This window comes from Billgrantia montanilacus (assembly GCF_003336675.1).
Taxonomy (GTDB): Bacteria; Pseudomonadota; Gammaproteobacteria; order Pseudomonadales; family Halomonadaceae; genus Halomonas; species Halomonas montanilacus.
Window position 1 is genome coordinate 458,005 of the sequence record NZ_QPII01000001.1, and the last position, 57,671, is coordinate 515,675.

51 protein-coding genes (2 of these 51 only partly in view) are annotated in these 57,671 nt (G+C 62.3%); 30 read left to right on the forward strand and 21 right to left on the reverse strand.

Going from position 1 to position 57,671, the window contains the following annotated elements:
- The 4 genes from DU505_RS02065 to leuA all read left to right on the forward strand — a co-directional run.
- Positions 1–634 carry the 3' portion of an ion transporter gene (locus DU505_RS02065; protein ID WP_114477325.1) on the forward strand. It extends 197 nt beyond the left edge of the window, so the window shows 634 of its 831 coding nt (coding positions 198–831); the start codon falls outside the window, past its left edge; its stop codon occupies positions 632–634.
- 89 nt (positions 635–723) lie between these two features.
- Positions 724–1,767 (forward strand): M4 family metallopeptidase, encoded by a 1,044-nt coding sequence (locus DU505_RS02070; protein ID WP_245947740.1) that lies wholly within the window; start codon positions 724–726, stop codon positions 1,765–1,767.
- Positions 1,764–2,123, forward strand: a complete 360-nt coding sequence (locus tag DU505_RS02075) for a protealysin inhibitor emfourin (RefSeq protein ID WP_147273035.1) — start codon at positions 1,764–1,766, stop codon at positions 2,121–2,123. Before DU505_RS02070 ends, DU505_RS02075 begins: the two co-directional genes overlap by 4 nt.
- 375 nt (positions 2,124–2,498) lie before the next feature.
- Positions 2,499–4,214 carry a 2-isopropylmalate synthase gene (gene leuA / locus DU505_RS02080; RefSeq protein WP_114477328.1) on the forward strand — a complete coding sequence of 572 codons (1,716 nt, stop codon included), beginning with the start codon at positions 2,499–2,501 and terminating at the stop codon, positions 4,212–4,214.
- 194 nt (positions 4,215–4,408) lie between these two features.
- Here the strand turns inward: leuA and epmB are convergent, their stop codons facing one another.
- Complete coding sequence (epmB, locus tag DU505_RS02085) at positions 4,409–5,455, reverse strand: EF-P beta-lysylation protein EpmB (RefSeq protein ID WP_114477329.1); 1,047 nt, start codon at positions 5,453–5,455, stop codon at positions 4,409–4,411.
- Between the two features lie 100 nt (positions 5,456–5,555).
- Here epmB and efp point away from each other — a divergent pair, with 100 nt between their 5' ends.
- Positions 5,556–6,122 (forward strand): elongation factor P, encoded by a 567-nt coding sequence (gene efp, locus DU505_RS02090; protein WP_066445412.1) that lies wholly within the window; start codon positions 5,556–5,558, stop codon positions 6,120–6,122.
- 199 nt (positions 6,123–6,321) lie between these two features.
- The gene (gene epmA / locus DU505_RS02095) at positions 6,322–7,296 is read left to right on the forward strand and encodes an EF-P lysine aminoacylase EpmA (protein ID WP_114477330.1); all 975 of its coding nucleotides are present in this window, start codon (positions 6,322–6,324) and stop codon (positions 7,294–7,296) included.
- Between the two features lie 2 nt (positions 7,297–7,298).
- Here the strand turns inward: epmA and DU505_RS02100 are convergent, their stop codons facing one another.
- From DU505_RS02100 to DU505_RS02110, 3 genes are read right to left on the reverse strand one after another with little or no spacing between them, the layout of a single operon-like run.
- Positions 7,299–8,132 (reverse strand): alpha/beta hydrolase, encoded by an 834-nt coding sequence (locus tag DU505_RS02100; RefSeq protein ID WP_114477331.1) that lies wholly within the window; start codon positions 8,130–8,132, stop codon positions 7,299–7,301.
- Between the two features lie 2 nt (positions 8,133–8,134).
- Positions 8,135–9,601, reverse strand: coding sequence for an NAD-dependent succinate-semialdehyde dehydrogenase (locus DU505_RS02105; protein ID WP_114477332.1), 1,467 nt, complete (start codon positions 9,599–9,601; stop codon positions 8,135–8,137).
- Positions 9,598–10,821, reverse strand: a complete 1,224-nt coding sequence (locus tag DU505_RS02110; protein ID WP_220250311.1) for an iron-containing alcohol dehydrogenase — start codon at positions 10,819–10,821, stop codon at positions 9,598–9,600. Before DU505_RS02110 ends, DU505_RS02105 begins: the two co-directional genes overlap by 4 nt.
- Before the next feature lie 212 nt (positions 10,822–11,033).
- Between DU505_RS02110 and DU505_RS02115 the strand changes: the two genes are divergently transcribed.
- From DU505_RS02115 to DU505_RS02135, 5 genes are all read left to right on the forward strand, one after another.
- Positions 11,034–11,723, forward strand: a complete 690-nt coding sequence (locus DU505_RS02115; protein WP_114477334.1) for a GntR family transcriptional regulator — start codon at positions 11,034–11,036, stop codon at positions 11,721–11,723.
- An 86-nt stretch (positions 11,724–11,809) separates the two neighbouring features.
- The gene (locus tag DU505_RS02120; protein ID WP_220250321.1) at positions 11,810–13,297 is read left to right on the forward strand and encodes a sugar ABC transporter ATP-binding protein; all 1,488 of its coding nucleotides are present in this window, start codon (positions 11,810–11,812) and stop codon (positions 13,295–13,297) included.
- 21 nt (positions 13,298–13,318) lie between these two features.
- Positions 13,319–14,308, forward strand: coding sequence for an ABC transporter permease (locus tag DU505_RS02125; protein WP_114477459.1), 990 nt, complete (start codon positions 13,319–13,321; stop codon positions 14,306–14,308).
- A gap of 66 nt (positions 14,309–14,374) precedes the next feature.
- Positions 14,375–15,337, forward strand: a complete 963-nt coding sequence (locus DU505_RS02130; protein ID WP_114477336.1) for a substrate-binding domain-containing protein — start codon at positions 14,375–14,377, stop codon at positions 15,335–15,337.
- A gap of 55 nt (positions 15,338–15,392) precedes the next feature.
- Positions 15,393–15,980 (forward strand): DJ-1/PfpI family protein, encoded by a 588-nt coding sequence (locus DU505_RS02135; RefSeq protein ID WP_114477337.1) that lies wholly within the window; start codon positions 15,393–15,395, stop codon positions 15,978–15,980.
- Between the two features lie 87 nt (positions 15,981–16,067).
- On the opposite strand, the gene asd is transcribed toward DU505_RS02135, so the two are convergent.
- The 3 genes from asd to rsgA form a co-directional block, all read right to left on the reverse strand.
- The gene (gene asd, locus DU505_RS02140; protein ID WP_114477338.1) at positions 16,068–16,916 is read right to left on the reverse strand and encodes an archaetidylserine decarboxylase; all 849 of its coding nucleotides are present in this window, start codon (positions 16,914–16,916) and stop codon (positions 16,068–16,070) included.
- Between the two features lie 232 nt (positions 16,917–17,148).
- Positions 17,149–17,979 carry a sulfurtransferase gene (locus DU505_RS02145; protein WP_114477339.1) on the reverse strand — a complete coding sequence of 277 codons (831 nt, stop codon included), beginning with the start codon at positions 17,977–17,979 and terminating at the stop codon, positions 17,149–17,151.
- Between the two features lie 51 nt (positions 17,980–18,030).
- A complete protein-coding gene (gene rsgA, locus DU505_RS02150) occupies positions 18,031–19,065 on the reverse strand; it encodes a small ribosomal subunit biogenesis GTPase RsgA (protein ID WP_114477340.1) in 1,035 nt (344 codons plus the stop codon).
- An 85-nt stretch (positions 19,066–19,150) separates the two neighbouring features.
- Between rsgA and orn the strand changes: the two genes are divergently transcribed.
- The gene (gene orn / locus DU505_RS02155) at positions 19,151–19,735 is read left to right on the forward strand and encodes an oligoribonuclease (protein WP_114477341.1); all 585 of its coding nucleotides are present in this window, start codon (positions 19,151–19,153) and stop codon (positions 19,733–19,735) included.
- A 176-nt stretch (positions 19,736–19,911) separates the two neighbouring features.
- On the opposite strand, the gene queG is transcribed toward orn, so the two are convergent.
- Positions 19,912–21,012 carry a tRNA epoxyqueuosine(34) reductase QueG gene (gene queG / locus DU505_RS02160; protein WP_114477342.1) on the reverse strand — a complete coding sequence of 367 codons (1,101 nt, stop codon included), beginning with the start codon at positions 21,010–21,012 and terminating at the stop codon, positions 19,912–19,914.
- A gap of 101 nt (positions 21,013–21,113) precedes the next feature.
- Here queG and DU505_RS02165 point away from each other — a divergent pair, with 101 nt between their 5' ends.
- The 11 genes from DU505_RS02165 to DU505_RS02215 all read left to right on the forward strand — a co-directional run bounded on the left by DU505_RS02165 (position 21,114) and on the right by DU505_RS02215 (position 34,689).
- A complete protein-coding gene (locus tag DU505_RS02165) occupies positions 21,114–22,679 on the forward strand; it encodes an NAD(P)H-hydrate dehydratase (RefSeq protein ID WP_114477343.1) in 1,566 nt (521 codons plus the stop codon).
- Positions 22,660–23,160, forward strand: a complete 501-nt coding sequence (gene tsaE / locus DU505_RS02170) for a tRNA (adenosine(37)-N6)-threonylcarbamoyltransferase complex ATPase subunit type 1 TsaE (protein ID WP_114477344.1) — start codon at positions 22,660–22,662, stop codon at positions 23,158–23,160. The genes DU505_RS02165 and tsaE overlap by 20 nt, the downstream gene beginning before the upstream one ends.
- Positions 23,160–24,659, forward strand: a complete 1,500-nt coding sequence (locus DU505_RS02175) for an N-acetylmuramoyl-L-alanine amidase (protein WP_245947741.1) — start codon at positions 23,160–23,162, stop codon at positions 24,657–24,659. The genes tsaE and DU505_RS02175 overlap by 1 nt, the downstream gene beginning before the upstream one ends.
- Entirely contained in the window at positions 24,656–26,626 is a 1,971-nt protein-coding gene (gene mutL, locus DU505_RS02180) for a DNA mismatch repair endonuclease MutL (RefSeq protein WP_114477345.1), read from the forward strand. The genes DU505_RS02175 and mutL overlap by 4 nt, the downstream gene beginning before the upstream one ends.
- A gap of 359 nt (positions 26,627–26,985) precedes the next feature.
- On the forward strand, positions 26,986–27,936 hold the full coding sequence (gene miaA, locus DU505_RS02185) for a tRNA (adenosine(37)-N6)-dimethylallyltransferase MiaA (protein ID WP_114477346.1): 951 nt from the start codon (positions 26,986–26,988) through the stop codon (positions 27,934–27,936).
- A gap of 125 nt (positions 27,937–28,061) precedes the next feature.
- Entirely contained in the window at positions 28,062–28,313 is a 252-nt protein-coding gene (gene hfq, locus DU505_RS02190) for an RNA chaperone Hfq (protein WP_114477347.1), read from the forward strand.
- 9 nt (positions 28,314–28,322) lie between these two features.
- Positions 28,323–29,645 (forward strand): ribosome rescue GTPase HflX, encoded by a 1,323-nt coding sequence (gene hflX, locus DU505_RS02195; protein ID WP_114477348.1) that lies wholly within the window; start codon positions 28,323–28,325, stop codon positions 29,643–29,645.
- A 140-nt stretch (positions 29,646–29,785) separates the two neighbouring features.
- Positions 29,786–31,018, forward strand: coding sequence for an FtsH protease activity modulator HflK (hflK, locus tag DU505_RS02200; RefSeq protein ID WP_114477349.1), 1,233 nt, complete (start codon positions 29,786–29,788; stop codon positions 31,016–31,018).
- On the forward strand, positions 31,019–31,903 hold the full coding sequence (gene hflC / locus DU505_RS02205; RefSeq protein WP_114477350.1) for a protease modulator HflC: 885 nt from the start codon (positions 31,019–31,021) through the stop codon (positions 31,901–31,903).
- A gap of 209 nt (positions 31,904–32,112) precedes the next feature.
- Positions 32,113–33,288 (forward strand): ATP phosphoribosyltransferase regulatory subunit, encoded by a 1,176-nt coding sequence (locus DU505_RS02210; RefSeq protein ID WP_114477351.1) that lies wholly within the window; start codon positions 32,113–32,115, stop codon positions 33,286–33,288.
- Positions 33,289–33,390: 102 nt separating this feature from the next.
- Positions 33,391–34,689 carry an adenylosuccinate synthase gene (locus DU505_RS02215; RefSeq protein WP_114477352.1) on the forward strand — a complete coding sequence of 433 codons (1,299 nt, stop codon included), beginning with the start codon at positions 33,391–33,393 and terminating at the stop codon, positions 34,687–34,689.
- A 90-nt stretch (positions 34,690–34,779) separates the two neighbouring features.
- Here DU505_RS02215 and DU505_RS02220 read toward each other — a convergent pair whose 3' ends face one another.
- From DU505_RS02220 to DU505_RS02260, 9 genes are all read right to left on the reverse strand, one after another.
- A complete protein-coding gene (locus DU505_RS02220; RefSeq protein WP_245947742.1) occupies positions 34,780–35,952 on the reverse strand; it encodes an alginate lyase family protein in 1,173 nt (390 codons plus the stop codon).
- A gap of 147 nt (positions 35,953–36,099) precedes the next feature.
- Positions 36,100–37,086, reverse strand: a complete 987-nt coding sequence (locus tag DU505_RS02225; protein WP_114477354.1) for a polysaccharide lyase — start codon at positions 37,084–37,086, stop codon at positions 36,100–36,102.
- Entirely contained in the window at positions 37,073–39,715 is a 2,643-nt protein-coding gene (locus DU505_RS02230; RefSeq protein ID WP_114477355.1) for a tetratricopeptide repeat protein, read from the reverse strand. Before DU505_RS02230 ends, DU505_RS02225 begins: the two co-directional genes overlap by 14 nt.
- A 39-nt stretch (positions 39,716–39,754) precedes the next feature.
- A complete protein-coding gene (locus DU505_RS02235) occupies positions 39,755–41,017 on the reverse strand; it encodes an alginate lyase family protein (RefSeq protein WP_114477356.1) in 1,263 nt (420 codons plus the stop codon).
- Positions 41,018–41,058: 41 nt separating this feature from the next.
- Positions 41,059–41,937 carry a polysaccharide lyase gene (locus DU505_RS02240; protein WP_181872703.1) on the reverse strand — a complete coding sequence of 293 codons (879 nt, stop codon included), beginning with the start codon at positions 41,935–41,937 and terminating at the stop codon, positions 41,059–41,061.
- A gap of 59 nt (positions 41,938–41,996) precedes the next feature.
- On the reverse strand, positions 41,997–43,547 hold the full coding sequence (locus DU505_RS02245) for a PilZ domain-containing protein (RefSeq protein ID WP_114477357.1): 1,551 nt from the start codon (positions 43,545–43,547) through the stop codon (positions 41,997–41,999).
- On the reverse strand, positions 43,540–45,498 hold the full coding sequence (locus tag DU505_RS02250; protein WP_114477358.1) for a glycosyltransferase: 1,959 nt from the start codon (positions 45,496–45,498) through the stop codon (positions 43,540–43,542). Before DU505_RS02250 ends, DU505_RS02245 begins: the two co-directional genes overlap by 8 nt.
- A 9-nt stretch (positions 45,499–45,507) precedes the next feature.
- Positions 45,508–46,854, reverse strand: coding sequence for a UDP-glucose dehydrogenase family protein (locus DU505_RS02255; RefSeq protein WP_114477359.1), 1,347 nt, complete (start codon positions 46,852–46,854; stop codon positions 45,508–45,510).
- Positions 46,855–47,229: 375 nt separating this feature from the next.
- Complete coding sequence (locus DU505_RS02260) at positions 47,230–48,732, reverse strand: RimK family protein (RefSeq protein WP_114477360.1); 1,503 nt, start codon at positions 48,730–48,732, stop codon at positions 47,230–47,232.
- Positions 48,733–48,898: 166 nt separating this feature from the next.
- On the opposite strand from DU505_RS02260, the gene DU505_RS02265 reads away from it, so the two are divergent.
- The 5 genes from DU505_RS02265 to pepN all read left to right on the forward strand — a co-directional run bounded on the left by DU505_RS02265 (position 48,899) and on the right by pepN (position 53,942).
- Positions 48,899–49,357: a GNAT family N-acetyltransferase gene (locus tag DU505_RS02265; RefSeq protein WP_114477361.1), complete on the forward strand. Its 459-nt coding sequence runs from the start codon at positions 48,899–48,901 to the stop codon at positions 49,355–49,357.
- A 71-nt stretch (positions 49,358–49,428) separates the two neighbouring features.
- A complete protein-coding gene (locus DU505_RS02270) occupies positions 49,429–49,914 on the forward strand; it encodes a YajQ family cyclic di-GMP-binding protein (protein WP_114477362.1) in 486 nt (161 codons plus the stop codon).
- A 218-nt stretch (positions 49,915–50,132) separates the two neighbouring features.
- Positions 50,133–50,666, forward strand: coding sequence for an Hsp20/alpha crystallin family protein (locus DU505_RS02275; RefSeq protein ID WP_114477363.1), 534 nt, complete (start codon positions 50,133–50,135; stop codon positions 50,664–50,666).
- Positions 50,667–50,827: 161 nt separating this feature from the next.
- The gene (locus tag DU505_RS02280; RefSeq protein WP_114477364.1) at positions 50,828–51,232 is read left to right on the forward strand and encodes a YbaN family protein; all 405 of its coding nucleotides are present in this window, start codon (positions 50,828–50,830) and stop codon (positions 51,230–51,232) included.
- A 76-nt stretch (positions 51,233–51,308) separates the two neighbouring features.
- A complete protein-coding gene (gene pepN / locus DU505_RS02285; protein ID WP_114477365.1) occupies positions 51,309–53,942 on the forward strand; it encodes an aminopeptidase N in 2,634 nt (877 codons plus the stop codon).
- A 227-nt stretch (positions 53,943–54,169) separates the two neighbouring features.
- Here pepN and DU505_RS02290 read toward each other — a convergent pair whose 3' ends face one another.
- From DU505_RS02290 to DU505_RS23010, 4 genes are read right to left on the reverse strand one after another with little or no spacing between them, the layout of a single operon-like run.
- The gene (locus DU505_RS02290) at positions 54,170–54,457 is read right to left on the reverse strand and encodes a hypothetical protein (protein ID WP_114477366.1); all 288 of its coding nucleotides are present in this window, start codon (positions 54,455–54,457) and stop codon (positions 54,170–54,172) included.
- Between the two features lie 17 nt (positions 54,458–54,474).
- Positions 54,475–54,861 (reverse strand): CBS domain-containing protein, encoded by a 387-nt coding sequence (locus tag DU505_RS02295; protein WP_043516451.1) that lies wholly within the window; start codon positions 54,859–54,861, stop codon positions 54,475–54,477.
- A gap of 24 nt (positions 54,862–54,885) precedes the next feature.
- A complete protein-coding gene (locus tag DU505_RS02300; RefSeq protein ID WP_114477367.1) occupies positions 54,886–55,236 on the reverse strand; it encodes a P-II family nitrogen regulator in 351 nt (116 codons plus the stop codon).
- Positions 55,233–56,729: a DUF1538 domain-containing protein gene (locus DU505_RS23010; protein WP_340148234.1), complete on the reverse strand. Its 1,497-nt coding sequence runs from the start codon at positions 56,727–56,729 to the stop codon at positions 55,233–55,235. The genes DU505_RS02300 and DU505_RS23010 overlap by 4 nt, the downstream gene beginning before the upstream one ends.
- A 312-nt stretch (positions 56,730–57,041) precedes the next feature.
- Here DU505_RS23010 and DU505_RS02310 point away from each other — a divergent pair, with 312 nt between their 5' ends.
- Entirely contained in the window at positions 57,042–57,638 is a 597-nt protein-coding gene (locus DU505_RS02310; protein ID WP_114477368.1) for a LemA family protein, read from the forward strand.
- Between the two features lie 11 nt (positions 57,639–57,649).
- Positions 57,650–57,671, forward strand: the 5' portion of a protein-coding gene (locus tag DU505_RS02315; RefSeq protein WP_114477369.1) for a M48 family metallopeptidase. It continues 1,946 nt past the right edge of the window; the window shows 22 of its 1,968 coding nt (coding positions 1–22); it begins with the start codon at positions 57,650–57,652; its stop codon lies beyond the right edge, outside the window.

Genomic DNA, 57,671 nt, shown 5'->3' on the forward strand with positions numbered 1-57,671 from the left:
ACTGATCCGCATGGCGGCGGAGAAGCGTCTTCGCGACTTCTTCAGGAACGGCTGGAATGTCTTCGATTTCCTGATCGTCACCGCCAGCCTGATCCCCATGGATGACTCGGAAATGGTGCTGCTGGCCCGCCTCCTGCGCATCTTCCGGGTGATGCGCCTGGTTTCGATGATTCCCGAACTGCGCATGTTGATGGCAGCGCTGTTCAAGTCGATCCCACGCATGGGATACGTGGTGCTGCTGATGTTCATCATCTTCTATATCTATGGGGCTATCGGCAGCTTCCTGTTTCATGATGTGGACGAGCGGCTCTGGGGCAATATCTCGCTGGCGATGCTTACCCTGTTCCAGGTGGCCACCTTCGAGAGCTGGGCAACGGCGGTGCTCTACCCGACCATGGAGCACTACCCCTATGCCTGGATATTCTTCCTGACCTTCATCTTTCTCAATGCATTCATCTTTCTCAACATGATGATCGGCATCGTGCTGGACGTGATGCAGAAGGAGAGCTTGGCGATCGAGCTGGAGAGTGGCACGGGCGAGGCAGCCGAGTTGCACGGCCTGCGCGACGACGTGCGCGAGCTGCGCAATCAGCTGTCGCGGATGGAGGCGATGCTGGAGCGGAGGGAGGGATGAGCACCTAATATAGAAGGAACGGGATCGTCCGCAACCAGGCCAAGCCTCGATGAACGTGGGCCGGGCCCGAAGGGAATCAGGAGAAAAGCGTGACCGCTTCGAACTTACCGATGGCAAGACCGTTTCTACCCCCCTATCTGCTCGAGCGTGTCGCCACTGGCGGCAGCGCGAGATTGCGCGAGTGCGCACGCCATACGCTGCTCGTCGATAGCCGGTTTCGCGCCCGCGCCGGGGCGGTGACGCTGCCGCCGGGCAGCGAGCGTCGGGGCGAGCCGGCCCGCTATGTTCATTCGGCCGAGCAGCAGCAGGTGCTGCCGGGCAAGTTGGTGCGCCGTGAAGGGCAGGGCGAGAGCGGTGATTCGGCCATCGATGAGGCCTATCACGGCCTGGGTGCCACCTATCGCCTGTTCTGGGAGGTCTATCGTCGTCACTCCCTCGATGACCAGGGCATGGCATTGCTGGCAACCGTGCATTATGGCAAGGAGTACGAGAACGCCTTCTGGGACGGTAACCAGATGGTCTTCGGTGACGGCGATGGGGAGCTCTTCAATCGCTTCACTATCGCCGTCGATATTATCGCCCACGAATTGACCCACGGCGTCATCCAGCACGAGGCGGCGCTGGAGTATGCCTATCAGGCCGGGGCCCTCAACGAGTCGCTTTCGGACGTCTTCGGCACCCTTGTCAAACAGTATCAAGGGGAACAGCGAGTCGAGCAGGCCGATTGGTTGGTCGGCGAGGGCCTGTTCACGGACCGAGTCGCCGGCCGAGCCCTTCGCTCCATGGCCGAGCCCGGAACGGCCTACGACGATCCCCTGCTTGGCAGCGATCCTCAGCCCGGGCACATGAATGACCTGGTCGAGACCCATGAGGACAACGGCGGGGTGCATATCAACTCGGGAATCCCCAATCGCGCCTTCCATCTGGCGGCCATGGCTCTGGGCGGTCATGCCTGGGAACGTGCGGGATGGGTCTGGTACGACACCCTGGTCGACCAACGGCTGGGCCGCAACAGCGATTTCGCCACCTTTGCCGGGCTGACACAGGATAACGCCGCCAGGCGGTTCGGCGCGACGAGCGAGGTCGCCGAGGCGGTGCTTGCAGCCTGGCGCACCGTGGGCGTATTGCCTTGATAAGGGGCCAGGCGGAAGAGCCGCCCGCGCTGAGGCCAGGGCTTGTGCTGCGCCTTAGCCGCGAGGGTGGCCTCGCCCATTTTCCCGGACTAGCGCGTCCCCGCTGCGTCCATTGCACTGGTTGCAGCGAGGAGCAGCTTGGCGAACTGCAGTCCCTGTTGCTGGCGTTGCCTGGAGCATCCGTCGCGGAGGCCGGCAACGACCGTCGCCGGTTCTGCGTGGCGCTGGTGGGCGAAGGGGGCGAGGTCCTCTGGTCCCAGGTAGTCGCCGAGGAGTCGGCGCCGCAGGCGCTTCTGGCGTGGTGGCGCAGGGCCGAAATCGCGCCATTGCAGAAGAAGACGGACGGTCAAGCTTGACAAGCAGGCGCCAGACTGATTTTCTAGAGGCATGAAACTGTCATTTCGCCGCCTCAGCCTGGACCTACGACTACTAACCGGCCTTTGAACGCGCCGGGCGATGCCGTGCATCGCTATTTCTTGTCCAGGTCAGTCGAGGTACCGAAATGTCATACTTCCCCGTCTCCATTCGTAGCAGCCGTTGTTCCGACGCGATCGTATCTGGTCGCGCCCAGCGGTGCGCCAGTGATTTCAGCGCCCCGGCATGCCTAGTGCAGCCGGGGCGCTTCCGTTTCTGCGCCATATCGCGTAGCCGGACTCCCCCTATTCCCGACACCACCTCAATGCCGCCCCGTATCCAGAACCCCAAAGCGCCTACCCAGGGAGAAAGCCGCCATGATGCTCGATAACCCCGCCGCCAAGTACCGTCCCTTCGTCGCCGTCGATCTGCCCGATCGCCAGTGGCCGAGCAAACGCATCGAGACACCGCCGCTGTGGTGCAGTGTTGACCTGCGTGATGGCAACCAGGCGCTGATCGATCCCATGGATCATGAGCGCAAGCAACGTTTCTTCGACCTCCTGGTGAAGATTGGCTTCAAGGAGATCGAGGTCGGCTTTCCTTCGGCATCCCAGACCGATTTCGATTTCGTCCGTGCCCTGGTCGAGCAGGACAAGGTGCCCGATGACGTGAGCATCCAGGTGTTGACCCAGGCGCGCCCGCACCTGATCGACCGTACCTTCGAGTCCCTGAAGGGTGCCAAGAACGCCATCGTCCACGTCTACAACGCGACCGACCCGGTTTTTCGCCGCGACGTGTTCGGTGTCAGCAAGGAGGAGTGCATCGGCATCGCCGTGGACGCCACCACGCAGATCCGGCAGCGCATGAGCGAAGCATCCGAAACCAACTGGACCTTCCAGTACTCGCCGGAGCTGTTCACCACCACCGAGATGGACTTTGCCAAGGAGGTGGTGGAGGCGGTGATGGAGGCCTACGGCGCAACCCCCGAGAAGCCGATGATCGTCAACCTGCCGGCCACCGTGGAGGCCGCCACGCCCAACAACTACGCCGACCAGGTGGAGTGGTTCTGTCGCAACGTGACACACCGCGACAGCCTGATCGTCAGCGTCCACCCGCACAACGACCGGGGTACCGGCGTGGCGGCGGCCGAGCTGACCGTAATGGCTGGCGCCGACCGGGTCGAAGGTACCCTGTTCGGCAACGGCGAGCGCACCGGCAATGTCGACATCGTGACGCTCGCCATGAACCTCTACACCCAGGGTGTTCATCCCGGCCTCGATTTCTCCAACATCACGCCGATCATGCGCGAGGTGGAGTACTGCAATCAGCTGCCGGTACATCCGCGCCACCCCTATGTGGGCGATCTGGTCTTCACCGCCTTCTCCGGCTCCCACCAGGATGCGATCAAGAAAGGCATGGCGGTGCGTCGTGCCGACCCCGAGGCGGTCTGGGAGGTTCCCTACCTGCCCATCGATCCCCTCGACGTGGGACGCAGCTACGAGGCGGTGATCCGCGTCAACAGCCAGTCGGGTAAGGGCGGCATCTCTTATCTGCTCGAGCAGGAGCACGGCATCGAGCTGCCGCGCCGGCTCTCCATCGAATTCAGCCACGTCGTCCAGGAGGTCGCCGACCGTACGGCCAAGGAGATCACTTCCCAGATGATCTACCAGGCCTTCGCCGACGAGTACCTCGAGAAGCGCGACCCCATGGCCCTGGTCAATCACCGGCTCTCCTCCGATTCGGACAGCCCCAGGGTTCATCTGGAAGCTCAGGTCGAGCAGCAGGGCGAGCGATTGACCATACACGGCGAAGGAAACGGCCCGCTGGCGGCCTTCGTTCGCGCGTTGGCGGCGGAAGGCAATGACGTGGAAATCATTGACTACCACGAGCACTCCCGCGGCCAGGGTGCCGACGCGGAGGCGATCGCCTATGTGGAGGTGCGTATCGAGGGCGAGGCGGTGTTCGGCGTCGGTATCGACGAGAGCATCACGACCGCGTCCATGAAGGCGGTGATCAGCGCCATCAACCGGTACGCCTCCACCCAGCCGCCGGCCGCCAACGTGACCGCAGCGACTCTGGAGGAAGTGAAGTAAGAACAACCGATCGCTCTAGGTGATCGATGCGTCGCGGCTTTTCGGCGACGGGTCTAGGCGGAGGCGCTGTGAACCCATCCCTGGGCGCTACATCCTTCATCCCTGAAGGATGACCTCCGCTTCGACCCGTCCCCGGCGCCGCTAGTGCCAAAGAATGCCCATTGGCTTATGCCCGCCGTCGCTGGTTTTGGAGCCTAAAGCGGCGTCTTGCTCGTCTCGCCGGGAATCTCCCGCACCAGGCGTGGCATCAGAAACCCCGGCAGCACCTCTCTCAGGCCCGCGACCAGCTCGCGGGCCTTTTCGTCTGGCACATCGAAGTGGGCGGCGCCCGCCACCGGGTCGAGCACATGCAGGTAGTAGGGCAGCACCCCGGCCTCGAATAGCCGTTCGGAGAGACTGGCCAGGGTATCGATGCTGTCGTTGACGCCGCGCAGCAGCACACTCTGGTTAAGCAGAGTCACGCCCGCTTCCCTGAGTCGAGCGCAGGCGGCGTCCACAGCGTCGTCGATCTCCTGGGCGTGGTTGATATGCAGCACTACCACCTTCTGCAGCCGCGTTGCCGAGAGCCAGCCGAGCAGGGCGTCATCGACCCGGTCGGGTATCACCACCGGCAGCCGGGTGTGAATACGTAGCCGCTTCAGGTGGGGGATGGCATCGAGCCGTTCCACCAGCCAGGCCAGCTGACGGTCGCCAGCGGCCAGCGGGTCGCCGCCGGAGAGGATCGCTTCGCTGATCGAACTGTCGCCACGTAGATACTCGAGTGAGGCATCCCACTGGCTGCGGGAGGGTGCGTTCTGTTCGTAGGGAAAGTGGCGCCGGAAGCAGTAGCGGCAGTTCACCGCACAGGTGGGGCTGGCGATCAGCAGGACACGGCCGGTGTACTTGTGGATCAGCCCCCGTGCCGGGGTGTGGTCGGCTTCCGCCAGGGGGTCGGTGATGTAACCGGGTACCGCCTCGCCCTCGGCGGCAAGCGGCAGCACCTGGCGCAGCAATGGGTCGTTCGGGTCGCCGTGGCGCATGCGTGCAAGGAACGCCTCCGGGATACGCACCTCGAATAGCTCGTGGCCGCGCTCTGCCCCTGGCAGCCAGCTGTCGTCGAGGCCCAGGCGGCGGCACAGCTCCCGCGGGTCGCGAATGGCGCCCGAGAGCTGGGCTTGCCAGGCTGAGGGCAGAATCAAGGGCGTCACATCGGGTTGCGATGGCGCCTGTCTCTGCAAAAGGGCGGGGCTTCGGGTTATCATGCGGCACACCAGTCACATAGGCGAGGGCTTGGCTCCTCGTCGATTTCATATCCGCGCGTCCAGACCGTACTGCGACGCGCTCGATCATTCGAGAGGCAATATGGCGAACTATTCTACCAACGAATTCAAGGGCGGGCTGAAGGTGATGCTGGACGGCGACCCCTGCTCGATCGTCGAGAACGAATTGGTCAAGCCGGGCAAGGGGCAGGCCTTCAGCAGGGTCAAGCTGCGCAACCTGATCACTGGCCGCGTCTGGGAACGTACCTTCAAGTCGGGCGAATCCCTCGAGGGCGCCGACGTGATGGACCTGGAGATGGAGTATCTCTATTCCGACGGCGACATGTGGCACTTCATGAAGACCGATGGTTCCTTCGAGCAGTATGCGGTCGAGAAGAAGGCCCTGGGCGACACGGCCAAGTGGCTCAAGGAGCAGGTGGCCTATACCGTGACCCTGTGGAACGACAACGCCATCAGCGTGACGCCGCCCAACTTCATCGAGCTGGAAGTGGTCGAGACCGACCCGGGCCTCAAGGGCGACACCGCCCAGGGCGGCTCCAAGCCGGCCACGCTCTCCTCCGGCGCCGTGGTCCGGGTGCCGCTGTTCATCAACCAGGGTGAAGTGCTGAAAATTGATACGCGCAGCGGCGAGTACGTTTCACGAGCCTAAGAAAAGAGACTCCATGGCTAGCGGCGCCGGGGACAGGTCGAAGCGGAGGTCATTTGTCAGGGATGACAAATGTAGCGCCCAGGGATGGGTTCACAGCGCCTCCGCGAAGTGCCTGTCGCCGGATCAGCCGCACTCTGCTACGGCTTCCACGTAGGCCACGCTTTCCCCGCGTGGCTTTCGTCGTTATGGAGAAGGTGTGATGACAACCGACTGGCGACCCACGGCGAGTCTCGAGTCGCTGCGCGAGCGGGCGCGGCTGCTGGGGGAGGTGCGGGCGTTCTTTGCCGAGCGGGATGTGCTGGAGGTGGAGACGCCGGTGCTGGGCCACGGCGGCAGCACCGATGTGCACCTGGCGTCGCTGTCGCTTACGGCAACCACGCCGGCGGGGCAGGAAAGGCTGTGGCTGCAGACCTCGCCGGAATTCCATATGAAGCGGCTGCTGGCCGCAGGCTCAGGGCCGATATTCCAGCTGGCGCGCAGCTTTCGTGACGGCGAGGTGGGCAGCCGCCACAACATCGAATTCACCATGCTGGAATGGTACCGCCCGGGCTTCTCCCTCGAAGAGATGATCGGGGAGACAACGGCGCTGATCCGCGCCGTGCTTGGCCGCGACCCGGGCCCACTGCGCCGGCGGCGCTACCGCGAGCTGTTCCGGGAGGCGCTGGGATTCGACCCCTTCACCGTGGAGCTCGATGCGCTGCGTAGCATCGCCGGCGAGCGCGGCGGTCTCGACATGGAGGACGCGCCCCGTGACGACTGCCTCGACCTGCTGGTGAGCCTGGTAATCGAGCCTGGCCTGGGTCGGGAGGGGCTCGACGTGGTAGTGGACTACCCGGCCACCCAGGCCGCCCTGGCCCGGCGCCATCGTGACCCCGAGGATGGCGCCTGGGTGGCGTCGCGCTTCGAGGTCTATCTGGCGGGGGTGGAGCTCGCCAACGGCTACGACGAGCTGACGGACGTCGACGAGCAGCGCGCGCGCTTCGCCGAGGACAACGCCGCCCGGGTGCGCCTGGGACTGACGGAAGTCGATATCGACCGGTGGCTGCTGGCGGCGCTTGGGCACGGCATGCCGTCAGGCAGCGGCGTGGCGCTGGGTATGGATAGGCTGATCCAGCTCGCCCTGGACAGGGCGAGCGTGGCGGAGGTGATGGCCTTCGCAACCTCAAACTGCTAGGTTCAATTACCTACCAGGTCGGAGATGCAAAGTCCCGCAGGACTATTGGGGTTGCCGAGTGCAAGAACAATATTGAGATGGTTGAGGCCGGCCTCGATTCGGAATTCTCCATTCAGTACATTGAGATTCAGCAACGATGCAAACTGATGCCCCTGTGAATGAAACGGCGCGGAGTCCATTTCGCCGAGCATCACGATGCGCCGGGGGCCATGAAGATGACAGGAGGTCAGGGGCGACCACGCTGAGGCCTCAGCGGGGGTCATCTTCGTTTCGTTTTTCAGGAAGCTGCTAGGAATATCTGTCAGGTCATAGATGCCGCTAACCAGAAGCAGGGCACGTAGCGTGGGCAGATCGGGCGGGGTACTTTCTTCCGGGCCGGTTGCCGCAAGATAACTTGCCAGGTGCGCGCCTGCCGAATGTCCGCTGACTGTGATCCGTGTAGCATCCGCGCCCAGGTCCGGGGCCATCGCCGCCAAATGACGAACGGCCGCTCGGACCTGCCCGACAATGGCGCTCAGCCTTGTCCCGGGCATCAGGTCGTAGGTAATAATGGCGGCAATTCCGCCCGCAGCCAGTGCGGGGGCGGCTAACATCCAATGGGCCTCTTTGCTGCCCGAGCGCCAGTAGCCGCCGTGGATGAACACGTGGAGCGGGGCTCCTTTCGTGGGGTGGGGTGGAAAAATGATATCCATTCGTTCGCGCGGACTGGGGCCGTAGGGTAAGTCAGTCCGTATATCGACCCGCGCGGCCAATTCGCGTGACCGGGCGGCCGTCTCGGCAATGATCTCGTCGAAGTCAGGGATGAAATCACGATTGCGATAGGGATCCTGCGCCATGCTCAAAAGTCCACTGCGAAATACTTCGGTTCCATGAATTCGAGTATGCCGGTAATGCCACCTTCGCGCCCCAACCCGCTTTGCTTGGCGCCACCAAATGGGGCGGCGGGGTCGGACATAAGACCACGGTTGATCGCTATCATCCCGCTTTCGATGCCCTTGCCCACCCGCAGAGCGCGCGACAGATCGCCTGAATAGACATAGGCTGCCAGTCCATATTCCGTATCGTTTGCCAGTCGGATGGCCTCAGCCTCAGTTTCAAAACGATAGACGGCGGCAATAGGGCCGAAAATTTCCGCATGCGCGATGTTGGCGTCGTGGGGCACATTGTCCAATACCGTAGGCGGGTAGAAGTAACCGTTACCAGGCAGCGGCTTGCCACCTGTATGCAGGCGCGCTCCCTGGGCCACGGCGTCCGAAACGAGACGGTCGATCTTCGACACGGCGGCGGTCGTGATCATCGGCCCCACTTGGGTTTCAGTTTCAGTGCCATGGCCAATTTGCAACGCAGCCATTCGCTTTGTCAGCCCGTCGACAAAAGCATCGTGCAGGCCCGATTGCACGTAGAAGCGGTTGGCGGCTGTGCAGGCTTCCCCTGCATTGCGCATCTTGGCGACCATGGCGCCGTCCAGCGCTGCTGCCAGATTGGCATCATCGAACACCAAAAATGGAGCATTACCCCCCAGCTCCATCGAGCAGGAAGTTACAGTTTTCGCCGCCTCGGCTAGCAGTATCCGACCAATGCCGGTCGATCCGGTGAAGGACAGCTTGCGCACCCGCGGATCAGCCAACATGGCGTTGGTGATAGCAGCGGGTTGCGTGGTGGTCAGCACATTCACCACACCAGGTGGCACACCCGCCTCAGCCCCGAGTCGCGCCATTGCATAGGCGGTCAAGGGGGTTTCAGACGCAGGCTTCAGGATCACCGTGCAGCCGGCAGCTAGCGCCGGGCCGATCTTGCGTGTGGCCATCGCAGCAGGAAAATTCCATGGGGTTATCAGCACTGCGATCCCAATGGGCTCATGATCGACAAGGATGCTATTCGCGCCCGAGGGTGCATGGCGAAACTCGCCCGGAATGCGTACGGCCTCTTCGGCATACCACCGGAAGAACTCCGCGGCATAGGCCACCTCGCCGCGTGCATCGGGTAGGGCCTTACCATTTTCCAATGAGATCAGGCGCGCCAGTTCCTCTGAGTGATCGAGCATCAGCTGGAACCAGCGTTGCAAGACCTCCGCCCGCTGACGGGCAGGGGTGGCACGCCAATCCGCCGCTGCCGCTTCGGCGGCATCGACAGCGCGCATGGCATCTGCCATGGAGGCATCGGGAACCTCGGCCAGTACATCAGTGGTGGCAGGGTCCACAACCGGGATGCCATTGCCAGGTAGCCATTCGCCACCGATGTAAAGACCTCTTGCGTGAAGTGCGGGGTCCGCGTAGTCAACGCCGAAAATGGTATCCAGTTTCATATACTATCCTCTTTGCCTTGCTGGATTAGGCCAGCGTCGCCCGAGAAGGCGGCGTCGAGAAGCCTGCGCATGTCACTGCGGCCAAGCGGGCGGGGGTTGTTCTGGATCAGCCGTTCGATACTGCAGGATTGTTCTGCCACCCAGTCCAGCCGCTCTTTGTCCAGACCGAGTGTGGCCAGCGTGGGCGGGATCCCGATGCGAGCGAACAATGCCGCAATGGCAGGAATCACCGCTGCGCCGTCGACGAGATCCATGGCGGTGGCCATCTGCTCCAGTTCAGCACTGATTTCGGGGCGGTTCCATTCCATGACCCAAGGCATCAGGCAGGCCACGCCTGCGCCATGTGCGGTGTGGGTCAGCGCGCCGACCGGATATTGAATGGCATGGGCGGCTGCCGTGCCGGCGACGCCAAAGGCCAGGCCCGCGAAGGTCGCCCCCTGCATCACCTGGGCCCGTGCGGCCAGATTGTCGCCTACGGTGCACGCGGTCTCCAGCCCCTGCCACAGCAGTGAGATCGCAGTTAGTGCGAATTGGTCCGAAAGGGCGTTTTTCCCAATGAATACCTTCTCCTGCGTCAGCCCGGGGGTGACAGGACGGCGGGTGGCGGTAAATGCTTCGATCGCATGAGTCAGTGCATCAGCACCGGCAATGGCGGTTAGCGCTGACGGGCAGGTTAACGTCAGTTCAGGATCGCAAATCGCCGCTGTTGGAATTAGATGCGGGCTGGAGATGCCCACCTTCAAGCTGCGCGTGTTGTCGGACAGGACGGCAACCGGCGTGACTTCTGAGCCGGTGCCGGCAGTGGTAGGGATGGCGATGAGCGGCAAGCTCGGTCCGGGCACCTTCAACTCGCCATAGTAATCCTGGGGTCGTCCGCCATGGGTCAGCAACAGCGCCACACATTTCGCCATGTCGAGACAAGAGCCGCCCCCAACGCCAATTATGAGGTCCGGCGAGTAGTCGCGAGCTGAGTCGGCCACATGAACAGTGGTTTCTACCGGCACTTCCGGCAATGTTTCGCTTTCGATTCGTACCGTCAGGCCGTTACTTTCCAAGTCTGCGATCATGGCGTGGAAATTCACATCCCCTGCCAATCGCTTATCGGTGATCACCAGCGCTCGCCGCCCAAGGCCTTTTGCTACAAGACCAAGAACTCGGCGTTGTCCGCTGCCGAATATCAGTTCCCGCGGCGATCTGATCGCGCCGAAATACCCCATCATGCCTCTCCCTTCCGTCCGATTTCAGTCGCCGCCACAGACGTTACGTCTTCAGAAGCGCCGTTCGGGATATCGATTCCGTCACGCTGTACACGAGCTGCGCTTTGGAGACCATCATCCTGCTGTCGAAATCAGATCATATACGATATTGTATTTGACATGCGATATTATTTCCCCCTATTGTTCCGGTCAATACAAATTTATGGAGTGTGCTGATGAAAACGGCAGCGCAGCGAGAAAATCAGGAAGGCGCGACTGTGCGCCCGGCAAGTGTGGAAGATGCTGTCTACGACAGCATTTATGAGCGGCTTATGTCGCTGGCGATAGCCCCCGGCTCCCGCATCCCCATCGACGTGATGGCGCGCGAGCTGAACGTTTCACAGACACCGGTACGCGGAGCGCTTTCGCGACTCGAACGTGAGGGGCTGGTGTATAAGGCGCACATGGTCGGCTATAGCGCCGCCCCGCAACTGAACCGTAAGCAATTCGAGGATTTGTTCAACTTTCGTCTGCTGATCGAGCCGGAAGGCGCGCGGTTGGCCGCACAGAACATGACGCCTGCCGCACTCCACCATCTCGAAGAGATTGCCGACGATATGGCGCATGGTGCAGCGCCGGTGGATCGGACTAGCCGATATTCGCGCTTTGCCCGTATCGACGCGCACTTCCATGACGAAATCCTACGGATCGCCGGAAATGAGGTCATTCGCTCGACGCTGTTCAACCAGCATATCCACCTGCATCTGTTCCGCTTGATGTTCCACAGCCGCGTCACCCAAGAGGCGCTGGAAGAGCATAACGAACTGCTGGCGGCTTTCCGTGTTGGTGACTCCGTTACTGCGGAAACGGCGATGCGCGAACACATCCTGCGTTCGCGTGACCGCCTGATGCTGGCCTTCGAATGACCAGGATCGCCCCCCTTCCCGTATCGGCAACGGCTCCAGTGGCGGTAGACGCGTGCTCTGATTCACCGACGCTTGCGGCTGTGGGGTTGGCCAAGGCCTATGGTCCGATTACCGTGCTGTCTGATGTTACTGTAAATATCCGCGCGGGCGAGGTTCACGCCATCATTGGCGAGAACGGCGCGGGGAAATCGACGCTTATGAAGTTGTTGTCCGGCTATGTGCGCCCCACAGCGGGCCATTTGGTCATGGCCGGGCAGACGGTCGATTTCTCCGATTCCACGGCTGCTGAAGCCGCAGGCGTGGTACTGGTACATCAGGAAATCCTGCTGGCGCCAGACCTGACCGTTGCCGAGAACCTCTTCCTTGGCCGTGAACTGCGGCGTGGCATCATGGTCGATGACCGCACCATGAACCAGCGCGCCGCTGAGGTGCTGGCCTCGATCGGGGCGCATTGCGGCCCACGCGACCGGGTGGGTGATTTGCCACTGGCGCAGCGGCAACTGGTGCAAATCGCCCGCGCGCTGCTGGAACCACGCAAGGTGGTGATTTTCGATGAGCCCACCGCTGTTCTGGCCAATGACGAAGTGGCGGCACTTCTGGATGTGGTTCGCGGGCTCAGAACGCAGGGGGCCGCGGTCCTTTACATCTCACATCGTCTGGACGAGGTCGAGGTGCTGGCCGATCGCATTACCGTACTACGCGATGGAAAGATGATCGGTACATGGCCTGCAGCCGACCTGTTGCAACGTCAGATGGCCGAGCTGATGGTAGGCCGTAAGCTGGACGTGTTGTATCCGCCTAAACGCCCGCAACCATCGGACGCTCCGCTGTTGGTCGTTGAACATCTATCGGTCGACAATGGGGCGGTCGAAGCCAGCCTGATGGTTCGACCTGGCGAGGTGCTGGGTATCGGCGGCATGATCGGTTCCGGCCGAACAGAACTGTTCGAAGGCCTGATGGGCTTGAGGTCCGCTGATGCAAGCCGAATCGAACTGGCGGGTCGGCCCATTACGCATCGTTCGGTCAGCGACTGGCGAGAGCAAGGCCTTGTCTATCTGACCGAAGATCGTAAGGGAAAGGGTCTGCTACTGGACGAGCCGCTGGCCCCCAACCTGACCCTTCAGTCACTGGACCATGTCCATCCGCGGTTTTCGCTGGATCTTCGCAAGGAGGTTGCAGCACTGAAAAAAGTTGTAGATGACTACGACATTCGCGTCGGCTCAGTCCACCTGAGCGCCGGCCAACTGTCCGGTGGAAACCAACAAAAGCTGCTACTGGCAAAAGTGATGATGACCCACCCCTCGGTCGTCATCATCGACGAGCCGACACGAGGCATCGACATCGGCAACAAGAGCCAGATCTACAACTTCATCGACGAACTGGTTCGGTCAGATAAAGCCTGCATTGTGATCTCGTCGGAATTACCGGAACTGGTCGGCATTGCCGATCGGGTACTGGTGATGCGTGGAGGGCGCATCGTGGCTGAACTGACGGGCGATCAGATCACCGAGCAGAATATCGTCTATGCGGCCACCACCGGCGACGCTTACCTGGCGGCCCCGCAGGACCGTTGAGCTATGGGGGAGGAAAAAATAATGACAAGTGCGACGACTGAGATGGCGATATCTAAGGTGCCGCGGCGCATCCGCTGGGCCTCTTTGGGTCCGTTCATCGCGCTGGCAGTAGTGCTGTTGGTAGGCACGATGTTGAACTCGAACTTCGCGACTGGGACCAACATTGCGAACGTAGTCACTCGATCGGCTTTCATCGCTATCATAGCGGTGGGTGCAACCTTCGTGATCTCGTCACGCTGTCTAGACCTGTCGGTCGGGTCGATGATGGCCTTTGTGACTGGGATTATGATCCTCACCATGAACCAACTTGAGCCATCGATGGGAGCGAATGCGATCATCGTCGGCGCAGTTGTGGGGCTTCTAGTGGGCACTGCCTGCGGACTGCTGAACGGGTTGATCGTGACCGTGGGCAAGATCGACCCCTTCATTGTCACCCTTGGCACGATGGGAATCTTCCGCGCGCTGATCACCTGGATGTCCGATGGCGGTTCGATCCCGATGGACCGGGCGCTGCGTGAACCTTATCGACCGGTTTATTTCGGCGATTTGTTGGGCATTCCTATACCGGTGGTCATCACCTTGTTGGTCGCGCTAGTTGGTGCCTTCATCCTGTATCGCACCAAGTACGGTCGTCGTTGCATGGCTGTCGGATCCAATGCCGATGTCGCTCGCTTCTCAGGCGTCTCGGTCGCAAAGGTCCGCACCATCGCTTTTGGAGTTCAGGGGCTCTGCGTCGGCATTGCCGCGATCTGTTACATCCCCCGTCTTGGTGCCGCTACGCCAACCACAGGTCAGCTATGGGAATTGCAAGTCATCACGGCTGTAGTAATCGGCGGCACGTTACTTCGTGGTGGCAGGGCACGGATCTGGGGAACCATCGCGGGTGCGCTGATCCTGGAAGTCATTGCGAACCTGATGGTGCTATCCAATATGGTTTCGGAATACCTTGTTGCCGCCGTGCAAGGGGTGATTATCATTCTCGCCATGCTGGCACATCGCTTCATCAAGTAACCACCACGAGGAGGGGTGGAGGTTTTAAACATGAGTCAAAATTACAACCATAATCGGGAGAATGAAATGAAACTCACAACCAAACATGCACTCGCTGTGCTTTCCGCAGTCAGCCTTGTGGCACTAACCGCGACTAGCGCCGTGGCGAAAGACAATAGAACAATCGGCGTATCGATCCCCGCTGCTACGCATGGTTGGACCGGGGGCGTTGTATATCACGCAGAACAGGCTGCGCAAGAAATCGAGGCTGCATTTCCGCATATTAATGTGGTGGTGAAGACCTCGCCCTCGGCCACGGCCCAAGTTTCAGCGCTTGAAGACCTGTCAGTAGGTCAGGACCTTGACGCATTGGTTATTCTGCCCTTCACCTCGGAAGAACTGACCGGGCCCGTCGAGCGGGTTAAGGAGAGCGGTACCTTTATCACAGTTGTAGATCGCGGCCTGACCGATCCGGCGATTCAGGATTTATATGTCGCAGGCGACAATATTGCGGTGGGTGCGAATACTGCACAGTGGCTGGCAGAGAAGCTGGACAACGAAGGCCAGATAGTCGTGCTGCGAGGTATTCCTACCGTCATCGACGATGAACGAATCCAAGGTTTTACCGATGTGATGGAAGACACCAACATCGAGATTCTCGACATCCAGTATGCCAACTGGAACCAGGATCAGGCCTTCACTCTCATGCAGGATTATCTGGCCAAGTACCCGCAGATCGACGCGGTATGGGCCAATGATGACGATATGTTGTTAGGTGTATTGGAAGCGATCAAGCAATCTGGCCGCACCGAGATCCAATATGCACTTGGCGGCAACGGCATGAAGGACGTGATCGAATTGGTAATGGCTAACGACGCCATGACTCCTATCTCGACCCCCTATCCGCCGTCGATGATCAAAACGGCCATCTACATGACGGCAGCACAATTCGCCGGACAGGCGCCTATGCGTGGGAATTTCAAGTTGGATGCGCCACTGATCACTCCCGAGAACGCTGATCAGTTCTATTTCCCTGACAGCCCATTCTAATGCCATGTGGCCGGGCCATGTCCCGGCCACTATAACACCTGATAGGAGGACGGATATGAGCGGCAAGAAAATTCTTATGCTCTGTGGTGAGTTCACAGAGGAATATGAAATCTTTGTTTTCCAGCAGGGTATGGAGGCCGTCGGCCATACTGTCCATGTTATCTGCCCCGACAAGAAGGCGGGCGAGATGATCCAGACCTCGTTGCATGATTTCGAGGGACACCAGACCTATATCGAGCGGTTCGGGCATCTGGCAGAAATCAACAAGACTTTTTCCGAGGTTAAGCTGGACGAATATGACGCGGTATATTGCGCGGGCGGGCGTGGACCGGAATATATTCGCACCGATAAGCGGATTCAGGCCATGGTGCGTCACTTCCACGAGGAGGGAAAGCCGATCTTCACGATCTGCCATGGCGTGCAGATCCTTGTCGCGGTAGACGGCGTGGTACGTGGAAAAAAGGTGGCCGCTTTGGGTGCCTGCGAGCCTGAGGTCATCCTGGCGGGCGGCACCTATATCGACGTGAAGCCGCACGAGGCCTATGTCGATGGCACTATGGTGTCTGCGAAGGGCTGGACCGGGCTGGCTGCTTTCATGCGTGAATGCATGATGGTGCTGGGGACAAAGATTACTCATTCGTAAAACTGGTACCAGGTCGCCCGCCGCACTCATGCAGGCGGGTGACAACGATGTTGCCCAAGCTTTGCCCGCTATCCTTTCAGAAGCTGATTAATCGCTCAGATACGGAAAACCGCCCAGCGACTGGCCCATGGCGACCTTGGTCCTGGGCGCCAGCGCATCGTCGAAATCGACCTGGCCGGCGAAGGCCATCACCACCGTGGAGCCGAGCTTGAAGCGTCCCATCTCCGCGCCGCGCTCGAGGTGAATCGGCTGGTCGAAGCGGATGCGCTGCACCTGGCCCGAGAGCGGTGTGACCTGCCCGGCCCATACCGTCTCGATGGCGGCGACGATCATGGCGCCTACCAGCACCACCACCATGGGCCCATATTCGGTGTCGAAGTGGCACACCAGGCGCTCGTTGCGGGCAAACAGGTTGGGCACGTGCTCCGTCGTTGCCGCGTTGACCGAGAAGAGCCGCCCCGGCACATAGACCATCTCGGTCAGGGTGCCGGCCAGCGGCATGTGCACGCGATGATAGTCCTTGGGCGAGAGGTAGATATTGGCGTAGCTGCCACCGGCATAACGTCGCGCAGCGTCGGCGTCACCGCCGAGCAGGTCGACCATGGAGAAGCGGTGCCCCTTGGCCTGCAGCAGGCGGTCCGCCTCGATGGGGCCGAACTGGGACAGGTTGCCGTCGGCGGGGGAGAGCAGCCCTTCGCCCAGGGGGCGGGCTTCCGGCTTCAGTTCCCGGGTGAAGAAGTCGTTGAAGGTGGCGTAGGCCGTGGGGTCGGGCTCGGCGGCCTCACCCATGTCCACCTTGAAGACCTTGATGAAGGCGCGGATCAGCGCATTCTTGAGCCAGGCGACACGGCATTCGGCAAGACAACCCACCAGTCGCGAGAGCAGGTGGTGGGGAATCGGGTACTGGATAAGGGCAAAGAACTTGGCGAGAGACAAGGTAAAGATTCCGGTTGGCTGGTTGGGGAGATGACCGGGTGGGGCAGCGAAGCGACATTAGCGAGGGCGCTGGCTTGAGTGGGCCGGGTAGCGCAAATCGACAGGGATGTCGATTTAGGGCTGGCAAGAGGGACCTTGTTCCAGCCCGGCGCGTCACCCGGCGCACGAAAGTCAGGGTTTCGTCCTCGATTGTCGCGAGTCGCCCCGCGCGGGCACTTTGGTTGCAGGCTTCTTATTTCTCTATCGGCGTATCGTCGCGGTTGCCCCACTCCTGCCAGGAGCCAGCATAGCCGCGGATATTCTCGAAGCCCAGTGCCTTGCCCACCAGCCAGGTGAAGCCGCTGCGGTGGTGGCTCTGGCAGTGGGTGATCACTTCCATGTCCGGGGTCAGGCCCAGCGCTTCCAATTCGGTAATCAGCTCGGCGTAGTCGCGAATGCGCAGCGCGCGCTCCTTGTCCATGGCCTCGGTCCACTCCATGTTGACCGCGCCGGGAATGTGGCCGAGCTGGCGGTTTTCGCCCTTCTCGCCACGGTACTCCGCCGGCGAGCGGGCATCCCAGATGGCGAAGCCCTTCTCGCCGAGACGCTCCTGCAGTTCGATGCGATCGATGGCCACCTCGGGATTCAGGATCTCGGCCTCGTACTCGCTGGGAGTGGGCGTGCGGCGCTCGGTGGCGACGGATTGGCCAGCCTGGCGCCAGGCGTGGATACCGCCGTTGAGGTAGGAATAGCGGGTGTGTCCCATCAGCTCCAGTGTCCACAGCAGCCGCCCGGCCCAGCCGCCGCCCTCGTCGTCATAGGCCACCACATGGGTGTCGCGGGTCAGGCCCAGTTCCGAGAAGAGACGGGAGAGCGCATCGACGCCTGGCACCTCGTTGGGTACCTCGCCTTCGCCACGCATGAGTTTGCGGAAGTCGAGAAACACGGCGCCGGGCACGTGCCCCTGATCGTGGCTCTCGGCCTTCAGCGGTACGTCGATGATCAGCAGCTGAGGATCGTCCAGATGCTCGGCAAGCTGTTCGGGTTCGACGATCAGCGGCAGCAGATTCTCTTCGGAACTCATGGTGCTCTCCTCCTGGTCGTGTCATCACTCTACCCTAGCCATGCCGAAAGCTCAGGTCTCGTTGAGACTCTCGACGATGCGGCGATAGCTGGCAAAGCGTTCCGGGTGAACATCCCCGCGCTCCACGGCTTCGAGCAGGGCACACCCCGGTTCCTGCTGGTGTCGGCAGTCGCGGAAGCGACAGCGCCCCAGCAGGTCGCGAAACTCGATGAAGCCTTCGGCGACCTGCTGTTCGTCCAGATGGACCAGCCCGAATTCACGAATGCCGGGCGAGTCGATCAACTCGGCCTTCTCGGCGGTGGGCAGGTCATAAAGGCGTGCCGTGGTGGTGGTGTGGGTGCCCTTGCGTGAGTCCTTCGACAGCGCCCCGATGCGGAGTTCCTCATCCGGGAGCAGGCGGTCGATAAGCGATGACTTGCCCACGCCGCTCTGTCCGACGAAGACTGAGGTGCGTTCCGCCAGGCAGGCATGCAGCGCCTCCAGGCCATCTTCCCGGGCCGTGGTGGATGTCACCACGGAATAGCCCAGGGTCTCGTAGCGGTGGAGTAGCGCCGTCAGCTCGCCGCCACCCTTCGGCAGAAGGTCGATCTTGTTGAGCACCAGTACCGGCGCGATGCCGGTTGCTTCGGCGGCGACCAGGTAGCGGTCGATCAGGTTGGGGTGGGGCGCGGGCTCCACGGCGAAGACGATAAGGATCTGATCGATATTGGCGGCGACGGGCTTGAGATGGCCTCGGGCATCGGGCCGCTCCAGCACGTTCTGTCGCTCGGAGCGGGCTACCACGACACCGTCCACGACATTGCCGCTGCTGTCCTGGGCGGCGCGCCAGACGACCCTGTCGCCGGTGACCAGGCCTTCGAGGTTGGCGCGCAGGTGACAGCGCACCGGGTCGTTGCCGCCATCGCCGCGAACGTCCAGGGTGCGCCCGAAGTGGGCGATGACGCGGCCGGGCTGCTCGGGGCCGTATTCGCCCGCGGCCAGCTTTCGGGAATCCTGAGCGTCGCGCTGCTCGGAGCGGCGAGCGCGTTCGGCCTGGACCTTCTCGATACGCCAGCGTTGCTGGCGGCTCAACTTGCGTTTGCTCATGGGCACCCGAAGATAGTTACAATGATGGCATTGTAACCAGCGTGGCCCGGCGTGTCCTGCTGTGCCCGCTTTTCTGGAGCTGCCCATGAATGATTCCACTGAACCGCGCCAGGGTCTGCTGGTGTGGATCGATCTCGAAATGACCGGGCTTGATCCGGAGCGCGAGCGCATCATCGAGGTGGCCACCCTGATCACCGACGGTGACTTGAACCTGATTGCCGAAGGCCCTGTGCTCGCCGTCCATCAGCCCGAGGCCTTGCTGGCGGCGATGGACGACTGGAATCAGAAGACCCACGGCGAGTCGGGGCTGGTGGCAAGGGTGAAGGAAAGCACGATCGATACCGCCGAGGCCCAGCGACAGACCCTGGATTTTCTCAAGGCCCATGTTGCCCCGGGTTCGTCCCCGATGTGCGGTAACAGCGTGCACCAGGACCGGCGCTTCCTGGAGCGGGAGATGCCGGAGCTGCTGGACTTCTTCCACTACCGCAACCTGGATGTCTCGACGCTCAAGGAGCTGGCCAAGCGCTGGAACCCCAGCGCCCTGGCCGGATTTCACAAGCGCAATACGCATCAGGCGCTGGACGACATTCGCGAGTCGGTGGCTGAGCTGGCGCACTATCGCAATACGTTTCTGCGGCTGGCGGGAAGTGAAAGGGATGAGGAGGCGTAGAGCTTTCGGGCAGCGTCAAGCGGCCAGCAGGCGGGCAACTGGCGGCGTTAGCGGCGCCGGGGACAGGTCGGAGAGGAGGTCCGATTCCAGGGATGGAATCGGTAGCGCCCATGGATGGGTTCACAGCGCCTCCTCGAAGACCTGTCGCCGGTAAGGCCGCGAGTCCAGTACCACGTTCAGGCGCTAGCGATCAGCTGGCCACGCTTCTCCCGTTGCTGACCGAGCGCCCAGCGCACATGCTCGCGGACCAGGTCGGAAGGGTAGGCGAGGCGGGCGCGCAGGGCGGCCTCCACCGTTTCGCTCCAGGGGGCGTTGCCCAGGCCCACCGCCAGGTTGCGCAGCCAGCGCTCGTAGCCAATGCGCCGGATCGGGCTGCCGGCGGTCTTCTCCAGGAACTCCCCCTCGCCCCAGGTGAACAGCGAGACCAGGCTGGCGCGATCGAGCGCATGGCGCGGGGAGAAGTCCTCTTCCCGGGTGGCTCGCGTAAAGCGGGTGAAGGGGCAGACCAGCTGGCAGTCGTCGCAGCCGAACACCCGGTTGCCCATGGCCTCGCGGTAGCGCTCGGGGATGGCACCGAACAGCTCGATGGTGAGATAGGAGATGCAGGCCCTGGCGTCCACCACACGGTCTTCGACGATGGCTCCGGTGGGGCAGGCGGTACGGCAGGCACTGCAACTGCCGCAGTGTTCGCTCTCGAAGGGGGGATCCACCGGCAGCGGCAGGTCAACGTAAAGTTCGCCGAGAAAGAACAGCGAGCCCGCCCTGGGGTTGAGCAGCATGGCATTCTTGCCCACCCAGCCGAGGCCTGCCTTGCGCGCCAGGGCCCGTTCCATCACCGGGGCGGAATCGACGAAGGCGCGGTAGCCATAGGGGCCCGCCTTCTCCTCGATCCATTTGGCCAGGGTCGCCAGGCGCTTGCGCATCAGCTTGTGATAGTCGCGGCCCACGGCATAGCGAGACACATAGGCGGTTCCCGGCTGGCCCAGCACCTTGGCGCTCTCGACCTCGGCGGGCAGGTAGTCGAGTCGGACGCTGACGACCCGAATGGTGCCGGGAATGAGCTCCTCCGGGCGAGTGCGCTTGGTGCCATGTTTGGCCATGAAGCCCATTTCGCCATGATGGCCGGCGTCCAGCCAACGCTGCAGGTAGCGCTCGTCGTCAGCCAGGTCGACATCCGTGATACCCACCTGTTGGAAGCCCAGCTCCCGACCCCAGGTCTTGATGGTGTCGGCCAGGGCGGCGAGGTCGCTGTCGTCCAGATTTGCCGGAAGCGTCATGATCGAGAAAAAACCAGGTAAATGCGTACTGGGGGGATTGGCGAAAGCGCCATTGAGCTTACACTCCCATGATAAAGCATCCTTTGCAGGGGAGACACCGGATGTCCGCGAGCCATAGCGACAAGACACCCTCGGTCACGCTGAGGCCGCTGTATCGGGCCGCCCAGGTCCAGGAACTCGACCGCCGCACCATTGCGGCGGGTATCGAGGGCTTCGCCCTGATGCAGCGGGCGGCGACCGCAGCCTGGCAGAGCCTAAAGTCCCGCTGGCCGGGAGTGCGACGCCTCACGGTGCTGTGTGGCGGCGGGAACAACGGGGGCGACGGCCACGTGCTTGCGGCCCTTGCCGGGGTGGCGGGGCTCGACGTCCAGCGCATCGTGCTCAAGGCGCCTGAGAGCCTGGAGGGCGACGCGGCGCGGGCCGCCGAAATGGCCACGGCTGCAGGGGTCGGCGTGGTGCCATGGGTGCCGGGCCTGGATTTCACCGGCGAGGTGGTGGTCGACGCCTTGCTCGGAACCGGCCTTGGCGGTGAGGTGCGCGGTGACTTCCTCGATGCCATCGATGCCATCAACGCCAGTGGTCTGCCGGTGCTGGCCATCGATATCCCTTCGGGCCTGGAGGCCGATACCGGGGCCGTGCTCGGCGTGGCGGTGCGAGCCACTCGGACGGTCACCTTCATCGGCGACAAGATCGGCTTGCATACCGGCCAGGCACCCGATCTTGCCGGCGAAGTGCATTTTCGGGCGTTGGGCGTCGAAGCTGGCGCTCATTGTGACCTGGCCCCGGCCGCCTGGTTGCTGAACGGTGACCTGATTCCTGCCCTGCTGCCGCCCCGGGCGCGAGACGCCCACAAGGGAGCCATGGGCCATGTGCTGGTGGTGGGGGGGGCACCGGGTTTCGGTGGTGCGGCGCTGCTTGCCAGCGAGGCCGCAGCGAGGCTTGGCGCCGGCAAAGTCAGCCTGGCCACGGCGCCGGAACATGTGTCGGCTTCTCTGACGTACCGCCCCGAGGTCATGGTTCACGGCGTGCGCGGAGCGGCCGACCTCGGCGACCTTCCTTTCCGTGCCGATATCCTGGTGGTAGGGCCGGGGCTTGGGCAGGGCGCTTGGGGGCAGGGGATGCTCCAGGCCTCCCTGTCGGCCGGACTGCCTCTGGTGGTGGATGCCGACGGCCTCAACCTGCTGGCGAGTCGCTGGGCCGAAGAGCGGCGAGACGACTGGATACTGACCCCGCATCCCGGCGAGGCGGCTCGCCTGCTCGGCATCAGTGCCGACGAGGTGGAGGCGGACCGACCGGCGGCGACGGCCGAACTGCAGCGCCAGCGCGGTGGGGTGATCATACTCAAGGGTGCCGGCACGCTGGTGGCCGGGCCAATGGGACTGGCGGTCTGTCCCTATGGCAACCCCGGCATGGCCTCCGGGGGGATGGGCGATGTCCTCTCGGGTATCCTGGGCGCGTTATTGGCCCAGGGGGTGCCGCTGGAGAGTGCCGCAAGGCTGGGCGTGGTCGTGCATGCCATGGCAGCCGATCTGGCCGCCCGGGATGGCGGTGAGCGTGGTCTGCTGGCTGCCGATCTGGCATCCTATGCCCGAAGTCTGATCAACCCCGAGGCCAACTTTGGTATCTATCCCCAGGCAGGTAGCGACGATGCGCGTGCGACTCGATGATGAAGACCGACAGGTCGCCTTCGGTAGGCGTCTGGGGCGTGCTCTGGACGGTCAGGGGCGTGTCTATCTGGAGGGCGAGTTGGGGGCCGGCAAGACCACGCTCACGCGCGGTGTCCTGCGCGCCCATGGTCACCAGGGGGCCGTGAAGAGCCCGACCTACACCCTGGTGGAGCCTTACGAAATCGGTGGCAAGCGTCTCTACCATTTCGATCTCTATCGACTGGGGGACCCGGAGGAGCTGGAGTTCATCGGTGGCCGCGACTTGTTCGCCGATGACGCTCTGTGCATTGTCGAGTGGCCAAGCCGGGGTGCGGGGTGGTTGCCGGAGCCCGACTTGTGTATCACCCTGAGCCTGAGCGAGCCGGGGCGTACCGCCAGCCTGGAGGCCTTCTCCGACCTGGGGCGTTCCGTCCTGGCGATGCTGTCGCAGGAGATGGCCTCTGACGACGTGATTATCGAGCAGGAACGCGAACAACAGTGATGATGACTCGATCCCTGCCTTCCCTATTTCGCTCGAGAGAGCCTTTTGCCACAGTGCTCTTGCGGCGCTGCGCGCTCTGCGCACTGCTGTTTTCGCTGTTGTTGCTCGCCCCACTGGCGCAGTCGGCGCAGGTCGACAATGTGCGTCTCTGGGCCGCTCCCGATCATGCCCGCCTGGTCTTTGACCTCTCTGGCCATGCCGAGGCCGATATCTTCCTGCTCGACGATCCTCGGCGGCTGGTCATCGATCTCGACGACAGCGGCCTCAATACCGAGCTTTCCTCGTTGAACCTGGACGGCAGTGCCATTACTGCCGTGCGTAGCGGGGTGCGGGACGGCAATGGCTTGCGGGTGGTGCTGGAACTCTCCCGCGAGGTGGAGCCGCGCCACTTCACGTTGCCGCCCAATGACCAATATGGTCACCGTCTGGTGCTTGATATGGAGTATCCGGGCGAAAGTGCGGTGGAGAACCCGATCGACCCCATCGAGGCAATGATCCGTGAACAGGAAATCGTCGCCGGTCGTGGCCGTGCCCAAGGAGCGGAGAGTCCGTCACGGGGGGGTGCCGACACCGCTCTAGCGAGCCAGCCTGCGGCCCCCCACCCCCGCCGCGATATCATCATCGCCATCGACCCTGGTCATGGGGGGGAGGACCCCGGCGCCATCGGGCCTGGCGGTACGCGTGAGAAAGATGTGGTCATGGAAATCAGTCGCCGGCTGCAGCGACTGGTGGACGACACCGATGGCTTTCGAGCCGTGATGATTCGCGACGGGGACTATTATATTGGCTTGCGACAGCGCACCCGTATCGCTCGGGAGCAGAAGGCCGACTTCTTCGTTTCCATTCATGCCGATGCCTTCAACAGCCCCCGCCCCAACGGCAGTTCCGTTTATGCCCTCTCCCAGCGCGGTGCCACCTCGGAAACCGCCCAGTGGCTGGCGGCAAGCGAGAACCAGGCCGACCTGATCGGCGGCGTGGATGGCAACCTCTCGCTCAACGACAAGGATGAGGTGCTGCGAGGCGTACTGCTCGACCTGACCATGACCGCGACGCTCAATGACTCCCTGGCTATCGGTGGGCAGGTGCTGGATCAGTTGGGACGTGTCAATCGGTTGCACAAGTCGCGTGTCGAGCAGGCTGGCTTCATGGTGCTGAAGTCGCCCGATATTCCTTCGCTGCTGATCGAGACCGGTTTCATCTCCAACCCCGATGAAGAGCGACGCCTGCGTGACTCTGGCCACCAGCAGCAGATGGCTGAATCGATCTTCGCCGGGATGCGCTCTCATTTTCACAGCAATCCGCCCCCAGCCAGCCTGCTGGCCTGGCAGCGCGACAATCAGCGCAGCCCCTCCGGCAACGAGTATCGAATCCAGCCGGGAGATACCCTGTCCCAGATCGCGGCACGCCATGGCGTGCCGGTGGGGCAGCTCAAGCAGGCCAACGAGCTGAACGGGGACGTGATTCGCGTCGGACAGGTGCTGAGGATCCCTCGCTCATGACAGTGACTGACGAAACGCTTGAGGCGCGTCGTATACGGGTGCTCGACCCGCGGCTGGCCAACCAGATTGCCGCTGGCGAAGTGGTCGAGCGTCCGGCGTCGGTAGTCAAGGAACTGGTCGAGAATGCCATCGACGCCGGCAGTCGGCGGATCGAGGTGGAGCTCGAGGCGGGCGGCACCCGGCTGATTCGAGTGCGTGACGATGGCTGCGGTATCGGCGAGGAGGACCTGCCGTTGGCCCTGTCGCGTCATGCCACCAGCAAGATCGCATCATTGGAAGACCTCGAGGGGGTGGCCAGCCTGGGCTTTCGCGGCGAGGCGCTGGCCTCGATCAGCTCGGTGTCGCGGCTGGAGCTGATGGCCAACGTCGACGACGACCCCCGCAACGGGTGGCGAGTGGTCGCCGAAGGTCGCCAGATGGAGCCTCGTGTCACGCCGGCACCACACCCACGCGGGACCTCCCTGACGGTTCGCGACCTGTTCTTCAATACGCCGGCACGGCGCAAGTTCCTGCGTACCGAGAAGACCGAATACGGCCATGTGGAAGAGGCGTTCCGTCGCCTGGCACTGTCGCGTTTCGATATAGCCTGGGTCCTTCGGCATAACCAGAAGACCGTGCATCAGCTGCCAGCCAGCCCCGATTCGGCTGCCCGCGAGCGGCGTATCAGTGCCTTGCTCGGCAAGGGCTTTCTCGACAACGCCCTGCACCTGGATCTCGAGGCCGGCAGCCTGAGGCTATGGGGATGGGTTGGCTTGCCGACCCACTCCAGAGCCCAGGCCGATCAGCAGTACTTCTTCGTCAACGGCCGGGTGGTGCGTGATCGCCTGGTGGCCCACGCCATACGTCAGGCCTATCGGGACGTGCTGTTTCATGGCCGCCATCCTGTGTTCGTGCTCTACCTCGAGGTCGACCCCACGGTGGTGGACGTCAATGTTCACCCCACCAAGCATGAAGTGCGCTTTCGGGACGGCCGCATGGTGCATGACTTTCTGTTCTCGAGCCTGCACCGGGCCCTGGCCGAGGCGCGTCCCGGCGAGCATGTCGCCGACGTGGTCGAGGGCGTGCCGGCGAGCGACGAGGCGGGTCGGGCTGGGCACGAGGTCCGTGAAAGGGGTGGGCGCTGGCAACAGCAGCCTATGGCGCTGCACGCTCAGTCTGGCGGCGACGGCGAGCGGGTGACGCCGGATCGCGTGCGGGCCTTCATGAATGGCTATCGGGCGCTGCATCCGGAACATGAGGAGAGCCTGCTCACCCCCCAGCCGGCAGCGCCGGGTGCCGGCGCGACCTTGGCCGAGCGCCAGCCCGCGGTTGCAGATACCGGCGCCCTGTCGGCGCGAACCACGTTGCCCGAAGAGGATGCCACCCGGGCGCCACCGCTGGGCTACGCCATTGCCCAGCTGCATGGTGTCTATATTCTCTCCGAGACGGAGCGTGGCCTGATGATCGTCGATATGCATGCTGCCCATGAGCGCATCGTCTACGAGCGCATGAAGCATCAGGTGCACGGTGATGCCGGGGATGATGGTGGACTGCAGGCTCAGCCGCTTCTGGTGCCGGTGTCGCTGGCGGCCAGCGCCGCGGAAGTCTCCACCGCGGAGGCCGAGCGAGACGCCTTCTCCCGGCTCGGTGTGGAGCTCGACGTGGCCGGCCCCGAGACCTTGCTGGTACGCCAGGTTCCGGCGCTGCTGATGGATGCCGATGTCGAGCCGTTGATTCGCGACATGCTGAGCGACCTGGAGCGCTACGGCCGGTCCGATCGCCTGGAAGCCCACGTCAACGAGCTGCTGGCCACCATGGCCTGCCATGGCAGCGTGCGAGCCAACCGGCGGCTGACGATCGCGGAAATGAACGCATTGCTGCGTGACATGGAGCGCACCGAGCGCAGCGGCCAGTGCAATCACGGCCGTCCCACCTGGACCGAGATGTCCCTCAAGGAACTGGACCGGCTCTTTATGAGAGGGCAGTAGCAAACGTTAGGTTCATCGAATTTTGGCGTGAACCTGCTCTGCATAGGCTGCATTGCGGAAGGGGGCTCGACGACAGCGACGCAGGCGCTCCTTGTTGGAGCGCTCGGTTCGGCGCTCCGAGTTCCCATCGCGACTGGCGCCGATAGGCGCCCGGCGGAGGCTGCCGTGCTGGCAATAACCGCGACCATCGGTAACGCCGCCGGGAGTCCTTTGGCCTCCAGTCGTGATCTGAAGATACTCCTACAGCGCGGCCATGACTTCCCTTGCCATTTCACGCCAAAGTGTGAAGATCCAAAGGTTATCCACCTGCGTGCGAGAAGCGCCGGCTCAGCTTCTCTGCTCCAAGCCCGAGACATTTGATGCCAGATACCCGTCCCCCCGCCATCCTGCTGATGGGTCCCACCGCCGCCGGCAAGACCGACCTGGCCATGACGCTGCATGAGCGCCTCGGGTGTGACCTGATCAGCATGGATTCGGCCATGGTCTATCGCGGCATGGATATCGGCAGCGCCAAGCCCTCGCCCCAGGAACTTGTCCGGGCGCCGCACCGCCTGATCGACATACGTGACCCGGCCGAGCCCTATTCGGCGGCGGATTTCCGCGATGACGCACTTCGCGAGATGCGACAAATCACCGCAGCGGGCCGGGTGCCACTGCTGGTGGGCGGCACCATGATGTATGCCAAGCGCCTGCTGGAGGGCGTAGCCAACCTGCCGCCGGCCGATCCGGCGATTCGTGCTGAACTGAAGCGTGAGGTCGAACGGGATGGGCTCACCGCCCTCCATGCGTCACTGGCACGCATCGATCCCGAGTCCGCCCAGCGCATCCATCCCAACGATCCCCAGCGTCTTATGCGGGCCATGGAAGTCTATCGTGCCTGCAACCATACGCTCACTGAACTCTGGCGCCGGCAACGTTCTGAAACCTTCCCGTGGCATGTGTTGTCGATAGGTATCACGCCGTTCGAGCGTCGCATCCTGCATCAGCGTATTGCCGGACGTTTCGATGCCATGCTGGAGGCCGGCTTGATCGAGGAAGTGATGGCGCTTCGTGCCCGAGGCGATCTCCACCCTGAGCTGCCCTCCATGAAGAGTGTGGGCTATCGTCAGGTATGGGACTATCTCGATGGTAAGCTCGATGGCCAGGGTGATATCGAGCAGCTGAGCCATCGCACCATCGTTGCGACACGGCAGTTGGCAAAGCGTCAATTGACATGGTTACGTGGCTGGCCGGGACTACACTGGGTCGATACCCAGGGTAACGATGCATTGGGTGAGGTCCTGAAACTCGTGCGCGAATTCGGCTCTTAGCGTAAGATGTTGGCTTCGAGTGGCCGGGTGACCAGGCCGAGCCGGCATGGTGTCATGCCGCATTAGGCAGACAACCCAAGAACACAACTTCCACCCCTCATGAGAATGTTTTAGGGAGAGGTAGCATGTCCAAAGGGCAATCCCTTCAAGACCCGTACCTGAATATCCTGCGCAAGGAGCGCATTCCGGTGTCGATTTTCCTGGTCAACGGCATCAAGCTGCAGGGGCAGATCGAATCATTCGATCAGTTCGTCATCCTGCTGCGCAATACCGTCAGCCAGATGGTATACAAGCATGCCATTTCCACGGTGGTGCCATCGCGCAACGTGCGCCTGCCACCGCAGGATCCAGCGGCTCAGCCGGACAGCAACGAGTGAGGATATTGATTGTTTTTTGAACGTCCCGATGCCGGCGAAACGGCAGTACTGGTTCATGTGGACTTTCAGGATGAGCGTGAGCGCGAGGATCCAGGGGAATTCCTGGAGCTGGTGCGTTCCGCGGGCGCCGAGCCGGCCACCCTGCTGAGTGGTAGCCGGCATCGGCCCGATTCGCGGACCTTCATCGGTAGCGGCAAGGTCGAGGAACTGCGAGAAACGCTGAGTGTGCACGGCGCCGAACTGGTGATCTTCAACCATGCTCTGAGTCCTTCGCAGGAGCGCAACCTGGAGCAGGTGCTCAAGTGCCGTGTGCTTGATCGTACGGGGCTCATCCTCGATATCTTCGCCCAGCGGGCGCGTACCCATGAAGGCAAGCTGCAGGTCGAGCTGGCTCAGTTGGAGTACATGTCCACACGGCTGGTGCGCGGCTGGACCCACCTGGAGCGACAGAAGGGCGGTATCGGCCTGCGCGGGCCCGGTGAAACCCAGCTCGAGACCGACCGGCGACTGCTGAGAGCGCGCATCAAGGCGATCCACAAACGACTCGACAAGGTGCGTAGCCAGCGCGCCCAGAATCGGCGTGCCCGTGCCCGGGCGGAGATACCCAGCGTTTCTCTGGTTGGCTATACCAACGCTGGCAAGTCGACGCTGTTCAATGCGTTGACCGAATCGAAGGTCTATACCGCCGATCAGCTGTTCGCTACCCTCGACCCGACCCTGAGACGCCTGGAAATCGGCGATGTGGGCCCCGTGGTATTGGCCGATACCGTAGGTTTCATTCGCCACCTGCCGCACAAGCTGGTGGAGGCGTTTCAGGCCACCCTTCAGGAGGCCGCCGAAGCCGCCCTGTTGGTGCATGTCATCGATGCCGCAGACCCCGACCGCGAGCGTAATATTGCCGAGGTCGAGGGCGTGCTGAATGAAATCGGTGCCCTGGACGTGCCGATGCTCAAGGTAATGAACAAGATCGACCTGCTCGACAGCGCCCCGCGAATCGAGCGTGACGGCCATGGCCGCCCCGAGGTGGTCTGGCTGTCCGCACGGGAGGACAGGGGGCTCGAGTTGTTGGAAGAGGCGCTGTCGGAGTGCCTCGCTGAAGACGTGATCGATTTTTCCCTGACTCTGTCGCCGGAACAGGGGCGACTGCGGGCAGGCTTGCATGAGCTCGGCGCCGTCAGGGAAGAGCATTTCGAGGAACCGGAAGGCGGAGTGGAGCTCAGGGTGCGCCTGCCCCGACGCGACTTCCTGCAGCTGATGGCCCGACTGGGCGAGCGGGCAGAGGACTACCTTCCTACCGAACTGTGTGAGCGCCCGGTTTGGGAGGACAGATAGCCCCGGCTGTCTGGCCGAGTGGACCGGCTTCCCTATAACAGAATAGCCAGGCGCCGTTGGCGCCGACGACAGGATGGCAACCGACTCCCCCACCGCCCGGACGATGGTGGCGGGGAGGCAACGCAGAGTGGAGACGACGTATGGCTTGGAATGAGCCTGGTGGCGGTGGCAACCAGAATGACCCCTGGAGCGGAGGGGGCCGACGCGGCGGCGGTAACGGCGGCGGCGGTAACCGTGGCGGTAACCAGGGGCCACCCGACCTCGATGAAGCCCTGAAGAAATTTCAGGACAAGCTCAACAGCATGCTTGGCGGCCGCGGTGGCAAGGGTGGCGGTGGCCGGGGCGGCAAGGGGGGCAGTGGCAAGCCGCGCAACACCTTGGCATTGCCTGGCCTGCTGCTCGTCATTGCCCTGGCGATCTGGGGGGCATCGGGTTTCTACCTGGTCGACCAGGCAGAGCGTGGTGTGGTGCTGCGCTTCGGCAAGTTCCAGGACGTGGTCACCCCCGGCCTGCACTGGAATCCGCCCCTGATCGATGATGTGCGCATGGTCAACGTGACCCGGGTGCGTTCGCTGACCCAGTCACAGGCGATGCTGACTCGCGACGAGAATATCGTCGAGGTCGAGATCTCGGCCCAGTACCAAGTCAACAGCCCGCGTGACTTCGTGCTCAACGTGCGCAACCCCCAGCTGTCGATCGAGAATGCGCTGGATTCCGCGCTGCGTCACGTGGTCGGTGGCACCGACATGATCGAGATTCTCACCTCCGGGCGGGAAATTCTCGGTAGCTCCGTCGCCAGCCGCCTGCAGAGCTATCTGGACAGCTACGGCACCGGTATTCGTCTGCAGACCATCAACATCGAGTCCACCTCAGCGCCGGGCCCGGTCATCGACGCCTTCGATGACGTCATCAGGGCACGCGAGGATCGGCAGCGGACCATCAACGAGGGCATGGCCTACGCCAATGCCATCATTCCTGCCGCTCAAGGTCAGGCGCAGCGCCTGGTCGAGCAGGGTCAGGGTTACCGTGAGTCGGTGGTTGCCGAGGCCCAGGGTCAGGCCAACCGCTTCAATTCACTGCTGGTCCAGTACCGCAATGCGCCGGAAATCATGCGTGAGCGTCTCTACCTGGATGCCATCGCAGAGGTCTTCGGCGAGACGCCGAAGGTGCTGATCGACGTCAGCGATGAGACACCGCTGATGTATCTGCCTCTCGACCAGCGTCCCGGCGGAGCCCGCAGCGGCGAAGGCGATGGCGACGGTGCACGTGGCGAGAGCGGCGAGCTGGATCCGCGCGTGCTCGAGCGGCTCCGTACCACCTCCTCCTCGCAGGGCGGTGGCAGCAACAGTGGTATCCGCAGGGAGGGCCGCTAAATGATCAATAATCGTTCACTGATTATCGTGGGAACCCTGGCTGCCGCTGCCTGGCTTGCCAGCAATACTCTCTACGTGGTCGACGAGACCGAGCGTGCCGTCAAGCTGCGCTTCGGTGAGGTCATCGAGGAGAACATCCAGCCGGGCCTTCACTTCAAGGTGCCGATCACCCAGACCATACGCAAGTTCGATACCCGCGTACTGACGCTGGATACCGATACCAGCCGCTACCTGACTCTCGAGCAGAAGGCGGTGATCGTCGACTCCTTCGTCAAGTGGCAGGTGGTCAACCCGACGCGTTACTACGAGGCGACAGCCGGCGACGAGCTGATGGCGATCCGCCTGATCCAGCCGCGGGTCGACGAGAGCCTGCGTAACGAGTTCGGTCGCCTGGACCTGCAGCAGATCATCGCCGAGCGCCGCGACGACCTGATGATCCGCCCGACCGAGGAACTCGACACGCTGATGCGCGAAGAACTCGGGGTCTCGATACTCGATATCCGGGTCAAGCGGATCGACCTGCCGGAAGACGTCTCGGCGGCGGTCTATGATCGCATGCGCTCCGAGCGTGAGCGGGAGGCCCGCGAGTGGCGCGCCCAGGGCCAGGAAGAGGCTGAGCGTATTCGCGCCAATGCCGATCGTCGTCGTCAGGTGCTTCTGGCGCAGGCTACCGAGCGTGCCGAAACGCTGCGCGGTGAAGGCGACGCCGAAGCGGCGGGGATCTTCTCCGAGGCGTACAGCCAGGACCAGGAGTTCTTCTCCTTCTGGCGTAGCCTCAACGCCTATCGTGATAGCTTCGACGGTGAGCAGGATATGCTGGTGCTGGACACTTCCAGCGACTTCTTCCGCTACCTCAAGTCGCCGTTTCCTGAGCCGCAGGACTGAGCACGGCTAAGCGCGGAAGGGGCGGGGAGCACCCTGGATGGTGTTTCCTGCCGCTTCCATGAGCCTCATCAACGGCTCCTGGCGGGGTTCAACCCGCCGTCAAACGTGATAGAATCCTTGAACCGGGCGTGGCCCGGTTTTTTTGTGGGCATTCTTTGGTAACGGTACTCCTTTCCGCCCGCTCCCAATCGTCTTGCAGGATTGACAACATGACCATTGCTGACCGCTGGCTGCTGCCCGACGGCATGGACGAAGTGCTGCCGCCTCAGGCGAGCCGCATGGAAGAGCTGCGCCGAGCGCTGCTCGATCTCTATCACTGCTGGGGTTACGATCAGGTAATGCCGCCACCGGTGGAGTTTCTCGACTCCCTGCTGACCGGTACGGGCACCGACCTTGATCTGCAGACCTTCAAGCTGACCGACCAGTTGACCGGTCGGATGATGGGGGTCAGCGCCGACGTGACGCCCCAGGTGGCACGGATGGACGCTCACTCGATGCGACACCAGGGGCCTGCCAGGCTCTGTTACTGCACCAACGTGCTGCGCGCCAAGGCCGACCAGCATCAGGGTGGGCGTAGCCCGGTGCAGGTCGGCGTCGAGCTGTTTGGCCATGCCGGCCTGGAAGCCGACCTTGAGATTCTGCTGTTGGCGTTGACCAGTCTCAAGCTGGCGGGCGCCGAGGAGCTGCATCTGGCCCTTGGCCATATCGGCATCTACCGCAGCCTGGTCGAGGCGGCAGAACTCGACAGTGATCAGGAGAGGGCGCTATTCGAGGCGCTCGAGTTGAAGTCGCCTGGCGCCTTGTCGGAGCAGGTCGCTGCCAGCGTGTCGGATCCGGCATTGGCGGCAATGCTCATGGCACTGGGCGAGCTGCACGGTGGGCCGGAGATACTGGACGAGGCCCGCGATCGCTTTGCCGGGGCTCCGGTTGCGGTATCGGAGGCCCTGGCTCAGTTGCGCGCGCTATATCAGGGTGTGCTGGAAGCCCACCCCCAGGTCGAGCTCTATTTCGATCTTGCCGAGCTGCGAGGCTACCGTTACCACACCGGCATGATGTTCGCGGCTTTCGTCCCCGGCTATGGCCAGGCGTTGGCCAAGGGCGGACGCTATGATGACACCGGAAGGGCTTTCGGTCGTGCGCGACCGGCGACGGGCTTTTCCATGGATCTCAAGCTTCTGGCCAGCCTGGTACAGAGCGAGCCGGCCTGTGACGGCATCTGGGCGCCGGCCCAGGGAGAGGGCGCTGGCGAAGCCATCGCGGCGCTGCGTGAGCGAGGCGAGCGAGTGGTGCAGGCCTTGCCGGGCCAAGCCACCGCTCCCGAGGCGCATCGCTGCAACCGTCGGCTGGTCTATAGCGATGGTCACTGGCAAATAGTGGCACTTTAGACACGACCACACCGGCAAAGCGGGCCGGTCACCGAACGCGGCCCGCGGGCCGGATCATGGACGCGCCCTGGTGAGGGCGCCGACACGAGAGACGAGATCACAATGGGCAAGAACGTAGTCGTACTGGGCACGCAGTGGGGTGACGAGGGCAAGGGCAAGGTCGTCGACCTGCTGACCGAATCCGCATCGGCAGTGGTGCGTTTCCAGGGGGGGCACAATGCTGGCCATACCCTGGTCATCGACGGTGAGAAGACCGTTCTCCACCTGATCCCATCCGGTATCCTGCGCAATGACAAGACCTGTGTCATCGGCAACGGCGTGGTGCTGTCACCGGAAGCTCTGATCAAGGAAATTCGTGAGCTCGAGGCGAAGGGGGTTCCGGTCCGCGAACGGCTGCGTCTGTCTCCCGCCTGTCCGCTGATCCTGCCTTACCATGTCCGTCTCGACCTGGCGCGGGAGAAGGCGCGGGGTGTTGCCAAGATCGGCACCACCGGCCGAGGTATCGGCCCCGCCTACGAGGACAAGGTCGCCCGCCGAGGTCTGCGTCTGGGAGACATGCTCCATCGCGAGCGCTTTGCTTCCAAGCTGGGCGAGGTCCTGGACTACCACAACTTCGTCCTGGTGAACTATCACGGCGAGCAGGCGGTGGATTTTCAGCAGGTACTCGATGAGGCCATGGTCATGGTCGAGGAACTGCGCCCCATGGTCTGCGACACCGTTGGCCTGGTGCATGAGCTTCGCCGAGCGGGGGAGAACATCCTTTTCGAAGGCGCGCAGGGCTCACTGCTCGATATCGACCACGGTACTTACCCTTTTGTCACCAGCTCCAATACCACCGCCGGTGGCACGGCGACGGGTTCCGGTGTGGGGCCACTCTACCTCGATTACGTACTGGGCATTACCAAGGCCTACACCACGCGTGTTGGTTCCGGTCCCTTCCCCACGGAGCTCTTCGATGAGCATGGGCGCCATCTGGCGGAGCGCGGTCACGAGTTTGGCGCCACCACCGGGCGCCCGCGTCGTTGTGGCTGGTTCGATGCCGTCGCGCTGCGCCACGCCGTGCAGATCAACTCGGTTTCCGGCATCTGCCTGACCAAGCTGGATGTGTTGGATGGCCTGGAAAATATCCGGGTTTGCGTCGGCTATCGCGGCAAGGATGGCGAGGTGCTCGACACGCCGGTGGATTCCGAAGGCTACGAGGCCCTCGAGCCAGTCTACGAGGACCTGCCGGGCTGGAGCGAATCAACCCTCGGGGTCAGGCGGGTGGAAGACCTGCCGGCCAATGCCCGCTCCTATATCAGTTTCCTGGAGGAGAGGGTGGGCACATCCATCGACATCATTTCCACCGGGCCGGATCGCAACGAGACCATCGTGCTCCGCAACCCCTTCGACAGCCCCTAGTGGGGCTCAGTCGAAATCGAAGATAGAAAAAAGCAACAAGCCGGCCTGGGCTGGCTTGTTGCTTTGAGCGTTAGGATAAATCCAGGGGGCTCAATTCAAGATCCCCTCGAATGCCCTCGTCTGGCGTTCTTCTTCATCATGGACAATGTGTTCCTGTGCGTCGGGGTCCATGAAGTAGAAGGTCAGGTAGCCGCCGGCGCTGCGGTTGTAGATTGGCCGCAGGGAGCGCAGGAAATCGTCGAAGCGTGACTCACCGAAGCGTGCTCGATAGATTTCCATCCAGGCGAAGTACTGGTTGTCCTTGAGGAAGTCGGTGAACTGTTCTGAAGGTGCCAGATCACCGAGCTCGCTGGGATCCTCGAGTATGGCCATACCGAAATCGATCGCATCGTGGATGGTGCCGCCATCGATCTCCTTGTCGTAGATGTCATAGCCCTGACGATGGACGATCTCCATGATCGGGACCAGATAGAGCAGGGCATAGTTCTGATAGTGGGTAGCGCGTCGTCCACGCTCCATTTCCAGCGGAAAGGCGCCGCGCTCGGTCATGTCGTGCAGTGCCGAATAGATGGCGCTGACGCCGAAGCGGAACATCTCGTCATCTTCGGTCAACACACCGACCATGGCAGCGTAGAGGGCGCGTCGGTAAAAGTGGTTATTGCAGCAGCTGCTGTCGGCCCCCTCGATCTCCATATGCACGCTTGCCAGGCGATTGAGCCAATCCTCGACACGCTCACGCTCCTCATGGAGGCCTTCGACCGTGGGGCGAACGACCGAATAGGCCATGCCGGCCGCGAAGATCATCGACTCCAGGGAAAACCAGGCCTGGGGCTGAGTCCAGTGGTAGTGGAACTCGAGCAGCGCGTCATCCTGGGCCCACTGGTCGAGGAAACGCACCAGACACTCGGCATAGTAGTCGCTGCGGCTGGCGACATAGGCGCCGGCCAGCTCGGATACGGTATCCTCGAACTGGAAAAGCGGCTCGGTAGCCAGCTCCCAGGCCTCAGGGGTCGGGTAGAAGCCGGGGATGCGCATCCGCTCCGTAATGGTGGGTATCTCCAGGCGCTGCCTGCAACTGGGGGCGTAATTTGCCAGCTCCTCCCGATGCTGCAGCAGCAGGCTGTTTTCGGTCTCGTGGAGTAGTTCGATGCGTTCCTGGATATCGAAGTAGGAAGCATCCGGCCTCGTGACGGTATACTGGGAGAGGTCCAGCTGTTCGCGCTCTTCGAGGGTCAGCGCCTCGACCATGGAAGTGCCACTCATCGACAAGGCCAGACAGGCAAGCGAGCCTGTCAGTCTACGAAGATTGGCAATACGTGTTTGACGTTCTTGTACTCGATAGAACATAGCGTTATCTGCCTCCTGCATTGATATCGCTACTGCTGGCGATGGCCAGCTTCATGGTAAGGTTTATGGTGCGTAGATGCGGAAAGCCGCGAAGTCGACGGTCTGGTCGCGAGGCGTTCGCCATCCCTCGCCGGTGCCACCGAAGAAAGTGGAGAACATCAGTCCGTCTATGGCCACATCCTCCGTGGTCCGATAGGCGAGCCCCTTCCGTTCGAGCGTCGGTCGGCCATCGATCCAGACGCGGGCGATGCCATCATCCTTGCCGGGTGTATTGAGGATCACCTCCTGTTCGACGCTGATCCAGCGGCCCTTGGGAAAGGTCCAGGCGCCCCGCCCCATCGATTCACCCTCATGGTCCATGATATAGGGGTAGAGTTCACCCTGACCCTCTTCGCGCCACATGAGTCGCATCGAGAAGCCGTTTTCTCCATCGACTTCGTCACCACCGCTGGGCGCTTCGGCGCCATACAGGCCGGGCAGCTTGCCTCCCTTGACGAAGTCGAATTCCGGTTCGAAGCGCACACGATAGTGTAGACAGGCACGGTCGTCGTCCTCCAACGCAGCTTCACGGGTATAGAACCCCATGCCACCTCGCGCTACGCCATCCTGGTCGGCGTCACTGGGTGAGGAACTGCCCTCGGGATAGAGGACGCGAAACCCGGTTTCGCCAAGCCCGGTGGCATGGATCGTAAGTAGTTTGACATTATTCTCCGTTCCCCAGTCTCGTTCTGAACCAAAGTCGTCGCGGATCGAGGCCTTGGCGGTTTCCTGATGCCGCAGGGGGCGAGGGCTGGCGGCAAGCGAATAGCGTTTGGAACAGGGCGTCAGGCTAGTGGATGTGTCACGATTACCGGCGGAAGCCTCCGTGGCGGCCACGCCAACCGACGTCGCTAGGCCAAGTGTCAGCCACAGTTTTCGCCTATCGAGAGCGCCCCTTGCCAGTGCCTCGGCAATTCTCTTGACCAAGGTGCTGGCACGCGGGTAACGACCGTCGGGCCGGCAGCCAGCCAGCCCGTCGGTATTTTCGCGATGGCTCTCAATCAACTGCACTAACGTCTACCTCACCCGCCGCATCGGCGGCACTGTCATCGGTAAGCAGCTGTCGCAGGGTCTCGGCGGCAAGCTGGCCCTCGCTCTCGAAGACGTCATCCAGCCATAGCAGTGCCTGATCCTGATTGGCATGCTGCAGGCCGCGAGAGGAGAGATAGGCCTCGGCAAGGGCCAGGCGTGCGCTGGAATGGCCAGCGCTGGCGGCTTCAACCAAGTAGTCGGCCCCTTTCTGGCGGTCCCGCTCCAGAATATCACCGCGAAGGTATTCGCGGCCAAGCGTGGCCTGGGCACCGGTATCACCCTGCTCGGTGGCCTCATTCAGCAGCTCGTAGCCATGCGCGATGTCCTGGGCGATGGCACCTTCGCCGCGAAGCTTGGCGCGCCCCAGGCTAGCGCTAGCCGCTAGGCTGCCGCCATCGCTCGCCTGTTCCAGCCAGCGCTCCGCTGCTTCGCTGTCCTGGTCCACACCTTCCCCATGCAGGTAGGCCTGGCCCAACAGATGAGCGGCATGGGGGTTGCCTGAGTCGGCGGCATTGGTCAGGTACTCAAGGCCTCGCTCGACATCCTGCTCGACGTGATCGCCCAACAGGTACACCTCGCCCAGGTCGCTCTGGGCGCCGACGTGTCCTCTGGCGACGGCGGCCTCAAGATAGTCGATGCCTGCCGACATATTGCCATCGTCCATAAACATCCGGCCCAGGCTGGCGGCGGCACCGGCATGACCTTCTCCGTGGGCCCGCTCCAGCCAGTATCGGGCTTGCTCGCGGTCCTGGCCAACGCCCTGGCCATTCAGGTAGGCACGCCCCAGGTCGGCCATGGCGCCGGGGTGGCCGTCCTCGGCCGCGCTGATCAACGCATTGATATCGCCTTGGGCGCCACGATCCCGTTGCACATAGGTAAGGGCATCGTCAGCGGACTCGTGCCCCGTCTCCTGGGCACGGGTCAGCCAGAGAGTCGCCTGATCGAGGTCCGGTTCTACCCCGTTACCATGGCGATAGGCTCTGCCCAGGACGACCATCGCATAGCCGTCACCCTGATTGGCCGCCTCCATCAGCATCTCAATGGCGCGGCTCGGATCCTGCCCGTCCAACGGCCCCTCCAGATAGGCCTCGCCAAGCTGGGTCATGGCGGTGGTGTCCCCGGCCTGGGCCGCCGCCTGCAGGAGCTCTTCGCCGCGGCTGGGATGGAAGGGTAGTGTTTCGCCTTCCAGGTAGGCCTCGCCCAGGAGACGCATGGCTCCGGCCTGGCCCTGGTCGGCAGCGCTGCGCAGCAGTTCTTCGCCGCGGGGGCCATTGGCCGGTACGCCGTGGCCTTCCAGGTAGGCGGCGCCCAGTTGCTGAGTGGCCCAGGGGTGGCCTGCCTCGTGGGCACGCTCGAGATAGTCGATGGCGATATAGGGCTGGCCGGCGACCCGCTCGTCGTCCAGGTAGAGGGAGCCGAGCTGAGCCAATGCGAGAGGGTGATTTCGTTCAGCGGCCTGCTCGAGAAGCCCCATGCCCCGGGGAAGGTCGTTCAGGCCTCCCTGTCCCTCAACCAGCGCGCGGCCGAGGATGACCTGGGCATCGACAGATCCCGCTTCGATTGCCGAATTGAGCCAGCGCTCGGCTCGTACCGGCTCTGGCCGTCCAGTCTCGGGTTCGAGCAAGGCGCTGCCTAGATGGACCATGGCGTCTATATCACCCCGTCGGGCGGACTCTTCGAGCAGCTCGACGCCCTGGTTGAAGTCCCCGGCCTCCAGCATGGCCCGGCCCGCCTGAGCCAGGGCGGTATTGTCGCCGGCATCGGCGGCCTGGCGCAGCCAATGCAGGCGCTGGTCGGGTTGGTCGCCCAGTTGGCCGTCCGGCGCGTGGAGCGAGGCGAGCTGAAGCATGGCGCCGGTGTCCCCCTCCCTGGCGCGTGCCTCGAGTACCACGGCATAGCGCTGGGCATAATCCATTGCGCGTGCGGGGTCCTCTTCCAGCCAGCCACCCGGGGCATAGGCATCGGCCAGGGCTTGTAGTGCACTCTCATCGCCCTCTGATGCGGCCTCGGCATAGAGCTCGCGGGCAAGCTCGGGGTCGGCCTGCACTCCGTCACCGCCTTCGGCGAGTAGCCTGGCGAGCCTGGCCTCCGCATCGCGCCCGAGATTGGCGTTCTTGGCCTGCCAAAGGAGGTAATAGGCAAGTACGTCGTTGCGCTCGACGCCATCCCCTTCCTGATACAGTGTGGCAAGGTTCAGTGACGCGTGTCCCTGCACACTCGAGGGGCGTTCGATCGCCTGGCCGTAATAGTGGGCAGCCCTTGCGCCGTCTCGCTCGACGCCCAGACCCTGGTCGTACAGTTTTCCCATTTCGTAATAGGCAGGTGGTAAACCTCTTTCCATCAACGGCTGGAGCTGCTCAATGGCCTCGTCATAGCGCTCTTGCTCGATGGTATCTTGGGTTCGATTGATACGGTTCCAGTCGTGGCTGGAAATATCGGCTTCCAAGCCACCATCGAACCAGGCCGCATACTCGGCCGGAACGGCCCGGGCATGATCCTGACCGGGCGGTTCCTGGGAGGTGGCGCACCCAGCCAGCGAGGCGACGACGATCAGTGAAGTGAAATACCGTGTTGAGGTCCTTCGAGTCGAGATCAGGGTTGTGTTCATAATTATCCTCCGTGGATTACAGGCTGGCGACGCCGGTATTTACTGTAGGTCCTGGCCCTGGAAGGCCTCGGTCCGGCGCCGGCTCTCGTCCATGAACGGTTGGTCCTGCACGTCGGGGGGCATGAAATAGAGCGTCATGTATCCCCCCGCGCTGCGGTTGTAGAGGGGGCGCACTCTTTTAACTAAGCTGGCGGCTTGAGAATGTTCGTAACGTGTTAGATAAATCTCAAGCCAGGTGAAGTACTGGGGATCCTTTGTGAACCCGGTGTATTGCTCAAGAGGTGCGTAGTCTCCTAGCGCCGCTGGATCATCAAGAATGGTGAAGAAATAATCGATGGCCTTGTGAATGGTGCTGCCTTCAATTTCCAGGTCGAAGATGTCATAGCCCTGGCGAGCGATGACTTCCATGTTGGTTACCAGATAAAGCAAGGCATAGTTCTGGTAGTGGGTGGCACGGCGGCCACGGGACACCTCGTGAGGCAGCGCACCCTCCTCGGTCATGTCGTGCAGCGCCGAGTAGATGGCACTGACACCGAAACGAAAGAGATCGTCGTTTTCAGTGAGTACGCCGATCATGCTGGCGTAGAGGGCTCGGCGATAGAAATGGTTGTTGCAACAGCTCTCTTCGGGCTGGCCAGGGATTGCCGAGTGCTGCATCGCGAGTCCCTGGAGCCAGGACTCGACCTCCTCGCGCTCTTCGTCCATCCCTTCGATGAATGGCCGCACGGTTGAATAGGCCATCGCGGCCGCAAATAGCATCGATTCGGAAGCGAACCAGGCTTGAGGATCATTCGGGTCGTAGCGAAACGTGGTCAACGCCTGAGCGTCTGCCCAATGAGCCAGGAAACTCACCAAGCATTCAGCGTAGTAGCTGTCTCCACTGGCGGTAAAGGCACCCGCCAGCAGCGAAACGCTGTCCTCGAACAGGAACAACGGCTCGGTGGTGAGCTCCCACTCCTCGGGGTTGGGGTAATAGCCCGGGATTCTTCCTCGTGTCGTGATGGGCTTATAGTTCAATAATTGTCGGCAACTCGGTGCTTCAGATAGCAGCTGGTCGATTCGCTGGAGCAAGATTGTGTTATCGGTTTCGCTGAGCAGCTCCATGCGAGCCGATACATCGAAATAGCCAGCATCGGAGTCGTTGACCCGGTACTGGGACAGGTCCAGTGTCTGCCGCTCCTCGCGCGCGAGAGTGTTTGCGCCTGCGGGACTGGCACTGGCCCATGCTCCGGTTATGAGGAGTGCCAGAATCAGACGGAGTAGTGAATGAAACTCCGGCCAGTGCAGCCGTGTGTCGTGCATGTGTGGAGAGTCTCCATGGATGGCCATAGCTAGAGTTGCCCTCATGGCGCAGGGGCATAGAAGCGAAATGCGGCGAAGTCGACATGCTGATCACGGGGCGTTCGCCACCCCTCGCCGGTGCCTCCAAAGAAGGTCGAGAACATCAGTCCGTCGATGGTCAGGGACGACGTGGTCCGGTAGGTGATATCGCGCTGCTCGAGTACCGGGCGACCGTCGATCCAGATTCGCGCAACGCCGTTCTCGCTGCCCGGGTCGTTGAGAATGACTTCCTGTTCTATCGTCACCCATTGTCCCACCGGGAAATACCAGGAGCCGCGACCGACTGACGCTCCCTCGTGGCCGACCACATAGGGGTAGAGCTCACCCTGGCCATGCTCGCGCCACATCAGGCGCAGTGAGAACCCGTTTTCGCCATCCACGCTTTCGCCACCCGAGGGCGCCTCGCCGCCGAACAGGCCGGGTAGCTTGCCTCCTTGAACGAAATCGAAATCGGGTGCGAAGCGCACCTGATAGCTCATGCAGGCCTGTTCGGCGCCGGCGAGAGCCGGTGGCTCGCTGTAGAAGCCCGCGCCGCCAAGAGGGTCTTCCCCAGGCGAGGAAGTGCCGGCCGGGTAATGCACTCGCAAGCCGGGCTCGCCCAGGCCAGTGTGCCCGGCGCCCAGGCGTTCGACGTTTTCCTCGGTGCCCCAGTGACGGTGGGTGTCGAAGCCTTCGCGGATGGCCTCGTGACCACTGGCTGCGTGGCTGGGCCGGGGAGAGTCGATTTGCGGGTAGCGCTGGGAGCAAGCCTCGACCTGGGGTACGCCCACAGAGGCTTCATCAACCTCTTCGGACAGTGCCGGCCAGGCGGGCAGGGCGACCAGGGTGGCCAGCAGGGTGCCGGCATAGCGCCGGCATGTGCGTCGTCTTGTCGGAGCCATACTGTCTCCTTGCAGTTTGGCCGCGGCGTTGACCGCGGGCATGTAGCGGATGTCGCCTGTCAGCCACCAGTGTCGTCGTCCTTTTCGTCAATGGCGGTGCGATAGATGTCGTCGCCGAACTGGATCACCGTACGTACCCCTTGCCAGATCCGTTCGGAGGCGGCGCTGAGCAGCGGCGCTTCGGTGAAACGCACATCGACCGGCTGACCCACGCTTTCGGCGGGAAGCGGCTCCTCGGGTACAAGCAGGACGCTGGCCACGTTCTGCTGCTGACGAACCCAGCTAGGGAAACCGGCTCGTGGCTGGCGCTCTACATCCAGGGCGACGTTGCGGACCCGAGCGCGGATCGGCTCCGTCGTGTTGGCCAGGGTGACGTAGGCCTGCTGGTTCGGTTCGATGCGGCTGATGTCGTTCATGTGCACCAGCGCCTCGACGAGAACATCGTCCTCCTGGGTGCGAATCAGGGTCATGATCTGCTCGCTTTCATTGATATAGGTACCGTCGGCACTGCTCAGTGCCCAGGCAACCAGGCAGTCGCAGGGACTGTAGATATTGTTGCTGGACTGGCGCGCTTCCAGGGCAGCGATGCGGGAATTCTCGTAATCCCTGGCGGTTTCGAACTGCTCGATGCGTGCCCGGGCGATTTCCGGGGACACCGACTCGAAGGTCATCGTATCGCCGCTTGCCGGTTGGGCAGAGTTGGCGAGGCTGACTTCCTGGTTGCCGCCCTCCAGATGTTCACGCAGGTTCTCGATCAGTTGATTGTTGAACTGCCTTGCGGCATCGGCCAGGATCAGGTCCGACTCCAGGTCGCTGTTGACCACATTGGTCAGCAGCTGGTCTATCTCGACACGGTCGCCGGCCTGTAGCTCGTGCGCTGCAAGAATGCCGGGTCCGGGCGCGCGTATATCGATGCGAGGGGCGGTGACAGCGGCAAAGTTAGGCTCGATGAGCATGAAGTTGCGATAGGCAGTCGCTGCACCGACCAGAACCAGTAGGCCGATGGCCAGGAACAGCAGGATATATCGCCCCATCGGCTTGGGTTGACGCGCATGCGGGGTCGGTTGTGCCGCCCCAACCTGCCGCTTGCGCGGGGTCTGGGGGTCTTCCCCCGCCATCAGCCCTTCGATGTTGGGCGAGCGACCGCTGAGTGCGCTGCGAATGACCTGACGCAGCAGTTCGCGATGAGGCGGCTCTATCTCGGTGATCTCGAAGCTGATCTGGTAGCCCTTGCCGTTGGGGGCAGGGTCGGTACGCAGGCATTCGGCGCGCAGCGGTACGATCAGTTCGGAAGAGCCTGCCATCATCAGCAGTGACGCCGATATCTCCTCCCCGGGCTGGAAGGCGCGGTTGCCATGCGCTGAAAAGCCCCCCAGGGAAACGTCGTTGCCGTTAAGGGTGCTGTCGTCCGACAGGCTGACCCGGAATGGAATGGCAACACGGATATAGCCTCTTTCGTCACGGCGTTCATGCTGGACGCGGTCACCTTTCGTCAGGCGAACGGAATCCTGATCGGCAGGTTCGGGTGCCGTTGAGCCACCTTCGGGTTTGCTTCCCCCAAGGGTCGGCTCATGACGTTCTTGATCGTCGCGGGGAAAGTGATCAGCCATCCTTAGGTTGCTCCTTGCTTGAGTGTTCGGTCGCAGCCACCTCAGCCATGACTGATGGCTCGACCATGAGATGTATATTGACCAGCGTCAGGCTCTTTTGGTTAAGCGTCAGGTAACAGCTGGATTCGAGCGTGCAATGCCTCGAGCCGTTCAGCGGTTCTCCATCCGGCCCCTGCATGTGATCTGACAGGTCGGGGGAGAGCGCCAGGGTCGTGGTTCCGTCCATGCCCCGGATTTGTTCGGCCATGACACGGCTGTCTTCATGCAGACCCTCGAAGAGGGTGCCAGCCAGGCGGTAGCGTCCGGCGGGTAGCTGCACGGTGCCACCTTCGGGGGCGTCGGCAATTGCCGCAGAGAGCCATCTGTCGACTCGTTCGGGCTGTTGCGAACGCTGCCAGCCCTGATCGCGGATGATCGATAGCGTCGTCCGGTCCAAAGGTTGCAACACGCCGGTAGTCAGCATCAGGGCAAACAGCAGAAGCCCATAGGTAAAGCCGTGCAGGACATGACCCATGCGCCGCTGGCGACGCACGGCAACCGGATCGCCGGGCTCACCGGCCGATATGCCCTGGCGGGACCACTTCTGGCGATTGAAGCGAAAGCTGACATAGGTCTTCAGCATCGCGCCCCAGACCTGGTTGTAATAGATCAGCGGGATCCACAGCAGGCTGTACCGTCCCCGCTGCCAGGCGAGGATCAACGTGGCGATACCGCGGGTGAACAGGATCCAGAGGATGTAGGCAAAGAAAAACGAGGGTCGCACGAACAGCGCTACCAGAATAACGACCGTAGGTCCGACCAGCGTCGTCCACATGGAGATGCGCTGATCCACCAGGCTCCACCAGGTGAACATGCCCATGGGGCGGGGCCCCAGCGCGATGGCCCGGTTGCTGGTGCGCAGCATGTTGCCATACCAGCGACGCATCAGATCGCTGGTCGAGGCGAAGAAACGCCGCCTGTCCGGCAACTCCTCGAATCCGGTGACATACACGTCGGGCAGGTACATCATTCGCCAGCCGTGCTTCAGCAGCCAATACCAGGAGGACTTGTCGTCTCCGGATAGAAACTTGAAGTTACCGAATCGCCAGTGGTCGACGTGATCGCTCTCGATCAGTTCGATGAAACTTGGCTGGGTCGCGAGATCTGCACGAAAGACGCTGTAGCGTCCGGTGAGGACCAGCAATCGCCTGGATACCGACATCGAACTCATCATCAGGTGACGCTGGGCGTAGCGCAGGTCATACCACTCGCGGGTGACGTCGTTACCGGTGACCACGGCACGGTTGTTCGTCGTCAGCGCACCCAGGTCCTCCTGGGACTGGAAGAAGGAGAGCGAGCGCCGGAGGGTGCCGGGCTCCAGGCGGATGTCGCCATCCATGGAGACCAGCAGCGACCCGGGCGCCGGAAGGTGCCGGGAGATGGCGCGCAGAACCTCGGCCATGGCCGAGCGCTTGCCGTCTCCCTTCTGGAACATGTACCGGATTTCAATGTTCTCGGGCCAGCTGTGCTCATCCATGACGTGGGTGATGACATCCACGTCGGTGCGGTCCGAGATCGAGGCGAAGATGGTGGTGGGCACGCCATATTCGGCAACCTCACGCACCATGGCATCGTAGACCTGAAAATTGATCTCGGCCTCGATTCGATAGGAGGTACAGAGCACGAAGAGTTCCGGCGCACGCACGACCTCGTCTGCCGCGTCGGCCGCTGCCCGTAGGCGGGGAAAGATGCGGCGGTTGTACCACACCGAACGCACAGCCTGGATTAGCCACCAGGAGTAGCGCCAGATGGCGATACCCCCGATGACGAAGAAGAAGCTCTGCGACTCCGGGGAGAAGACTTCCGACGGCAGCTCGCTGAAGATGACGATCAGCAAGGCCAGGCCGAGTACCAGAGTAATCAGCTCCGACACCCGGCTGGCCCCGATGTGATCTCGAGGCGTATGGGACATGTCGACTCCTCAGGCCAGCACGGGCCGCACGGAATCGCCTCGACCAATGGCGTAGTAGCTGAGTCCGGCCGCCTTGAGGGTGTTGGGTGAGAAGAGATTGCGCCCATCGATGACGACCGGCTCGAGCAATGTCTTGCGCAGCCATTCGAAATCAATGGTCCGGAAAGCCTTCCATTCAGTGCAGATGACCAGGGCATGGGCACCCTCGAGGGCTTCGTCCCGCTTGTCAGCAAGCACGAGATCGTCGCGCTCTCCATAGAGTCGACGACACTCGTCCGTGGCCTCGGGGTCGTACGCCTGGACGCGGGCGCCAGCTTCCCAGAGCGACTCCATCAGCGATCGGCTCGGCGCCTCGCGCATGTCGTCGGTGTTGGGCTTGAAGGCCAGGCCCCAGACCGCGATGGTCTTGCCGGCCAGTTGGCCATCGAAGGCCTCATAAAGCTTTTCGAACAGCTTGTTCTTCTGGCGACTATTGACGCGCTCCACGGCATTGACCATATCGGCAGGATGGCCCGCCGCTTCGGCAGTATGCGCCAGTGCCTTGACGTCCTTGGGAAAGCAGGAGCCGCCGTAGCCACACCCAGGATAGATGAAGCTGTAGCCGATGCGCGGGTCGGACCCGATGCCATGGCGTACCTCTTCGATGTCGGCACCCAGGTGCTCGGCAAGGTTGGCCACTTCGTTGATGAAGCTGATCTTGGTCGCCAACATGGCATTGGCGGCATATTTGGTCAGCTCGGCGCTGCGTACGCCCATGAAGAGCATCTTGTCACGCTGGCGGTTGTAGGGGCCATAGCACTCGAGCATCGCATTCTTGACGCGCTCCGAGTCGGTGCCCACCACGATGCGCGAACCGCGGGAGAAGTCTTCGATCGCGGCCCCTTCCTTGAGAAACTCCGGGTTGGAGCAGACATCGAACTCCGTGGACAGCCCGCGTTGCTCCAGGACCTTGGCAATAGCCCGCTCGACCTTGCTGGCCGTGCCGACGGGCACCGTCGACTTGTCGACGATGATCTTGTAGCTCTCCATGTGCTGGCCGATGGTTTCGGCCACCTTGAGAACATATGTCAGATCGGCGCTACCATCCTCATCGGAGGGCGTACCGACGGCAACGAACTGGAGCAACCCGAAAGCGACGCCCTCTGCCGCGTCGGTGGTGAAACGCAGTCGGCCAGCGGCCATATTCTTGCTGATGAGGTTTTCCAGGCCAGGTTCGTAGATCGGTACCTCGCCTGCACTCAGGCGGGCAACCTTCTGCTCGTCCACATCGATGCAGATGACGTCATGACCCACATCGGCCAGACAAGCACCTGTCACGAGTCCCACGTAGCCGGAACCGAAGATAGTAATCTTCATGATCGTCTTGCTCCTTGCTGATAGGCCCCTTCCATGAAAACAACGCCATCCATCGGAAATTACCGATGACAGATGACGGCGCAGGGCCAGAAACGTTAGTTCGCGTCTAATATACGGGCAACAATCACGCCATATCCACAAAGCGTTTTAAAAACAATTAGTTGGATATTATAGATCGCCATTGTTAATATAAGCGCCACCCTAAGCGTCGCTAATGTGCGACGCTTAGAGGCTGGCTTGGGAGGAAGCTTGCAGATCAACGGCTTGAGGGTCGCCAAATGGAGACAGGTGACGGGCGATCTATATAAGTGACTGATTTTTAATGTTTAATTTGATGGCTTTGTCTGGCGGTTGGCCGGCCACAGGAAGAGGTGCTCATTCCCCCGTCTGGTGACGGCGTGCTTCCATGCGTGTCAGAAAGACGCGCATGATGCGTTCATAGAGTGCATTTCCCAGCACCGCATCCTCGATACCGGCGTCGACATTGGGATTATCGTTGACTTCGATGACCACGACTCGCTCTCCGGCCTGCTTGAGGTCCACCCCGTAGAAGCCGCTGCCGATCAGTCGGGTTGCCTTGAGGGCAGCCTGCAGCACCGCGGGCGGCACGTCATCGGGGTCGTGGGTGGTGAAGCCGCCGCTTTTCACTCGGCCACCGGAGTGGTCATAGATCTGCCAGTGGCCGCGCGCCATGTAGTAACAGCTGGCGAAGAGGACCTGCCCGTCGAGCACGCCGATGCGCCAGTCGTAGTCGGTAGGTAGCCACTCCTGGAGCAGCAGCAGTGCGGAGGTCTCAAACAGCTTGGCAGCCTCGCGTTCCAGCTGGTCGGGGTCCGATACCTTCACCACGCCGCGGGAAAAGGCACCATCGGGCACTTTCAGCACCAGTGGAAATGTCATCCCCCGAAGCGATTCGGCCAGGCGGCCCCGGTCCCCTCGCTTGAGCAATCGGCCTTCTGGCGCCGGCACTCCCCGAGCTCGCAACAGGGCATGCAGGTACACCTTGTTGGTGCAGCGCAGTATGTCCTGGGGGGTATCGATCACCACGAGGCCTTCATGCTCCGCCAACCTGGCCATTCGGTAGGTATGGTGGTCGAGGGCGGTGGTCTCACGAATGAAGAGGCCATCGAACTCGGCAAGACGACCCATATCGCGTCGGGTGATCAGCGATACATCAATGCCCTGGCGGCGTCCCGCGCGGATAAAGGCGCGAAGCGCACCGCGGTTGCTGGGGGGGAGGGCTTCCTGGGGATCGACGAGGATCGCCAGGTCGAAGCGGTAGCGCCTACGGGCCTTGGGCGTGCGCCACACCCTTAGCGAGTGTCGATTGAGCGCTGTGGCGAACAGATCCTGTTCATCGACAGTAAGGTCGCGCAGGCGCAATGGCTTGAGCCGCACCAGGCGCCAGAGGTCGTGTCGACGTACCAGGCGGGCTTCCAGCAGCGGGCAGGGCAAACGTTCGAACAGGCGCCGTGCCAACCTGGCGAGGCCCGGCTCGCGACATTCGCCGAACAGCAGGCGTAGCGTGACCTGGTCGCCGGGAAGCTGGCCCTCCCGCGACAGCTCACCAAGCAGCGGTGCCATAGAGTCCAGCTGCAAGTCGGTCAGTGACTTGCGTGCCAGGGCGTTGAGCGTCTCCACCGTGGGCAGGACACGCTGCCCCCGGGCCTGGGCCAGGAGCGAGACATAGTAGCCGCTCCCAAGGTAGTCCATGTCGCTGCACAGATTGATGACATGGGTCGCTCGGTCCTGCTCATCGCGGCTGGAACGATGCCGGCGGTCCAGTGACAGGAAGTCGTCGGCACTGACCAGGTCCTCGGTGGGGTAATAGGGCCGCCAGTCATTCAGGCGGTCAACGACGATACGCAACGGGCACATGGGGTTCCTGGCGAGAAAGGAGAGCGGCATGGAGAGATGTTCAGCATGCCCCTGAGTGTGGTTATGGACAAGATGCTGGCAGCCTGAAAAGATTTCATGCAGCGTGGCGCTGACAAGAGTGTGACGCGTAGCGACAATCCGTTGCTGCCATACTGGAATCCATGACATGACCGTTACGTTGCGCGAGGCGCAGGCCAAGGATCTCGATGCCCTCGTGCGTCTCGAGCAGATCGCCTTCGAGGGCGACCGTTTCAGCCGCCGGCAACTCTGGCACCTGCTCAACCGTGCCAATGCCCACATCCTGCTCGCCGAGAGCGCCGAAGGCCGCCTCCTGGGCCATGGCATCCTGTTGTTTCGTCGAAGCAGCCAGCGTGTGCGTCTCTACTCCTTCTGCGTGCACCCCGCAGCGCGCGGGCTGGGAATCGGCCGTGAATTGCTCGAAGCCCTGGAGCAGGAGGCTCGACGGCGTGGCGGTGAGCGGCTGGGTCTCGAGGTGCGAGCCGACAACCGGGCTGCACTGGCACTGTATCGCCGCATGGGCTTCAGCCTGCAGCGCTGGTTGGAAGACTACTATGAGGATGGGTGCGCCGGCTGGCAGATGGAAAAGTCGCTGACGAAGGCGTGATAGGTGAATATATCCAGCGGCTGCTAGAATGCGCTTCCACCCTCCTTAGAATCGGCCAGTGGAACTTGATCATGCCATCCTTCGATATCGTTTCCGAATTCGACAAGCACGAAGCCAGCAATGCCGTTGACCAGGCCAATCGCGAGATCCAGGGCCGTTTCGACTTCAAGGGTGTGACGGCGAGCCTCGAACTCAATGGTGACACCGTTCAGCTCGAGGCCGAGGTCGATTTCCAACTGACGCAGATGCTCGACGTACTGCGCAACCGGCTCATTGCCCGGGGTATCGATGCCCGCTGCATGGACCCCCAGGACCCCGAGCTTTCCGGAGTCCGGGCCCGCCAGCAGATCGTCCTGAAGCAGGGGCTCGAGCAGAAGGAAGCCAAGGATATCGTCAAGCGCATCAAGGATAGCAAACTTAAGGTCCAGGCCCAGATCCAGGGCGACAAGGTCCGCGTGACCGGCAAGAAGCGCGACGACCTGCAGCAGGTCATGGCCCTGCTGCGGGGCGAGGAGGGGCCCGACCTGGCCCTGCAGTTCGACAACTTTCGGGACTGAGCGAACGCCTTGGCGTCGTGCTGCCTTGCCGCATCACGGCGGTCGATGCTGGATCCTCAACCGTATTGCGTTGTGATCTGATACAGGTCAAGTCAAGGTGAAAGCGATCTTGAAATAACGCCATCCGCCACCAATTCTTCTTCTGCCAAGGGATAACCCGATGGCATTGGGTATTCCGATTTGTGTCACTTGTGAGGTGAGCAAACAGGAGGTGGCGTATGAATCTGCAGAAGCTCTCTCCCTGGAACTGGTTCAAGAGCGAGAGCGCCGATACCCCGGCTCCGCCAACCACGGTGGAACCTCGGCGGGGTGATCTCACGCCGTTGCTGGGCATGCATCAAGAGCTGGATCGCTGGATGGACAGCGTGATGCGTCAGTTCGGCATGCCGTCCCTGGAAAGCCGACTTGGGGACATGCCGGGCCTGCTGCAGCCACGGCTCGATATCGCCGAGCGTGGTAGCGAATACGTGATCAGCGTCGAGGTGCCGGGGGTCGAGGAGAAGGACATCACGCTCTCCCTGGACGACCATCGCCTGGTCATTGAAGGCGAGAAGCGCCACGAGAGCCGTAAGGAAGAGGACCAGCTCCATCGTGTCGAGCGCTCCTATGGCCGCTTCCGGCGCGTACTGGACCTGCCGGCGGATGCCAAGGACGAGGAGATCCAGGCCGCCTTCGACAAGGGGGTGCTGACGGTGCGGGTGCCGCGTAGCGAACAAGCCAGGCCCGCCCGCCGTGAAATCCCCATCCAGTGAAAGCGGCTAATGAGCCGGTTGTTAATGCCGGTCGCTGATGACAGTACGGGCTCGCCCAGTGGCGGGCTCTTTTTTCGCCATAGCCAGAGGCGATTGGCCACAGTGGCAGGGATGGGCTTCAATGGTCAGCAACAGGGTCGCCTCACTTCCGGAGGAAGCGCATGCACTCGCTTCGCCGTGCCGCATACATTGGCCTGGCCTGGACCAGCTTCTGTCTTGGTGTCATCGGAGTCTTCGTGCCGCTGATGCCGACAACCTGCTTCATGCTGCTGGCGGTCTGGGCGGCTTCCCGCGGTTCGCCGCGTTTTGCGCTATGGATTCGTGAGCATCCACGCTTCGGCCCGGCCGTGGTGGCCTGGGAGGGCGAGAGAGCCATTCCCCGCCACGCCAAATGGCTGGCCGGGGCCATGTTGAGCGTCTCGATCCTGGTGTTGCTGCTCACCTTAAGTGTGCTCTGGCTGAAAGCGATTCTGGTCACCGGGCTGGCCCTGTTGGGCCTGTGGATTGCCAGCCGCCCCGAGCCCCGGGAGCTTGTCGCTCCCCCCACGCATCTCGTTCGCCGTTGAATCGACGGTTGCCTTTGAGGTTCGGGAGCCTGCCCCCGTACAATGGCCGTCGATTTCCGTCAGGAGCCTTTCCCCGATGTCTGAACCCAAGCCGACTTATCTCAGTGACTATCGGCCGCCTGCCTACCGCGTTACCCACACCGAGCTGACCTTCGATCTCAAGCCCGATGCCACCCGAGTCAAGGCTCGCCTGCACCTGGAACGCCATCCGGCGCGGGAGGCTGGTACCGCCCTCGAGCTCGATGGCGAACAGCTCCTGCTCAAGTCCATCGCGATCGACGGTCAGTCACTGGAACAGGATGAGTATGCGCTCACGGCAACCGGTCTGATCGTACATCGAGTGCCCGAGCGTTTCCTGCTGGATACCGAGGTGGAAATCGCTCCGCAGGAGAATACGGCGCTCGAGGGGTTCTACCTTTCCAATGGCATGTACTGCAGCCAGTGCGAGGCAGAGGGGTTCCGTCGCATCACCTATTATCCCGATCGGCCCGATGTCATGGCGACCTTTGCCACCACGGTCATCGGCGACGCGACCCGTGAGCCGGTACTGCTTTCGAACGGCAATCCGGTGGAGCGTGGCGATCTGCCGGGTGGGCGCCATTTCGTGACCTGGGAGGATCCGCACCCCAAGCCCTGCTATCTGTTCGCCCTGGTCGCCGGGGATCTCGAGAAGGTGGAAGACAGCTTTACCACCATGAGCGGGCGCGAGGTGGCGCTGCAGATCTGGGTCGAGGAGGAGAACCTCGACAAGACCGATCATGCCATGGCGTCACTGAAGCGGGCCATGACGTGGGATGAGGAGACCTACGGGCGCGAGTACGACCTGGACCTGTTCATGATCGTGGCGGTCAACGACTTCAACATGGGCGCCATGGAGAACAAGGGGCTCAATATCTTCAACTCGGCGGCCGTGCTGACCCATCCGCATACTGCCACCGATGCCGCCTTCCAGCGGGTCGAGGGGATCGTTGCCCACGAGTACTTCCACAACTGGTCGGGTAACCGGGTGACCTGCCGCGACTGGTTCCAGCTGTCGCTCAAGGAGGGATTCACCGTCTTCCGCGACCAGTGCTTCTCCGCCGATACCAACTCGGCCGCGGTCAAGCGCATCGAGGATGTCTCCTTTTTCCGCACTGCCCAGTTCGCCGAGGATGCCGGACCCACGGCGCATCCGATCCGTCCCGACCACTACATCGAGATCACCAATTTCTACACTCTGACCATCTACGAGAAGGGGGCCGAGGTGGTGCGTATGCTGCGTAATCTGGTGGGCTGGGAAGCCTTCCGACGCGGCAGCGATGACTATTTCGAGCGCTTCGATGGCCAGGCGGTGACCATCGAGGACTTCGTCAGCTGCATGGCCGAAGCCTCGGGTCTCGACCTTTCCCAGTTCATGCGCTGGTACTCCCAGGCCGGGACGCCGGAGATCGATGCCCATGGCGAGTACGACTATGCCAATGCCGAATACCACCTGACACTGCGTCAGCGTACCCCGGCCACTCCCGGGCAGGCCGACAAGCAGCCCTTGCATATTCCGGTACGGCTGGGGCTAGTGGGTACCAAGTCGGGACGGGATCTGGATCTGACGCTGGATGGCGAGAGCCTGGGTGGCGACGCGGTGATCCACCTGCGTGAGGCGGAACAGACCTTCGTCTTCACCCATGTCAGTGAAGCGCCGGTGCCCTCCCTGTTGCGTGGTTTCTCGGCGCCGGTCCAACTGCGTTTCCACTACAGTCGCGAAGAGCTGGCCTTCCTGATGGCCAACGACTCCGACGGCTTCAACCGGTGGGATGCCGGACAGCGCCTGGCCATGCTGGCGCTGGACGACCTGATCGCCGCTCATCGCAATGGCGTCGAGAAAGTAATGGACCCACGTCTCGTCGAGGCCTTCCGGGCCCTGCTCGAGCGAGGAGGCGACGACAAGGCGGTGCTGGCCGAGATGCTGTCCCTCCCCTCCGAGGCCTATATCGCCGAGCAGCAGCCGCTGGTTGACGTGGACGCCATCCATGCGGCTCGCACCTTCGTCAAGCAGTCCCTGGCCGTCACTCTTCGTGACGAATTCAGCGATCTCTTCGAAGCCAATCGGTCGGATGCACCCTATGCGCCCGAACCCGAGCAGATCGGTCAGCGTAGCCTCAAGAACGTGGCACTCTCCTACCTGATGGCAATAGAGGACGAGCAGGGTATCGAATCGGCCCGGGCGCAGTTCCATGCCGACCACAACATGACCGACGTGCGTCACGCCCTGACCCTGCTGACCCACAGCAGCCGGAGCGACCTGGCCGATCCGGCACTGCGAGCCTTCGGCGAGAAGTGGGCTCACGACGCCCTGGTCATGGACCAATGGTTCAGCATCCAGGTCACTCGTCCCCAGTCGGATGCGCTGGACCGGGTCAGATACCTGATGGCCCATCCGGCCTTCTCGTTGAAGAACCCCAATCGGGTGCGAGCCCTGATCGGCACCTTCGCCAACCAGAACCGGGTCAACTTTCATCGTATCGATGGAGAAGGCTATCGACTGCTTGCCGATGTGGTGATCGAACTCAATCGCCTCAATCCTGAGATCGCCGCACGGCTGATCACACCGCTGACCCGGTGGCAGCGCTTCGACGAGTCGCGTCAGGAACTGATGAAGCATGAGCTCGAGCGCATCCGCGCCGAGGAGCTCTCGCCGAATGTGTATGAGGTGGTGGAAAAAGCGCTGGCTTGAAGGCCGGCAATCGGTCGTTATTCTTGGCACGAACCACAGCGCCGCCCATGGGGCGGCGCTGTTGCTTCGAGTGACGAGGCCTCAGGAAATCGCTGAACAAATTGCCGAGCGGGATGAAGCGCAAGGCGCCCGGAGCACAGGAACCGGAGCATATGGGGTATATGTGAGGATTCCGCGCACCGCGCAACGCAGCGATTCGCTCGTGTAGGCATTTGTGCAGTGTTTCCTTAGTTGATCAGCCAGCTCAATACCGTGATGCCGAGCAATGCCCAGATCAGGGTCGCCACCAGGCGCCGACGCAGTAGGGCGCGCAGGGCAAGATAAAGTAGCCACAGGCCGAGAAGCAGCACCAGCAGGCTCACCAGCGATGGCGCGATACCCAGCGATGCCGAGAGGCCCTGCAGGAATCCACGCGCAGCGTCGCCGAGGTTCTGGAAGAAGTGAATCAGCAGATCCACCACGAAACGGATGATGTCGCCGAGTGTCGTGCCCAGCCAGGTAAAGAAATCTTGCATGCGTCGTTCCGGTAGCCTTACTCGATCATGTCGAGAACGGTCCCTACGATATCATCCATGGTGACCAGGCCCACCAACTTGTTGTCATCGAGTACCAGGATCCGCTTGACCACGCTGTCGGTCATCAGGCTGGCGACATGTCGAACATCCAGTGACTCGCCGACCCCGATAGCCGGCTTGGCGCAGACGTCATAAACGTTGATCAGGTCGATATCGCCATTTTCGGCGACGATGGTCTTGAGGATATTGGTGTAGGTGATCAGGCCCCAGGCATCGTGGGGGTCCTGCTGCTCGACGACCAGGCACTTGAGGTTGTGGCGCTTCATCAAGCCCAGGGCGTCGCGCAGGGTGGCGAAGGGGGACACCGTCACCACGTCGCGCATCATGATGTCCTTGACCAGCATCTTGTCACTCCGTCTGTTGTTGGTTCAGTGGTCGTGCCTGAGTCGCTCCTCGAAGCGCTTGACCTGAGACACGTCGATTCCACCGAGATGCTCCACGGGCAGTGTCATGACCAGCCCCTTGGAGTCGTCGCCGGAAGGGTTCAGTACCTGTCTTATGGCCTTGAGCACCTTGAGCGACAGGCTTTTCTCCAGCGTCATCAGCATGATGCTCTGGCTACCTTCGAAGGTCAGGCCGAAGAAGGTCTTCTTGCGTTCACCGCCGATACCCCGGCCCGACATCAGCGTCATGCCCACGGCGCCCGCTTCGGTGGCGGCATCGATACACTCCTGCTCGAGCTCCTCCGGCGCGATGGCGACCAACAGCGAAAACTTCATGTTCTCTCTCCTCCTCGCTTCGCCACCCAATTCATGAGAATGGCATAGCTCATAACGGTCACGATAGGAAAGATCGAGGCGAAGGCGATCAGCCCGAAGCCGTCGATCAGTACGTTACGGCCCTCGATCTGGCCGGCCAGACCAATGCCGAGCGCCGTGACCAGGGGTACCGTCACTTCGGAGGTCGTTACGCCCCCCAGGTCGAAGGCCAGTGCCACGATATAGCGAGGCGCGAGGGCGGTCAGCAGAATGACCAGCGCATAGCCACCGATAATGTAATAGTGGATGGAGTCGCCGCTGATGATGCGGTGTACGCCGATGGTAATGCCGATGGCCACACCGAGCGCCACCAGCAGGCGGATCACGTTGCCCTGGATCTTGCCCGCGGCGGCTTCTTCGGCCTGCTGGCCAATGGCGATCAGGGCCGGCTCGGCCATGGTGGTGGCGAAACCGATACAGAAGGCGAAGAGGTAGACCCAAAGCCAGGTATCGAGGGTGACCAGTTGGTAGGCCATGCTCTGGCCGATGGGGAAGAGCCCGAGCTTGAGGCCCACCACGAAGGCGTAGAGGCCGATGATGACAAGGGCGAAGCCGATACCGACCCTGAGCGGGTCAGCCAGTGAGCGCTTGAGGACGGCATACTGGAAGAACAGGATGACCAGAATGATCGGCAGCACGTCGCGCAGCATGCTGAAGAGATCAAGCAGCATCTGCAGTGGGCCGGCGGGAGGTGCGACGTCGTCCTGGGCGGCCATGAGTTCGGCTCCGGCCGGGAGACTTCCCGGATCGGCGTAGACCAGGATGCCGTAGAGTTGCACGCTGATCATCGGCACCATCACGGCCAGTGCCACCAGGCCGAAGCCGTCGATCAGCGAACTGCGGCCGCGGATGGACGCGGCGAGGCCAATGCCCAGGGCGGCAATCAGCGGAACCGTGACGATATTGGTGGTGACGCCGCCGGAGTCGTAGGCCAGGCCGACGATCTCCGCGGGGGCGAAGAAGGTCACCAGCACGACCAGCAGGTAGCCCACGATCATGTACCAGTGCAGGGGGTGGCCCAGGATGACCCGGAATACGCCGAGTGCCATCACCAACCCCACCGAGCCGGCCACGATCAGGCGTAGCGTCAAGGCGTCGATTCGCCCCCCGCTGATCTGAGCAGCCTGATCGGCCACGGCAATCAGCGCCGGTTCGGCCACCACGGCAGAAAAGCCGATGGCGAAGCCGAACAGCATGAGAATCGGCATCGAGCCGCGGCGGGCGAACTGGTTGGCAAGGCGCTTGCCCACCGGAAAGATACTCAGCTCGAGCCCCTGCAGGAACAGGGCGACGCCCAGGGCCACGATCAACAGGCCAATCGCCATGCCCAGTCCACCATCGGGCCATTCCCGCAGCAGTAGTGCCTGAAAGGCCACCACGACGACGACGATTGGCAGCAGGTTCCGCATGGCATGGGTCAGCGCATTGAGAAAATCCCTGAGTTGCTCTGCCAAGGCCGGCTCCCTGAGGCATGTTCCGTTGACGACAATCGGTCTTGTCGCTGTTATGCGTGGCGTGGACAGGCTAGCCTGTCAGCCTGGATGGTAACATTAGCCTGGTTTGATGAACGATAGTTGACGCCTGGTGACGCGCGACGTGCCATGGACAACAGGCCATGCCGGCATGACGTGGCTGTCGCCACACTATACCATCGAGCCTGGCCTTGAAGCGGCGAGCGCCACTGGTCGTTAGTTGATCAGGATCAAGACTTTGCGTATCGCTTGGAATGGGATCAAGCACATCGCGCCAAACGGAGAGGAGCGGCCATGAACGTATCGCTGATCATAGTGCTGGTGGTGTTGGGCCTGGTGCTCATATACGGCGCCAGTATCTACAACCGTCTGGTGGCGCTGAAGAACCGCTACCAGAATGCCTTTGCCCAAATCGAGGTGCAGCTCAAGCGTCGTTACGATCTCATTCCCAACCTGGTGGAGACGGCGAAGGGTTACATGGCCCACGAGCGCGAGACCCTGCAGGCCGTCACCGAGGCGCGCAACACGGCCCTGGCGGGGCTCAAGCATGCCGCGGCCCAGCCCGGCGAACCCGGCGCCATGGCCGAACTGGCCGGGGCAGAAGGGGCGCTGGGGGCGGCGCTCGGACGCTTCAACATGGTCATGGAGGCGTACCCGGATCTCAAGGCATCCGAGAACATGCGTCAGCTCTCCGAGACGCTCACCAGTACCGAGAATCGAGTCGCCTTCGCTCGCCAGGCCTTCAATGACGCGGTCATGCAGTACAACACCTACAAGCAGAGCTTCCCCCCGATCCTGCTCGCGGGCCCGCTGGGCCATCGTGAGGATGCGGCCCTGCTGGAATTCGAGGACAGCGCCGAGATTCAGGCGGCACCCAAGGTCAGCTTCTGACGGGGGTAGGAATGGATTTTTTCGGAGCCCAGG

Bases quoted from the DNA above. Each gene is read 5' to 3' on its own strand.
- leuA (WP_114477328.1), top strand. From the start codon at position 2,499: ATGATGCTCGATAACCCCGCCGCCAAGTACCGTCCCTTCGTCGCCGTC.
- epmB (WP_114477329.1), bottom strand. From the start codon at position 5,455: ATGATAACCCGAAGCCCCGCCCTTTTGCAGAGACAGGCGCCATCGCAA.
- efp (WP_066445412.1), top strand. From the start codon at position 5,556: ATGGCGAACTATTCTACCAACGAATTCAAGGGCGGGCTGAAGGTGATG.
- epmA (WP_114477330.1), top strand. From the start codon at position 6,322: ATGACAACCGACTGGCGACCCACGGCGAGTCTCGAGTCGCTGCGCGAG.
- DU505_RS02100 (WP_114477331.1), bottom strand. From the start codon at position 8,132: ATGGCGCAGGATCCCTATCGCAATCGTGATTTCATCCCTGACTTCGAC.
- DU505_RS02105 (WP_114477332.1), bottom strand. From the start codon at position 9,601: ATGAAACTGGATACCATTTTCGGCGTTGACTACGCGGACCCCGCACTT.
- DU505_RS02110 (WP_220250311.1), bottom strand. From the start codon at position 10,821: ATGATGGGGTATTTCGGCGCGATCAGATCGCCGCGGGAACTGATATTC.
- DU505_RS02115 (WP_114477334.1), top strand. From the start codon at position 11,034: ATGAAAACGGCAGCGCAGCGAGAAAATCAGGAAGGCGCGACTGTGCGC.
- DU505_RS02125 (WP_114477459.1), top strand. From the start codon at position 13,319: ATGACAAGTGCGACGACTGAGATGGCGATATCTAAGGTGCCGCGGCGC.
- DU505_RS02130 (WP_114477336.1), top strand. From the start codon at position 14,375: ATGAAACTCACAACCAAACATGCACTCGCTGTGCTTTCCGCAGTCAGC.
- DU505_RS02135 (WP_114477337.1), top strand. From the start codon at position 15,393: ATGAGCGGCAAGAAAATTCTTATGCTCTGTGGTGAGTTCACAGAGGAA.
- DU505_RS02145 (WP_114477339.1), bottom strand. From the start codon at position 17,979: ATGAGTTCCGAAGAGAATCTGCTGCCGCTGATCGTCGAACCCGAACAG.
- rsgA (WP_114477340.1), bottom strand. From the start codon at position 19,065: ATGAGCAAACGCAAGTTGAGCCGCCAGCAACGCTGGCGTATCGAGAAG.
- orn (WP_114477341.1), top strand. From the start codon at position 19,151: ATGAATGATTCCACTGAACCGCGCCAGGGTCTGCTGGTGTGGATCGAT.
- queG (WP_114477342.1), bottom strand. From the start codon at position 21,012: ATGACGCTTCCGGCAAATCTGGACGACAGCGACCTCGCCGCCCTGGCC.
- DU505_RS02165 (WP_114477343.1), top strand. From the start codon at position 21,114: ATGTCCGCGAGCCATAGCGACAAGACACCCTCGGTCACGCTGAGGCCG.
- tsaE (WP_114477344.1), top strand. From the start codon at position 22,660: ATGCGCGTGCGACTCGATGATGAAGACCGACAGGTCGCCTTCGGTAGG.
- DU505_RS02175 (WP_245947741.1), top strand. From the start codon at position 23,160: ATGATGACTCGATCCCTGCCTTCCCTATTTCGCTCGAGAGAGCCTTTT.
- mutL (WP_114477345.1), top strand. From the start codon at position 24,656: ATGACAGTGACTGACGAAACGCTTGAGGCGCGTCGTATACGGGTGCTC.
- miaA (WP_114477346.1), top strand. From the start codon at position 26,986: ATGCCAGATACCCGTCCCCCCGCCATCCTGCTGATGGGTCCCACCGCC.
- hfq (WP_114477347.1), top strand. From the start codon at position 28,062: ATGTCCAAAGGGCAATCCCTTCAAGACCCGTACCTGAATATCCTGCGC.
- hflK (WP_114477349.1), top strand. From the start codon at position 29,786: ATGGCTTGGAATGAGCCTGGTGGCGGTGGCAACCAGAATGACCCCTGG.
- hflC (WP_114477350.1), top strand. From the start codon at position 31,019: ATGATCAATAATCGTTCACTGATTATCGTGGGAACCCTGGCTGCCGCT.
- DU505_RS02210 (WP_114477351.1), top strand. From the start codon at position 32,113: ATGACCATTGCTGACCGCTGGCTGCTGCCCGACGGCATGGACGAAGTG.
- DU505_RS02215 (WP_114477352.1), top strand. From the start codon at position 33,391: ATGGGCAAGAACGTAGTCGTACTGGGCACGCAGTGGGGTGACGAGGGC.
- DU505_RS02220 (WP_245947742.1), bottom strand. From the start codon at position 35,952: ATGAGTGGCACTTCCATGGTCGAGGCGCTGACCCTCGAAGAGCGCGAA.
- DU505_RS02230 (WP_114477355.1), bottom strand. From the start codon at position 39,715: ATGAACACAACCCTGATCTCGACTCGAAGGACCTCAACACGGTATTTC.
- DU505_RS02235 (WP_114477356.1), bottom strand. From the start codon at position 41,017: ATGCACGACACACGGCTGCACTGGCCGGAGTTTCATTCACTACTCCGT.
- DU505_RS02240 (WP_181872703.1), bottom strand. From the start codon at position 41,937: ATGGCTCCGACAAGACGACGCACATGCCGGCGCTATGCCGGCACCCTG.
- DU505_RS02245 (WP_114477357.1), bottom strand. From the start codon at position 43,547: ATGGCTGATCACTTTCCCCGCGACGATCAAGAACGTCATGAGCCGACC.
- DU505_RS02250 (WP_114477358.1), bottom strand. From the start codon at position 45,498: ATGTCCCATACGCCTCGAGATCACATCGGGGCCAGCCGGGTGTCGGAG.
- DU505_RS02255 (WP_114477359.1), bottom strand. From the start codon at position 46,854: ATGAAGATTACTATCTTCGGTTCCGGCTACGTGGGACTCGTGACAGGT.
- DU505_RS02260 (WP_114477360.1), bottom strand. From the start codon at position 48,732: ATGTGCCCGTTGCGTATCGTCGTTGACCGCCTGAATGACTGGCGGCCC.
- DU505_RS02265 (WP_114477361.1), top strand. From the start codon at position 48,899: ATGACCGTTACGTTGCGCGAGGCGCAGGCCAAGGATCTCGATGCCCTC.
- DU505_RS02270 (WP_114477362.1), top strand. From the start codon at position 49,429: ATGCCATCCTTCGATATCGTTTCCGAATTCGACAAGCACGAAGCCAGC.
- DU505_RS02275 (WP_114477363.1), top strand. From the start codon at position 50,133: ATGAATCTGCAGAAGCTCTCTCCCTGGAACTGGTTCAAGAGCGAGAGC.
- DU505_RS02280 (WP_114477364.1), top strand. From the start codon at position 50,828: ATGCACTCGCTTCGCCGTGCCGCATACATTGGCCTGGCCTGGACCAGC.
- pepN (WP_114477365.1), top strand. From the start codon at position 51,309: ATGTCTGAACCCAAGCCGACTTATCTCAGTGACTATCGGCCGCCTGCC.
- DU505_RS02290 (WP_114477366.1), bottom strand. From the start codon at position 54,457: ATGCAAGATTTCTTTACCTGGCTGGGCACGACACTCGGCGACATCATC.
- DU505_RS02295 (WP_043516451.1), bottom strand. From the start codon at position 54,861: ATGCTGGTCAAGGACATCATGATGCGCGACGTGGTGACGGTGTCCCCC.
- DU505_RS02300 (WP_114477367.1), bottom strand. From the start codon at position 55,236: ATGAAGTTTTCGCTGTTGGTCGCCATCGCGCCGGAGGAGCTCGAGCAG.
- DU505_RS02310 (WP_114477368.1), top strand. From the start codon at position 57,042: ATGAACGTATCGCTGATCATAGTGCTGGTGGTGTTGGGCCTGGTGCTC.